The following is a 50,368-nucleotide window of genomic DNA, read 5'->3' as shown; positions in this document are numbered from 1 at the left end:
GTTCCCGCTCTCGCGTTTCCCTTTCCGGCGGTTCTGACTCTATCAGATCCTTTCGGGCCTGATTCCCGGTCAGCGGGGCTTGTCTTCCCGGCTGTTGGGCCGTTCCGACGTCCCAAACCTTAGCGGATCTCTTCCGCGATTCCCAATCGAGTGGATCTGGGGTCGCCGAAAACCGAATCGAATTGAATTCGAGCATGCCGAATTCAGCCCGGTTGGGTGATCATGCTGAGTGGCTTGGTTGCCGCTACTGCGGCAGATCTGCTGCCGCAGAACCAGTACGGCTCCGTGACAACCCGGAGAACTTTACGGATCGGCGGGTGGACTGTCAAGCCTTCCCAGGGTGACGTGCCGGCAAACCGCCGAGGGCGTCAGTCGAGGTCGCTGAGCCGGCCACCCGCGTCCGGCTGGGCATGCTCCACTCGGCGCAGCAAGCGCGTCAGTGCCTCACCCAGGACGACGCGCTCCTGCGGGGCAAGGTCCTGGAGGAGGTCCTCCTCGAACACCGTGGCCAGACGCATGGCCTCCAGCCACTTCTCGCGGCCCTCGGCGGTCAGCTCGACGATCACACGGACACGGTTGGCCTCGTCGCGCTCCCGGGTGACCAGTCCTTCACTCACCATGCGGTCGATGCGATGGGTCATCGCGGCCGGCGTCAGACCGAGCCGCTTGGCCAGCTCGCCCGGCCCCATGCGGTAGGGGGCGCCCGACAGGACCAGCGCCTTGAGCACCTCCCACTCGGCGTTGCTGATGCCGAGCGCGGCGGTCTGGCGGCCGTAGGCGACGTTCATACGGCGGTTGAGACGGGACAGAGCCGAAACGATCTTCTCGACCTGGGGGTCCAGGTCCCGGAACTCGCGCTGGTAGGCGGCGATCTGTTCTTCGAGGGTCGGCTCGCTGACGCCGTATGTGTCGCCCATGGCCGCAGTATGGCATGCGCTCGCTTGGCGTTGAAGTCCTTCAAGGTGTACTGTTTAGGATCTAACTTTAGCTTCGAAGTCTTCAGGGTTAACCGCTTCAGGGGTAGGACGTCACGCCCGGCCCCGGCGGCCCCTCTTCCTAAGGCAGGTGAACGTGACCAGGGCAATGGGCGCAGCGATGCGCCGGATTCATGTGGGCAACGCACTCAGCGCGTTCGGCCTCGGCTTCACCGTCCCGTATCTGTACGTCTATGTGGCGCAGGTGCGGGATCTCGGTGCCGTGACAGCGGGTCTCGTACTCGCCGTCTTCGCCGTGGCCGCGCTGGTCGTGCTGCCGTTCGCCGGGCGGACCATCGTCCGGCGCGGCCCGCTTCCGGTGCTGCTCGCCTCGCTGGTCACCGCAGCCGTCGGCGCGCTGAGCCTGGGGCTCGCGAGCAGCGCGCAGACCGCGCTGCTGTCTGCGGCGCTGCTCGGCGCCGGGCAGGCCGTGATGCAGCCGGCGCTGGCCACGATGATCGTGGACTGCTCGACGGCCGAGACGCGGTCGCGGGCGTTCGCCATGCAGTTCTTCCTGCAGAACCTGGGCCTCGGTGTCGGCGGGCTGATCGGCGGCCATCTCGTCGACACCTCACGCCCCGCATCCTTCACGCTGCTGTTCGCGATCGAGGCGGCGATGTTCCTGCTGCTCGTCGTGGTCATGTCGACCGTGCAGACGCCGCGCGCTCCGAAGATCGGGGACGCCGCGCCCCAGGGCGGCGGGACCGGCTGGAAGCAGTTGCTGGGCAACCGGGCGATGGTGCAGTTGTGTGTGCTGGGCTTCGTGCTGTTCTTCGCCTGCTACGGGCAGTTCGAGTCGGGGCTGAGCGCCTACGGCGTCGAAGCGGCCGGGATCTCGACGTCCACGCTGGGTACGGCGCTGGCGGCCAACACGGCAGTGATCGTCGTCGCGCAGTTCGCGGTGCTTCGGTTCGTGGAGCGGAAGAAGCGGTCCCGGGTGATCGCTGCCGTGGGGCTCATCTGGGCCGTCGCCTGGGCGGCCGCGGCGTACGCGGGGCTGGGGCACGGCAGCCGGACCATGGCGACCGCGGCATTCATCTCGACGTACGGGCTCTTCGGTCTCGGCGAGGCGATGCTGTCGCCGACGGTCGCTCCGCTGGTCGCGGATCTGGCGCCGGCGGGGATGGCGGGCCAGTACAACTCGGCCTTCGCCCTGGTGAAGCAGCTCGCCCTCGCGGTGGGCCCGGCCATCGGCGGTCCCCTGGCCGCGTCCCTGCCCGGCCCGTATGTCGTGACGTTCCTGCTGTGCTCGCTGGGCATCACGGTCCTGGCACTCAGGCTCGGGCGGCACCTCACGCCGGCGCAGGACCATCCGTCGTCGGCCAAGAGCCGGGTGGTGACGCAGGGGACGGCCGGTCTGCCGGACCCGGCGGAGATCAGCCCGTCCGGCGTGTGACGACGAGGCTCTTCGGGGCGATCGGACTTCCGGGGGCACAGCCCCCGGAAACCTCATGCCCCGTCAGCCGGCTGACCGCGGCAGCGTGAACTCGCACCACACCGCCTTGCCGCCTCCCGGTGTCCGCCGCGACCCCCAGTTGGAGGCGATGGTCGCCACGATCGCGATCCCCCGCCCCGCCTCGTCCGCCGGCTCCGCATGGCGGCGGCGGGGCAGGTGGTCGTCCCCGTCCGTCACCTCGATGATCAGGCGCCGGTCCGTGCGCCGCAGGCGCAGCCTCATCGGTGGTGTCCCGTGCTGCAACGAGTTCGCGACCAGCTCGCTCGTCGCCAGCACCCCCAGATCGTGCAGATCCGTCGGGAACCGCCAGCTCGTCAGGACGCCGGAGGCGAACGCACGCGCGCGGGGAGCCGCCTCCACCCCGCCGAGCAGTTCCAGGGCCGCGTTGCGGAAGAGGTCGCCGTCCGGGCCTGGGCGTGCCGGATGCTGGAGGACCAGGACCGCCACGTCGTCGTCGTGCCCCGCGGTGACGCCCGCGGAGCGGAGCAGGCGGTCGCACATCACCTGCGGCGTGCCCGTGGCACCGGCAAGCGCGCTCTCCAGGGCGGCGATGCCCTCGTCCAGGTCGGCGTCCCGGCGCTCGACCAGGCCGTCCGTGTAGAGGACCGCGGTGGAGCCGGGCCCCAGCGGCACCGAGCCCGACGTGTGCACCCAGCCGCCGGTGCCGAGCGGCGGTCCGGTGGGTTCATCGGCGCGCAGGACGTTGCCGTTCTCGTCGCACACCAGGATCGGGAGGTGGCCCGCGGACGCGTACACCAGCCGGCCCTCGTTCGGGTCGTGGACGGCGTACACGCAGGTCGCGATCTGGTTGGCATCGATCTCCGTGGCGAGGCCGTCGAGGAGCTGGAGGACCTCGTGCGGGGGAAGGTCGAGGCGGGCGTAGGCACGGACGGCCGTGCGGAGCTGGCCCATCACCGCGGCCGCCCGTACGCCCCTGCCCATCACGTCGCCGATGACCAGGGCCGTGCGGCCCCCACCGAGGGTGATCACGTCGTACCAGTCGCCGCCGACCGCGGCCTCCGTGCCTCCGGGCTGGTAGGTGGCGGCGATACGCAGGTCGTCGGGCTGCTCCAGCTCCTGGGGCAGCAGGGATCGCTGGAGGGTCACCGCGGTCTCGCGCTGTTCGCGCTCGCTGGCGCGCAGCCGTTCAGCGGCCTCGGCGTGGTCGGTGACGTCGGCGGCGAAGACGAGCACACCCCCGGCCGTGTCGTCGGGCATGTCCACCGGTGTGCACGTGAACGTGTACGAACGGCCGCCGGGCGCCTTGCGGGACTTGACCGTGCGCGGCCTGGAACTGCGCAGCACCTGGTCGAGGAGGGGGAGGAGGCCGAGTTCGTCCAGCTCGGGCAGTGCCTCGCGCGCGGGTTCGCCGACCGGGCGGGCACCGAAGGCCACCACATAGGCGTCGTTCACGTACGCGATGCGGTGCTCGGGGCCGTGCACCAGGGCGACGAGGGCGGGGACGCGGTCGAGGACCTCGCGTACCGGGAGTTCGTCGACGGCGGGCACGCTCGGCGTGTCGTCGGTGAGCCGTTCGCCACGGGCCGCGGGTACGGAGCCTTCCCCCCGCCGGTCCGCGGTGACCGCCTGTTCGGTCCGCGCTGCGGCGCGGCGCTGCGTTCCGGGGAGCCGGGCGCTCCAGCGCGTGAAGTTCACCGATTCCTTGCCTCGTCGTTGTCGTCTCCGGCCGGCTCCGGGGCCGGTCGGGGGTCCGGGGCCTGCCCCCGGGGTGTGCCGCAGTGGGAAAGCCTTGTGGATGCACCGGGGCGGGGGTCGGCCCGCCCAGGGTCGTGGACCAGTCTGGCCGACCGGACCGACATCCGTCAGACGCCTGTGCATCCGGCGGAGTTCCTGCATTCGGTCAGGACGACCCCTTCGGGTCTCCTGAAGGCTTTCCACCGGCCGCGAGTTCGAACTCCGCACGGGGATGTTCGAGCGATCCGAGAGAGACGACCTCCCTCTTGAACAGTCCCGCCAGGGTCCATTCGGCCAACACACGGGCCTTGCGGTTGAAGGTCGGTACCCGGCTGAGGTGGTACACGCGGTGCATGAACCAGGCAGGGTAGCCCTTCACCTTGCGTCCGTAGACGTGCGCGACGCCCTTGTGCAACCCCAGGGACGCGACCGAACCGACGTACTTGTGCGCGTACGTCTCCAGGGGTTCGTCGCGCAGCGCGTGCACGATGTTGTCGCCGAGGACCCTGGCCTGGCGGACGGCGTGCTGGGCGTTGGGGGCGGTCTCCTTGCCGGACTCCTCGGCGGTGACGTCGGGGACGGCGGCCGCGTCTCCCGCGGCCCACGCGTGCGTGACGCCGTCCACGCTCAACTGGGGGGTGCACCGCAGGCGTCCACGCCCGTTCAGCGGCAGGTCGGTGGCCGCGAGGACCGGGTGCGGTTTCACCCCGGCGGTCCACACGACCGTACGCGTCCGGAAGCGTGCGCCGTCGGACAGGACGGCGATCCGGTCGGCGCACGACTCGAGGCGGGTGTGAAGGCGCACGTCGATGTTGCGACGGCGCAGCTCGGTGACGGTGTACCTGCCCATCTCCTCGCCGACCTCGGGCAGGATGCGGTCGGAGGCCTCCACGAGGATCCACTTCATGTCCTCGGGTGTGACGTTGTGGTAGTAGCGCGCGGCGTAGCGGGCCATGTCCTCCAGTTCGCCGAGCGCCTCCACGCCGGCGAAGCCACCGCCCACGAAGACGAAGGTGAGGGCCGCTTCGCGGATCGCGGGGTCACGGGTGGAGGAGGCGATGTCCATCTGCTCGATGACGTGGTTGCGCAGGCCGATGGCCTCCTCGACGGTCTTGAAACCGATGCCGTGCTCGGCGAGACCGGGGATCGGGAGGGTGCGCGAGATGGAGCCGGGCGCCAGGACGAGTTCGTCGTAGGAGAGTCGTTCCCTGCTTCCGGTCTCCTCGGTGGCGAGCGTGGAGACGGTGGCGGTGCGCTTGGCGTGGTCGATGGAGGCGACCTCGCCGACGAGGACCTGGCAGCCTTCCAGGACCCGGCGCAGGGGGACGATCACATGGCGCGGCGAGATGGCGCCGGCCGCCGCCTCGGGCAGGAACGGTTGGTACGTCATGTACGGATCGGGCGAGACCACCACGATCTCGGCCTCGCCCTTCCTGAGTTCCGCCTTCAACTTCCGCTGCAGGCGCAGGGCCGTGTACAGCCCCACGTAGCCGCCGCCGACGATCAAGACGCGTACGCACTTGCGGGGTTCGGGGGCCATCGCCCGATGGATCGCAGCCGTCACCATCCCATGACGCACCCGTCGCTCAAGTTTGTCCACAGGCTCGGCAAATTGTGTGACTGGGCGAAGGTGGCGGCTGGGGTGGGCCGCTGTACCGGGGGACAGGGAAGGAGTGCAGGTCAGCGGGTGTGCACGGGGTGGCGGCAGGGGGCGTGATCAGGAGGTGGACAGCTCGTACTCCGATCGGGGGGCGCTCCGTGCGGAACCTGCCCCTTCTGAATTGACTCCGGCTCAACTATGTTCGTGTGTCGACGGGGTGCAGGGGGATGCGTTCGGCTGGTCCGCGACGGGCGGGCCCGGTCGCGCAACGACGCTTTCCACACGCTCCGGCTTCCGATGACGGGAAGTGTCTCCGGGGGGAGACGTCATTACCGGGGGATCGCTTATGCACATTCAGGACTCTCAGTGGTCATCCGCGTCCGCCGTGGCATCGGCCGGCGCGATGGGCGCGGCAGCGGAGGACGGACGCGGGGACGGCCCGCGGACGACGCCGCTGCGCGTGGACGCACAGCGCAATCTGGAACACGTACTGCGCGCGGCACGAGAGGTCTTCGGCGAGCTGGGGTACGGAGCGCCGATGGAGGACGTGGCGCGGCGCGCGAGGGTCGGCGTCGGCACCGTGTACCGGCGCTTCCCGAGCAAGGACGTCCTGGTGCGGCGGATAGCCGAGGAGGAGACCTCCCGGCTGACCGAACAGGCCCGGGCCGCGCTCGGCCAGGAGGACGAGCCGTGGTCGGCGCTCTCCCGCTTCCTGCGGATGTCGGTGGCATCGGGCGCGGGACGGCTGCTGCCGCCGCAGGTGCTGCGGGTGGGGGTCGTCGAGGAGGGATCCGAGGAGCCCCACGCGACGCCGGCACACGAGGCACGAGTGCCGCAGCAGCGGTCCCAGCCCGGTGCCGAACTGCGGCTGGTCGAGCAGCGACCGGAGCCTGACGACGCGGGCGCTGCGACGCTGCTGGAGGTCGTCGGGCAGCTGGTGGAGCGGGCACGCGCGGCGGGTGAACTGCGGGCGGACGTGACCGTGGCGGACGTACTGCTGGTGATCGCGACGACCGCGCCCTTGCTGCCGGACGCCGCGCAGCAGGCAGCCGCCTCGGCCCGGCTGCTCGACATCCTCCTGGAGGGCCTGCGGTCACGCCCGGCGTAAGGCGGGCGGGTATCCGAGACCCGGGGACCCTCCGCGGCGGCGGGTCCATCGGACGCGGAGGGTGCCCGGGCCGGTTCCGTCAGCTGGGGTGCGGCGTCCATGGCGCGGCGGAGGCGCAGGGCGGCCTCCGTGCGGGTGCGGATCGCCGCCGGCGGAGGGTCTCGGGGCGGGCCGTGGCGCCGCGGTCACTGAGGGCGGCAAGGGCGGGGCTGTCGGAAGTGGCGCCGGACCGTCTCCGGCCGCCCCCCGGCGAAGCGTTATGCCCCGGCGCCCAGCGCCCGGCCCCGCGCGGAGATCCCCGCCGGTACCGCGCGCGCTCGTGCGGGTGTTCCGGCCCAGCAGGTGCCCCGGCGGGCCAGCAGACGGCGCAGCCACAGTTCGACGGAGACCAGGTCCGCGAGGCCGTCCAGCGGGAGCGGTGCGCCCTCCGCGACGGCCCGGACCGCCTTGCGGACCACCCGGGCCTCGACCAGGCCCGCCTCCGCCAGCAGCGGTGTGCCGAACAGGGCGATCAGTGAGTCCGCGGCCGTCCGCAGGCCCGCACGGGCCACGGCGGCCGAGGAGCCGTGCGAGGGGGTGCCCCAGCCCGGGGGCAGACCGCCGACGCCCGCCCCCTCCAGGACCGTGCGCAGGATCGCGGCCCGCGCCCCCGGCTGCACCCGCAGCGCCTCGGGAAGCGCCCGGCAGGCGCGGACGACCTGGTTGTCCAGGAAGGGCGCGTGCAGCCGCTGGGAGCGGATCTCGGACGCCTGTTCAAGGATCCGGAGGTCCGCGGCGTGCCGGGCGAGGGCCGCCCGCGCACGGAAGTCGCCCGGGCGCTGCCCGGGACCGACCCCCGCCCGGCCTACGGCCCCTTGGAGACGAACTGATACTTCAGCGAGGGCCTCACCGGTCAGCCAGCGCGCCGCCGGCCCCGGTCTGGCCCAGGTGAGCGCGGCGAGCGACGCCCCGACGGCACCCCCGGGCTCCTCGAACCTCTGCCGCATCAGCCGGTCGGCGAGTCCGTCGACCCCGGCCCGGTACGGCGTGCGGGCCAGTTTCCGTGCCGCGCCGTACACGCGCGCGGGGACCAGCACCGAGCCGTCGGCCTTCGTCAACGCGGCCACAGGGCGCACGAGATGGCGTCGCTTGCGGTCCATCAGGAGGTCGGCGAGGCGGGCGGGGTGCGCGTCCAGGACCTGGCGCGCGCCATGGCCCGTGAAGTGGTCCGCGCTGCCCGACGCCAGGCGCGCGCGGTGTCTGGCCGCCGTCACCAGGGACGAGCCCGGCTCGTCCGTCAGCGGGACCTCCAGGTCGGCATACGGGAGCACCTCCTCGCCGCCGGCCACCACCACGTGGTGCAGACGGGGGTTGGCTGCCAGTGCGCCGGCCCGTTCCACCTCGGCCTCGCGCCCTCCCACGGCGAGGTCGTTGAAGGTGACGGCCAGCAGGCGTTCGCCGGCTCCGGTGCCGTGGCCCAGGATCGTTCCGGGCGTTCCGGGAAGCCCGGCCGCGAGCAGCGCGAGCGTGCCCGAGGCCGGCCCTCCGGAGAGGTCGGCTCCGATCCCCGGGACCGGCATCCCGCGCGCGGCACGCCGTTCCGCCGGCCCCATCCCGGGGACCGGCCCCGGGTCGATGTCCACGCCCGGTACGTGCCGCGGCGCCGACAGACGCGCGCGGACGGCGCCGACGAGAGCGTCGCGCACCGCGTCCACCGCGGCGGCGGGATCCGCCGGCGGTGCCGCGACCGCGAGGGAGGCCACCGGTTCGTACCCGGCGATCTCACGTGCTCCCGTGCGCAGGATGAGCGCGTGCCCCGGCGGAATGCGGTGGACGCCGTCGTACGGGGTCGAGTCGTGCACCGCGGCCGGTACATCGGGGGCAGCGAGGAGGGCTGCCAGATACCCGAAGTCCAGGTTGGCCTCGATCAGGTCGGCGAGCGGAAGCGCGGCCGTCGCATAGGCCGTGCCGCCCGCCCAGGGGGTGTAGAACACTGGCCGCGCACCCGCCAGATCGCCGCACACCGTGATCCTGCGCCCCACCCGGACGACGGCGGTGTAGCTGCCGGGCCAGGCCGTCAGATGGCGAAGTGCCCCTCCCCGGGCCGCGAACAGACCGACGCGCAGTTCCTCGTCGGACGCCCCGCACATGCCGAGGACCGCGATCTGGGTCTGTGCGTCGGCTTTGACGACGCGTACCTCGTCGGGACGCCAGTCGCCGACCGCCCACAGCGGATCGGGGTCGCCCCACAGCAGTTGGGAGCCCACCGGGTGCACGGTCTCGCCGTCGTATCCGGTGGCCCCGCCGGCGCCGGGCTCGGCGGCCCCCGCGGCGGTGCTGCTCCATCCCACCAACCACCGCATCGACGCCTCCACAGGCTGTGGACAACCAGTGCACCGTATGAACGGCCCCCATGCTGCCACGAAGAATGCGCCCCGGAGGCCGTGCGCCACTGCTTGCGCGCCCTGCAACGCGCCCCTGCGAGGATGCCCGTGAGCCGGTGAACTCCCTGCCGGGCGCAGCGGTCGGGGGATGCGGCGATGCGAATGCGCCCTCGATGCGCTCCCCCAGAACCCTCTTCACGCCCTCAAGAGGCGTGGTCGGAGCCTTGATCGGTTCCGAAATCCACCGTCAGCTTTCGGCCAAATCGGCTGGGGAGGAGCGGACTTGGACACGCTCCGTACAGGCCCTGCGCAACGCACGGTCCGGGAGGCGGAGTTCGCCTCCCGGACCGGTCCGCCGCCCGCGGGGATGGAGGCGGCGGTGTCCCCCAGCCCACTGGATCCAGTACAGCGGGCCGACCCACGCACCCCCCAGGGAACCGCGCCCCGTATGGCCGGAGAAGAGCGCACGGACAGGCGCACGGCCACACAGCGGGAGCACGTGACGACACTCCGTACAGAGATACGGGCCGCAATCCCGCCATCCGGATTTACGCCCCTTAACGCAAGGGATCCGGCGAACTACGCTGGGTTTACGAATGCCGCGCGGTCATGCCATCGCCGCGGCAGCCGTCTGTGTCGAGGGGTGACGCATGTCCAGGGAGCAACGCGGGCCGAACGAAAAGCTCGGCGCCGTTCTCGCCCTCGCGGGAATCAGCAACGCAGGACTCGCCCGTCGCGTCAACGACCTTGGCGCTCAGCGGGGGTTGACTCTTCGCTACGACAAGACCTCGGTGGCGCGCTGGGTGTCGAAGGGCATGGTGCCGCAGGGCGCCGCCCCGCACCTCATCGCCGCGGCCATCGGGCAGAAGCTCGGCCGTCCCGTACCGCTCCACGAGATCGGTCTGGCGGACGCGGATCCCGCACCGGAAGTGGGCCTCGCCTTCCCCCGGGACGTGGCACAGGCGGTGAAGTCGGCGACCGAGCTGTACCGTCTCGACCTCGCCGGGCGCCGGGCCGGCAGCGGCGGTATCTGGCAGTCGCTGGCCGGATCGTTCGCGGTGAGCGCCTATGCGACCCCTGCCTCCCGCTGGCTGATCACCCCGGCCGACAGTTCGGTGGCGCGCGAACCCGGCCCCGCAGACGGGTCCGGAGCACCGCTGAAAGTCGGCCACAGCGATGTCCAGAAGCTCCGCGAGGCCGCGCAGGACGCCAGGCGATGGGACTCCAAGTACGGGGGCGGCGACTGGCGTTCGTCGATGGTCCCCGAGTGCTTACGGGTGGAGGCGGCGCCGCTGCTGCTCGGCTCCTACTCGGACGAGGTGGGCCGGGCGCTGTTCGGCGCGAGTGCCGAACTGACGCGCCTGGCCGGCTGGATGGCCTTCGACACGGGACAGCAGGAGGCCGCCCAGCGCTACTACATCCAGGCGCTGCGCCTCGCGCGCGCCGCCGCCGACGTGCCCCTGGGGGGCTATGTCCTGGCCACCATGTCGCTCCAGGCGACCTACCGCGGCTTCGGCGACGAGGGCGTCGACCTCGCGCAGGCCGCCCTGGAGCGCAACCGTGGCCTGGCCACCGCGCGCACCATGAGCTTCTTCCGGCTCGTCGAGGCCCGCGCGCACGCCCGCGCGGGTGACGCCCAGGCGGCCGGCGCGGCCCTGAAGGACGCCGAAGGCTGGCTGGAGCGGTCCCGTGACGGCGACAACGACCCGTCCTGGCTCGGTTTCTACTCCTACGACCGCTTCGCGGCCGACGCCGCCGAGTGCTACCGCGACCTCAAGGCCCCGCGCCAGGTCCGCCGCTTCACCGAGCAGGCCCTGTCCCGCCCCACGGAGGAGTTCGTACGCTCCCACGGGCTGCGCCTGGTGGTGTCCGCGGTCGCCGAACTGGAGTCGGGCAATCTGGACGCGGCGTGCGAGCAGGGCGTGCGGGCCGTGGAGGTCGCCGGACGCATATCGTCGGCGCGGACCACCGAGTACGTACGGGATCTTCTGCACCGGCTGGAGCCGTACGGCGACGAACCGCGCGTGGCGGAGTTGCGGGAACGCGCACGGCCGCTGCTGATGGCTCCGGCCTGAGCGTCGGCGCCTCCCGGGTTTGACGGCATTGTCAGTGGCACAGTGCACTATCGAAACCGGGAGGTGGAGCAGGTGCCCAGGATCGCGTACGACTGCGACGTGCTGGTGGTCGGCGGCGGAATCGTCGGCCTGTCGACGGCGTATGCGATCTCGCGTGCCGCGCCGGGCAGGCGGGTGACGGTCCTGGAGAAGGAGCCCGGCCCGGCCCGCCACCAGACGGGGCGCAACAGCGGGGTCATCCACAGCGGGATCTACTACCGCCCCGGTTCGCTCAAGGCGCGTTACGCGGTGCGCGGCGCCGCCGAGATGGTCAAGTTCTGCGCGGAGTACGACATCCCCCACGCCGTCACCGGCAAGCTGATCGTCGCGACGGACCGGGAGGAGCTCCCCCGGCTGCACGCACTCGTGCAGCGCGGCCGGGAGAACGGCATTCCGGTGCGGGAACTGGGCCCGGCCCAGATCACGGAGTACGAGCCGGAGGTCCGTGGACTCGCGGCCATACAGGTCGGGACCACGGGGATCTGCGATTTCGTGGCGGTCGCCCGGCAGCTCGCCGAGGCCTCGGGGGCGGAGATCCGGTACGGGACCGAGGTGGTGCGGATCGACCGGCGCCCCACGCTCGGGGTCGCCGTGCTGACCGGCGACGAAGCGGTCCTGCGCGCCCGTGTGCTGGTGAACTGCGCCGGGTTGCACTGCGACGAGGTGGCCCGGCTGACCGGGGACGACCCGGGCATGCGGATCGTGCCGTTCCGCGGCGAGTACTACTCCCTGGCGCGGCCCGGTCTGGTGCGGGGGCTGGTGTATCCGGTGCCGGATCCGGCGTTCCCGTTCCTCGGGGTGCATCTGACGCGGGGGATCGACGGGGAGGTGCACATCGGCCCGAACGCGGTGCCGGCGCTGGCGCGCGAGGGGTACGCCTGGGGAGTCCTCCGGCCTCGGGAGCTGGGCGCGACGGTGGCATGGCCGGGTTCGTGGCGCATAGCGCGGCGGCACTGGCGGTACGGAGCCGGGGAGCTGCGGCGGTCGGTGTCCAAGGGGGCGTTCACGGAGGCGGTGCGCAGGCTGTTGCCGGCGGTCGGGCCGCAGGACCTCGTGCGGGCCCCCGCGGGGGTGCGGGCGCAGGCCGTGCTGCGGGACGGGACGCTGGTGGACGACTTCCTGATCCGCGAGGGACCGCGTGCGGTGCACGTGCTGAACGCGCCGTCGCCCGCCGCCACGGCTTCGCTGCCGATCGGCCGGGAGGTGGCGCGGAGGGCGCTGGCGGTGCTGGACCGGAACTGAGGCCCTCCGGCCCCGCGGCGGACCGGCCGCGGGCGGCGGCCCCGTAAAATTGATGCCACTGTGTCTGACTCCCTTGACTTCGCCACCGAAGACCCCGAGGCCGCCCTCGCCGGTCGGCCCCCGCGTACCCCCGCCGCGTCCGTCCGCGGCGCCCGGGCCAAGGGGGAGCCGCGGTTCCCCGACGGGCCGAAGGCCGATCCCGCCGGGTCGCACTTCGAACGGCGGATCCGGAGTTTTCAGCCGCGGCGCAGCCGGGTGACGGCCGGGCAGGCGGACGCCCTGCAGCGGCTGTGGCCCACCTGGGGGCTGGACATCGACGGGCAGCGGATCGTGGATCTTTCCGAGCTGTTCGGGAACACCAACCCCGTCGTCCTGGAGATCGGGTTCGGCATGGGCGAGGCCACCGCGCGGATGGCCGCCGACGCCCCGGACACCAACATCCTCGCGGTCGACGTGCACACCCCGGGCCAGGGCAATCTGCTGACCCTCGCGGACCGGAACCGACTGGCCAACATCCGCGTCGGAAACGGAGACGCGATCATCCTGCTGCGGGAGATGCTCGCACCGGACAGTCTCGACGGACTGCGCGTCTACTTCCCCGACCCCTGGCCCAAGAAGCGCCACCACAAGCGGCGGCTCATCCAGCCCGAGTTCCTCGCGCTGGCCGCGAGCCGCCTCAGGCCGGGCGCGCTGGTGCACTGCGCGACGGACTGGGAGCCGTACGCCGAGCAGATGCTCGAGGTGCTCACCGCGCACCCGGACTTCGAGAACACCCAGCCGGACGGCGGTTACGCGCCACGGCCCGAGTTCCGGCCGCTGACCCGTTTCGAAGGCCAGGGACTGGACAAGGGTCATGTCGTGAACGACCTGCTGTTCCGCCGCGTACCGCACCGGGGCGGGCCTTCCGCCGGCGACTGAGCGCCCCACGTACCCACCGGGCACCATCGCGGGCGGCGCCCCTGTCTCGTTAGGGTCGATGCCGTGGCCATCTGTCCCCCGTATCCGACGCACCCCGAAGGCGACGCCGGCGGGAACACGCCCGGCCACGCGCACTGGTGGCAGCGGCGGTGGGTGCGGTACGGGGCGCTGATCACGCTCCTCGCGCTCTCCGGGCTCGTCATCCTCGCCCTCGTTCGGCAGCAGACCGGCACCGAGGGGTTCCTGGTCGGGCTGGGCCTCGCGGTCCTGCCCGTGCCGCTGCTCGTCGCCGCGTTCCGGTGGCTGGACCGGGTCGAGCCGGGCCCCTGGCGCAATCTGCTCTTCGCCTTCGCGTGGGGCGCGTGCGCGGCCGCGCTCATAGCCATCGTCGCGAACAGTTTCGCGACCCGATGGATAGCGACCGCGACCGCCGATCCGAGCGGTGCCGACACGCTCGGCGCGACCGTCATAGCGCCCGTCGTCGAGGAGTCGGCGAAGGCCGCGGCCGTGCTGCTGGTCTTCCTCTTCCGCAGAAGGGACTTCACCGGGATCGTCGACGGGGTGGTGATAGCCGGGGTCACCGCGACCGGCTTCGCCTTCACCGAGAACATCCTCTACCTGGGCACGGCCTTCGGTACGGACCAGCTGAGCGGGGGGCACGGGCTGGCGTCCGTGACGGCCGCAACGTTCTTCGTCCGCGTGGTGATGTCGCCCTTCGCGCATCCGCTGTTCACCGTGCTCACCGGCATCGGTTTCGGCGTCGCCGCGCTCTCGGGGGAGCGCCGGCACGCGCGCCGGGTTCTGGTTCCGCTGGTCGGACTGCTGCTGGCGATGGGCATGCACGCCCTGTGGAACGGGTCGTCGACGTTCGGCAAGTACGGGTTCTTCGGGGTGTACGCGTCGTTCATGGTGCCCGCGTTCGGGCTGCTGACCTGGCTGGTCATCTGGACACGGCAGCGGGAGCTGCGGACCGTGCGGGAGGAGCTGCCGCCGTATGTGGCCGCGGGATGGCTGGGGCAGGCGGAGCCGTTCGTCCTCGGCTCCCTGCGGGCGCGTCGGCTGGCCCGGGAGTACGCGGGTCACCACTTCGGGAAGGCGGCGGCGCGCTCGGTCGCGGAGTACGAGGCGTACGCGACGTCGCTGGCGTTCCTGCGCCGCCAGGGGCGCCGGGGTCGCGCGGGGGCCGATTTCGTCGTACGGGAACGGGAGCTGCTCTCCGGGCTGTGGGCACGGCGAGAGGTGGCACGGCCCGCGCTGGCGTACGCGGCACGGACGGCTCTCCCGAGGATGGCACCGCCGGTGTGGCCGGGATACGGGCACATACCGGTGTACGGGGCGCCGCCGTATGGACCGACGGCATACGGGCAGGCGGGGCACGGGCAGGCGGGGCACGGGCAGGCGGGGTACGGGCCGTCGACGCACGGGCCGACGGCGCCGTATCCCGGGTACAACCCGTATCGCGCACAGGGCTGAGGCCGGTTCGGCGCCGCCGGATTCGGCCGCCACGGCCGATCACCGTCGTGGCGAAGGGCGATCCCGCTACGCGGACGCCTCCGTGAGGAGCTTCAACTCCTCGTCCGTCAGCGCCAGGTCCCGCACCGCCAGCAGTGCCGGCAGCTGCTCCACCGTGCGGGCGGAGGCGATCGGTGCCACGACCGTCGGCCGGGCCGCCAGCCATGCCAGGGCCACCGTCGCGAGCTGCGCGCCCCGCGCCTGCGCGACCTCGTCGAGGGCCGCCAGGACACGCCGTCCGCGCTCCGTCTCCAGGTGCTTGCCCGCGCCCTCCGCCCGCGCCGAGTCCACCGTGGCGCCCGGCCGGTACTTTCCGGTCAGGAACCCGGACGCGAGGGCGTAGTACGGGACGGCCGCCAGGCCGGCGCGGGAGGCGACGTCTCGCAGCTCCCCCTCGTACGTGTCACGGGAGACCAGGTTGTAGTGCGGCTGCAGCGCCGCGTACCGCGCCAGGCCCTCTCGGTCGGAGAACTCCAGGGACTCCTGAAGGCGCTCTGCGGAGATGTTGGAGGCGCCGATGGCGCGCACCTTGCCCGCCTTCACCAGGTCGTCGAGCGCGCCGATGATCTCCTCGACCGGAATTTCCGGCCGGTCGAAGTGCGTGTAGTAAAGGTCGATGTAGTCGCTGCCCAGGCGGCGCAGGGACGCGTCGGCCGCGGCCTTGATGGTGTCGGCGGTGAGCCCCTGGTGGTCGGGGTGCTGGCCGACCTTGGTGGCGATGACGACGTCGGAGCGGTTGCCGCGCGCCTTCACCCAGTTGCCGATGATGGTCTCGGACTCGCCGCCCTTGTTGCCGGGAGCCCATGCCGAGTACACGTCGGCCGTGTCGACGAAGTTGCCGCCCGCCGCCGCGTACGCGTCGAGCACGGCGAAGGACTGCGCCTCGTCGGCGGTCCAGCCGAAGACATTGCCGCCGAGGGAGAGCGGGAAGACCTCGAGGTCCGAAGAACCGAGCTTGCGAAGAGAAGTCATACCCAAGGTCAACACCCGAACCGGAGCTGTGCCTTCCGGGGTGGCCGCAAAGTTCCCGTAAACAAGCGGACTCACGCGTTTCCGGTCCGGGAACACCTGACCGGCAGCCCTGACGTCGGGGGGTCGCCGTCAGGACCGCCGGGGATCGGAGGTGCGTTACGTGTCAGGGTCTCGGGGCCCCTGCTCTCAGGGGTTGATGCCCTTGTTCTGCAGCCACGCCAGCGGGTCGACCGTGTCGCCGCCGCTCGTGTGGACCTCCAGGTGCAGATGCGGCCCGGTCACGTTGCCGGTCGCACCCACACGCCCGATGACGTCACCCGTGTTGACCTTCTGGCCGGCGCTGACGCCGATCGAGGACTGGTGGCAGTACCACAGCTCGGTGCCGTCGTCGAGAGTGAGGACCGTGCGGTAGCCGTACGCGCCGGCCCAGCCCGCCTCGGTGATGGTGCCGGTGTGGATCGCCTTGAGGAGCGTGCCCGTGGGCGCGGCGAAGTCGAGGCCGGTGTGGTGGCCCGAGGCCCACATGGTGCCGGGGACGCCGAAGTGCGAGGTCAGGGTGTACGAGGAAGTCGGCAGGGAGTACTGCTTGGCCAGTGCGGCAAGCCGCGCCTCCTCGGCCTTCTTCCTGGCCTCCTCCTTGGCCTTCTCCTCGGCTCTCTTCTTGGCCTCCTCCGCCTTCTTCTTCTCGGCGGCGACCTTGGCCTTCGCTTCTTCCTGCGCCTGGGCCGCAACCTCGGCGGCCTTCTGCGCTGCGGCCGCCTCCGCGGTCCGGGCGGCCTCCTGGTCGACCTGGTCCTGCTGGGACTCGGCCTGCTGCATGATCCGGGCGCGCAGCGCCTCGCCCGCGTCCGTGGCACCCGAGGTGGCGTCGGTGGTGGTCAGGCCGGCGTCGCTGAGGACGGTGGCGGAGCCCTTGGGGGTTTCGCTGTCCTCGCCGATAAAGGCCTTGGCGGAGTGCGTGACCGAGGACAGGTCCGGCAGGGAGATGGAAACCGGCGGCTTGCCGCTCTGCGCGCTGGCCATGCCGCCCGCGCCGACGGCGGCTATCACGCCGACACCCAGAACGGTGGAGCTGCGCGCGAGGCCGCCCCCGCGCTGCTTGCCGACGCGGTGCCTGCCGCGGACGGGACGGACGGATTCCTCCGTGGGGCTCCACTCCTCCCACGGACCTTCGTCGGTACGGGGAGCGAACGAGGAACTCTGGGCAGGCCGGTTGGACGCCACGTGGGCGCACTCCTTTCCTTCCGTCTCGCCTACCGGGTTAGCTGACGGGTTCGGAGCAGGAAGGTCTCCTACGCGCGTATACCGGCCGTGCCTCCACGGCGGCATCCGCTCGATTCACCCCAAGATGGTGGTTCCCCGGTTCCCTCACGGGATTCGGCATACGCACGCGGAGCCGCCTCTTGTGACGGCTGGGACGACCGCGCTGCGTTATCGAACGTTAATAGACGCGAGGGCTGTATTCCAAGTCGCTCGGACAGATCGTCGACGCCCTTGGCCAGGACTTTCACCTCATGAACGGTGGAAAGTGGGCGAGTTGACCACACCTCAGCCACCTCACCGTGTTTGACGGTACGTCAATTGTTATGCGGAGTGGCGTCGTTCGCTCACGCCACGTGACAACGATGAAAGATGCCGGGCGCGGTGGGCGCCGGGCAGGGTCACGCCGTCCGTGGCGGCGGCCGACAGGGCGCCCGGCCCGGGAAGGGTGCGGACGGCCGGCGAGGTGGCGGGATCAAGGAAGGCGGGCTGCGGCCGCTGCGGTCCGGCGCACGTACGACGGGAGAACCGGTGGTCGTGCACCGGGGCCAGGGGAATGCACCGAGGGCCGGAATCCTTTCGGACTCCGGCCCTCGGCCATCAGTAGCGGGGACAGGATTTGAACCTGCGACCTCTGGGTTATGAGCCCAGCGAGCTACCGAGCTGCTCCACCCCGCGTCGGTGATTCCAGTGTACGCCATGCGCGGGACACTCTGTGCACGGGTTTCACCCCACCACCCTCCACCAGCGCTTCCCGGCCGCCCACGGGGTCCCGGCAGCGCCGTGCCGGGGCCGTCAGGAGTGGCCGGGCGGGGGCAGCAGATGGGTATTCGGGGCCTTCGCCCGCTGCTCGTACTCCGGCAGGACCACCACGTCCGCCCCCTCCGCGGCCAGCACCCCGCTCCCGTCGGCCGCCGTCACGAACGTGTCCGGCTCGCGCCACGCCGTGACCACCCGCCGCACCCCGGCGTCGAGGATCAGCCGGGCGCAGGGCGCGGGCCGGGAGGCGCGGCGGGCGCACGGCTCCAGGCTGCTGTACACCGTGGCGGTGGCCAACCGGGGGTCCGCCGGGTCGAGCTTCGCCAGCGCCGCCTCCTCCGCGTGGACCACGGGATCGCCGCCCTCCCGCGAGTGCGCCCGTGCCAGCTCCGTCCCGTCGGCCGCGACGATCACCGCCCCGACGCTGAACGCCGTGCGGGAGGGCGGACACTGCACCGCCAGCTCGCAGGCCGTCTCCATCCACCGCCGGTCCGCGGCACAGGCCTGCCTCCCGGTGCCGGGCGCCGTGGGGACGTACCGCATCAGCACGACATCCCCGACCGGCCGCGTCTCCACCAGCCGCATCCGTCCCGGCGGGTACGCGCCGGGCCCGAACATCCGCGGCGCGTCCGTGTCCCCCACGAACAGCGGCGCCACCACGAGTTGCAGCTCGTCCGCGAGGCCCTGCTGGAGCAGCTGCGTGTGCACGCGCCCGCCGCCCTCGACCATCAGCCGCCGTACGCCCTTGGCGTCCCCGAGGTGCGCGAGCACGGCCCGCCACTCCACCTCGGGGCCCAGCGCGGCTACCTCCACGTCCGCCGGCAGCAGCCCGTGCAGCCGCTGCGCGCCCCTGTCCGTCGTATAGACGATCTTCGCGCCGCCCGTGTGCCAGAAGCGGGCACCGGGGTCCAGGTCTCCGGACGCGCTGACCGTGGCCTTCAGCGGATACTCCGGCAGCCCGGCGGCGGTCCGGGCCGCGCGCCGCTCGGCGGAGCCGACCAGCAGGCGCGGGTTGTCGGTGCGCAGCGTGCCCGCGCCGACGAGGATCGCGTCGCTGCCCGCCCGTACCTCGTCGACCCGGTCGAAGTCCTCCGGCCCGGACAGCAGGAGCCGCTCGGGGCCGGCGTCGTCCAGGAAACCGTCGAGGGAGACGGCGGCGGACAACAGGACGTAGGGATGGGCCATGGGGGCGCGCTCCAGTGGTCGGGCTCCGGGGGGACTGCGGTGATCAGGGTCTGCAGGCCGGGATCCGGGCGGGCTCAGGCGGTTGATTACAGTCTCCGACCGAGGCGCGCTACAAATCTTCCGAAGCTCCGGAGCATGGGGCGCATCCTCCGCAACCGCTACCCGCCGGCCCGGTGAAGGACGACCGACATGTGCGACCCCCACGACGCCGCGGCATCCGGTGCCGCCGCCGACGGCAGTGACACGACCGGCCTCCCCACCGCCACGGTCCGCACCCGGGTGACGGTCCCGCTCCGCTTCGGCGACGGCTACACGGTCACGTCCGACCTGGTCACCTTCCACGGCCTCACCGACGGCCTGGAGCACGTGGCGGTGGTCCTCGGCGAGCCCGCCGCCGACCGCGCGCCGCTGGTGCGGCTGCACTCCGAGTGCCTGACCGGCGACGTCCTCGGCTCGGCCCGCTGCGACTGCGGTCCCCAGCTGCGCGAGGCGGTGGAACGCATCGCCGACCGGGGCGGCGTCCTGCTCTACCTCCGCCAGGAGGGCCGCGGCATCGGCCTCTACAACAAGCTCGACGCCTACGCCCTCCAGGACCAGGGCCTGGACACGTACGAGGCGAACGCCGCGCTCGGTCTGCCGGAGGACGCCCGCGACTACACGGCCGCCGCCCAGATGCTCCGCGTCCTCGGCATCGACACCCTGGACCTGCTCTCCAACAACCCCGACAAGGCCTCCCAGCTCCGCGCCCTGGGCCTCACGGTCACCGAGCGCGTCCCCACAGGCGTCTTCACCACGGCCCACAACGTTCGCTATCTCCGCGCGAAGGCGGTCCATACCCGGCACACCCTGCCGCTCACCGAGCTGCCGGCGCGCTGACCCGCGGCTCGGCCTGCGCGCATCCGCGGCGGGGGCCGGTTGCCGCAGCGGCCGGCGTGCCGGTCGGTGTGGCCCTGCACACGTGGGTGGTGCCGGTGATGGGCCACACGGCGGGCACCGCGATCCCGGCGACGGACATGGCGGTGTACTCGCTGCCGGTACTGACCGGTCTGGTGCTGGGCGGCCTGGTGATCACCACGGCGGGAGCGCTGCTGCCCGCGGGGTGGGCGGCGAAGGCGAGGACCGCGGCGGCGCTGAGGAGCGAGTAGCGCCCTGCGCGCCGCCCACCCGGGCGAGGGACCGTGCGCCACTGGCGCACACCCACTCGCGCAGGGGCCGAACGACGCGGCGTCCGGGCCGACCGAAGCCGACCCGGACGCCGCGTCGCAGGTCAGAGGGCGTATAGCCCGCCTGCGAACCGTAGGCCCTGTGGGACTCGAACCCACAACCAATGGATTAAAAGTCCTGGCCAAGGCTTGCCGGGTGGTTCCGGACGGTCCTTCGAGGTTCGGAACCACCCGGTCAGGCCGCGCGGCCTGTGATGTGCGGTCCGCTCCATGACACCTCTTGCTGAACCGTCCGCTCACGCATCGCTCACGCAGGACATGCCGTTAACCTGCTCCGATGGATGCTCGGCTGCGGCCAGGCTTTACGGCAGGTAGACCTTCTGCCACTCCACCGACGTCATCGTCAGCGCCGCCTCGGCCAGCTCCTGCGCGGAGGCCGTCTTGAGCTTCGAGAGGCTTCGGGCGCTGGGGCAGCAGCGCCGAGACGCGCGCACGCGACGAACACGGGCTGGCTCGAACCCATCGGCGCCGGCCTCGCCCTCCGGGTACCCCCGCCCGGCACCGACGCCCTTCACGACCTGTTCGGCATCACCCTCAACTGAGCGCGGCTCGGCCCCAGCCTGCCTCCCGCAGGCTCCCGACGAACTTGGGCTGCTCGATCTGCCGATACGAACTCCACCAACTTGCCTTGACGGCTAACGTGTTGGCAGTCATGGAGCAAGAGCCACAGGACTCTTTTGTCCACGAGCAGCGACGCGTGCCTGCGGTGGGATGCGGCGCCCGTGGCATGGGCTGCTTCCTGCGGTTAGCTGGGATGCTGGCCTCGTTGGGTGGAGCCGGCCACTTACGGGCGCCTTCCGTCTACGGCACGTCGACGCCGCACACCTGGCTGATCGGGATCTTGATGATCGCAGCAGGGCTCATGGCCGTGTTCATGGGCGCGCGTCTGTCACGGTACGGGAGACGGCATACGGCACGCGTAATCAAGGATCCAGTGGAACTTCCGGATAGGGCGTTCACGCTGTTCCTCCGCCCCTTCGAGGATGACAAGTTCCTCTACGGAGTGAAGTCGGCGTCGACACGCAGCCTTCGCCGCAGGCTTGAGACCCCCGTCAGTCGCACGCGCGAAGAGGTTCTGGTCTGGACCTTCCGGCGCAGGTTCGGTCGTATTGTTGCCGTTGGGCAACCAGGTGAGCGTCTGCCGCTGCCTGGTGCCCACCGGTTCTATCTGCCCTTGAACAACTGGAAGCCCGTCGTCAGCGACCTCGTCAAGCGAGCCCGCCTCGTCATCCTCGTCGCCGGGACCGGGCCCGGAACGCTGTGGGAACTCACAGAGGTCGTCCGGCTACTGCCGCCCGAGCGGTTGCTGGTCCTCGTGTTGTCGGACGAGGCAGGGTACGAACGCTTCCGGGAGGCCGTTCCCAAGAGCTTCGAGAATCGCGCAAAGGAACTCCGGGACAGCGGGGACTTGCCCGTGACGGCTCCGCCCTTTCCTGAATACCCGGCTCTGCGCGACCCTGACACCCCGACCAAATGGATCGGCCTCCAAGGGCTCATCCACTTCTCCTCATCCTGGCAGCCAACCTTCACACGAGCCGACCCCACCGCTGTTTGGGCCCTGACGCTGCAAGGCAGGGTCCGCAAGGTTCACAGGCGCCAGATACTGCCCGTCCTCAAGCGCACCGCAGAGAACACCGCCAGTACAACGCCTGACGGCTCCTAACGCATCCGCCGCTCACGCGTGCAGGGCCGCTGAACTGCACGTTCACGCCGCCCGGCCGGTTAGAGGATGACACCACGGCCATCCAGCGACGGCAGGTCGCCGAGCCCGCCCCGGGCCTCCCGCCGCGGTCAGCTCATGCCCCTCAATCCGTATCGCAGCGCGGCCGACGAGCTGCTGCGCGGATGGCCTCTGTGTACGGGGTATCGAAGGCACACGTCTCCGGATCAAGATCGCGGAAGGGAAGCAGTGCCTCATGAGTGCTGTCTACCGACTGCATCCAGGCGGACCAGGCATTGTGGACGTCTTCGTCGGTGACCTGCTCCCCCTTGGCCAGCAGTAGCACGGCATAGATGCGGAAGAGGTCGTCAGAGTCCGCAGGAGGCTCAGCAGCAGGGGGGAGGCAGGCTCGGATCAGGTTGGCGAGGGGATCAAGGTAGGTCACACGGTCAGTGTGCCCACAAACAGAATCAGGTGCGCAACGGCGAACACCAGGGGGACGATGCGCTCGGACGTGCCTAGCTCTGCGTAACGCTTGCGCCAGTCGGGAATCGGATCTGTCTTCAGGGCCTCCCATTCGTCAGCGAAGATCTTGACGGGGAGACGTTCCTCAAGTTCGTTGATGACCTTGAACTTCGCGGTGTTGAGGTCCCGGTAGCTTCGAAGTTGCATCCACCAGGCGGCAGACAGAGTAATGCCAGCCAGGGCCACGGCCGACGACACCCACCAAGGAGATTCGGAAAGCTTCGGGATGCCGAAGCCGACCAAGGTCACGAGTGCGGTCTGCACTGACAGGAAGAAGGAGTTGGCGGTTCCTCGGCGTGCGGAGACACGGTCGGCCATCTCCACGGCGAGCTTGTAGATGTCGAGTAACTCCGGCCGCTGGTTCGGCTCGGAAGGCGTGGTCACCGGGCCCCTCCGACGAGGAGCTTGAGGTTCTTCCAGGTCCATTCGTAGACCTTGTCTGTGGCCTTCGCCGTGGTCGGCTTCCTGCCGGTCTTGCCGCTGTACCCGTTGAGCAGGAAGTAGTCGGTCTCCTCTTCCTGGGCGATCTTGAGCTCTATTCCCACCCCGACAGCGTTGTCCGTGTGTTCACCGCAGATGACGATGACAATGTCCGACGCCCGGATCCTGACACGGGCCTTGGCTCTCCAATCGGGGGACGCCTCCTTGATCGACCAGTCGTGGATCTCGAAGGGCGAGTCGGGGTTCTTGGCCTGCCCAACCAAGAAGTCCTTCAGAGTCTTGTCGTAGTCGTAGTCGAAACTGACGAACACGCGCTTCGGCATGCCGCTCCGCCCTCCCAATGGATGCTCGCTGACGCATCGTAGAGGGAGGCACTGACAGTCATCCCCGCTGCCTCAGGGCCAAGACGGCCACCAGCCGCGCCGAGAGGGAAGAAGCCGAGCGCCAGCGTGCCAAGGCGGCGGACAAGGACGACCCCGACAGCCTCCAGCGCCTCGTCGACATGCTGGAGGAGGTCTCGACCGAGAAGGCCCCGCTACTGGCCATCGAGGAGACACGACGTCGCCTGAGGGCCGGCCTGGCTCTCCGTGGCAGCCTCACCGTCGGTGAGTGGCTCGACGGGTGGTTCGCTGCGAAGAAGCGTCGCAAGACCACCCTCAACGGCTACGACTCCCACATCCGCGTCCACCTGAAGCCACGCATCGGCCACGTACGCCTCGACCGCCTCAACGTGGGCCACCTCGTAGAGATGTTCGACGCGATCGCCGACGAGAACGAGGTGATCTCGGCCGAGAACAAAGCCCGCCGTGAGCAGATCGCCCGCTGCAAGCCGAGCAAGCCCGGCCGCCCCGTCGGAGCTGAGCGGAAGCTGCTCGCCGTCGAACGGGCCAAGCTCACCGAGATGAAGCCGTTTCGCAAGATCACCGGCCCGGCCACCCGTCAGGCGAGCACTCTGCGCGCGGCGCTGAACTCCGCCATCGCCCAGCAGCTCATCACCTTCAACCCGGCGTCCCATGTCGAGTTGGAATCCGGCAAACGCCCGAAGCCCCTCCTGTGGACCGAGGAACGTGTCCGACGCTGGCGCGAGACGGGCGAGATCCCCGGCCCGGTGATGGTGTGGACACCCCAGCAGTTCGGCGCCTTCCTCGACGCAGCCGAGGGCGACCGCCTCTACGCGATCTTCCACCTCATGGGTACCCGCGGCCTCCGTCGAGGTGAAGCCGTCGGCCAGGACTGGCACGAGATCGACCTCGGCGCCGGCCTCATCACGCCCGCCAAGGAGATCGTGGTGGACGGCTGGGACCCCTACGAGTCCGAACCGAAGACGGACGGCAGCGCGAACACGATCGCGCTCGACAGCCAAGGAAGACGGCTCCTGGCTCCACCCCGAGACGGTCTCGGAGACTTTCCGCCGCGTCCTCGCCACGAACGACCTGCCGCCCATCACCTTGCGGGACCTGCGCCATGTGGCCGCGACGCTCACGCACGGAGGCGGCGGTGACATCCACACGGTGAAGGAAACGCTCCGGCACTCCACCATCACGCTGACCTCGGACACGTACACGAGCCTTCTCCCTGAGCTGGACCGTGAAATCGCCGAGAAGGCAGCGAAACTGATCCCACAGTCGCGTCCGGCAGCCACCGGATCGTCCGCCCTGGCCGCCGCCGATCCGCAGGTCACGGGTACATCCGCTCACGCATCGCTCACGCACGGGCCCGAAAACGAAGCAGCGCCCGAGCCGACCGAAGCCGACCCGAGCGCTGCGTAGCAGGTCAGAGGGCGTATAGCCCGCCTGCTGTCCGTAGGCCCTGTGGGACTCGAACCCACAACCAATGGATTAAAAGTCCACTGCTCTGCCAATTGAGCTAAGGGCCCAGGCGATGTTGCCTCCCCGAGCATAGCCGGAGGAGGCCGGGACTCCGATCGGGTATCGGAGAGCCGGGCCGGAAGTGCGCCGTGCGGGTGGGCCGTACGAGGGCGGACAGGAGCCGTGCGCACGGCTGGAATGTTACGGATCGGACGGGTCGGGGGCCCCTGCGCGGGCGGTCTCTCGGCTGAGGGTACGTCCGTGGTCGGGGTCGAGGAACCAGTGGCGGGCCGAGGCCAGCCACCAGGTCGCGGCGAAGCCGAGGACGACCAGGACGGCGACCGGGGCGTAGTCGAAGGACTGCCAGGTGACGGGGGAGACCTGCGGAAGCATGAAGAGGACCGTGATCACCCCTACCCACGTCACCGACACGATCCCGGCCGGCTGCGACCAGCGGCCCAGGTGCCAGGGCCCGCGCTCGAAGGCCCGCCCCGGCGTACCCGCAGCAGAGTCAAAATGACGTAGGCAATGTAGAGGCCGATCACCGCGATCGACGTCACGGCCGCGTACGCCGTGCTGTTGATCAGGTACGGCAGGCCCAGGGCCAGGGCGCCCAGTGCCGCCAGCCAGACCGCCGCCCCGGGCGTGCGCGTGCGCGGGCTGACCGGGTGCCACACATGGGAGAAGGGCAACGCGCCATCGCGGGAAAAGGCGTAGATCATGCGGCTGTTGGCCGTCACCGACGCCATCCCGCAGAACAGCTGCGCCCCGATCACCACGAGCAGCAGCAGCTTGCCGGCGGTCGCGCCGAGGGCATCCAGCAGGATCTGCGCGGGCGGCGCGCCGGTCGGGGACGCGAGCTCCTTGTCGTAGGACTGGAACGCGAAGGTGAAGCCGAGAAGGAGGACGAACCCCGCGGTCCAGGACGTCCAGATGGAGCGGACGATGCCCTTCGGGCCCGCCGTGGACGCGTCGTGCGTCTCCAACTGGAGGTTGAGGCAGGCGCCCGGGAAGGACGCGGCGCCGAAGTCGACGCCCGCCGTCACCGCCACCTGGCCCAGCACGTTGAACCAGCCCGTCACCTTCTCGGCCGTGAACGGCCGGGTGTGTGTACTCGGTCGTTCACACCTCGTCGCGCTCCCGACTGCCCCCCTACGACAGGACGGTCACGGGTCGCATCCACCCAGTCCCTTTGGTTCAGGTGCGGCGACGCTCCGTTTCGCGACCGCAGACCAGGCCCAGTCCGCGGCCGACCTCGGCGGCGAACGCGGAAGGGCCCGCACGACCGGAGTCGTGCGGGCCCTTCGAAGTGCGGTGACCGGGTGTCAGCCGTTGCGCTTCCAGCGCGGCTTGTCCTCGCGGCGGCCGAACGAGCCGGTACCGCGGTGGTCGTCACGACGGCCGTAGGGGCGGTCGTGGGCGCCGGAGCGGAAGCCCGGGCGGTCGCCCTGGCGGTCCCGGTTGAACGGGCGGTCGCCGCCGCGGTGGCCGCCACGGTCGTCACGCCGGTCGAACGAACGCCGGTCACCGTCACGACGGAACCCGCCGCGGTCGTCACGCCGCTCGAACGAACGCCCACCACGCTCGCCGTCCCGGCGGTCGCGGTCGAAGGGGCGGCGGTCGCTGTCACCGTCACGACGGAACCCACCGCGGTCGTCACGCCGCTCGAACGAACGCCCACCACGCTCGCCGTCCCGACGCTCGAACCCACGGTCACGATCCCGGCCACCGAAACCACGGTCACGGTCGAAGCCACGGTCACGGTCACGGTCGAAGGGGCGGCGGTCGCGGTCACCGTCACGACGGAACCCGCCACGGTCGTCACGCCGCTCGAACGAACGCCCACCACGCTCGCCGTCCCGACGCTCGAACCCACGGTCACGATCCCGGTCCCGGCCACCGAAGCCACGGTCGCGGTCCCGGCCGAAGCCGCCCCGCTCGTCCCGGCGCTCACGACGCTCGTACGACGACGGACCGTCCGTACGCTCCTCGCGCTCGGCCCGCTGGACCCGCTCGGCGTCCTGAGCGGTCGGCTGCGCCGGCACGGAGACCTCGGTGTCCGGTGCCTGAACGGCCTCCGTCGCCCCGGCGGAAGCCTCCGCCGCGGCCGCGACCGCCGCCTCCGGGTCCTCGCCCCGCTCCCGGGCGGACCGGGCGACCAGCCGGTCGGCCTCCTCGCGCAGCTCGGCCGCGCGCCGCGTGGCACGCTCCAACTGCTTGGTGAGGTGGGCGACTTCGCGCTCGGCCTGCTGTGCGGCGTTACCGGCGGACTCGGCCTGGACCTCGGTCATGGACCGGGCACCGGTGATCTCGGCGACCTCGGGGTCGAACGCGGCCCCGCCCTGGATGATGTGGCGCGAGGCGTCGACGCCCGCGTCCTCCATCAGGCGGAAGATCTGCCGCCGCTGGTGCGGCAGCGCGAGCGACACGACCGTGCCCGTACGGCCCGCGCGAGCCGTACGGCCGGCGCGGTGCAGATAGTCCTTGTGGTCCCCGGCGGGGTCCACGTTGAGCACGAGGTCGATCCCGTCGACGTGGATACCGCGGGCCGCGACGTCCGTCGCGACGAGCACGTTCACGTACCCGTCCTTGAAGTCGGCCAGCGTCCGGGTGCGCGCGCCCTGGGTCATGCCGCCGTGCAGCGCGTCCGCCTTCGCCCCGGCGTCGCGCAGCTGCTCGGCGACGCGGTCGGCACCGAGCTGCGTACGGACGAAGATGATGGTCCGCCCCTTGCGGGAGGCGATGGCGGCGGTGACGGGCGCCTTGTCCTTGGGCTTCACCACGAGGATGTGGTGCGACATGGTCGTCACGGCGCCCTGGGCGGCGTCGACCTCGTGGCTCACCGGCTCGTTCAGGTAGCGGTCGACGAGCGTCTGGATCTCGTTCTCCATGGTCGCGGAGAAGAGCATGCGCTGGCCGCCGGCCGGCACCTGGTCGAGCAGCTCGGTGACCTCGGGCAGGAAGCCCAGGTCGGACATCTGGTCGGCCTCGTCGAGCACGGCGATCTGTACGTCCTCGAGGGAGCAGGCACCGCGGTTGATGATGTCGCGCAGCCGGCCGGGGGTGGCGACCAGGATGTCCACGCCGCGCTCCAGGGCGTAGATCTGGTTGCCCATGGAGGTGCCGCCGCACACGACCTTCATCTTCAGCCCGACCACATCGCCATACGGCTGCAGCGCGTCCGCGACCTGCATGGCCAGCTCACGGGTGGGCGTGAGGATCACGGCCCGCGGCCTCTTCTTCTCGGTGCGCCCGCCGGCCAGGGTGGCCAGGGTCGGCAGTCCGAAGGAGAGCGTCTTGCCCGATCCCGTCCGGCCGCGGCCGAGGATGTCCTTGCCGGCCAGGGCGTCCGGGATGGTCGCCGCCTGGATCGGGAAGGGTACGGTGACACCGTTCTGGGCGAGCTTGCGGACGACACCCTCGGGCAGGCCGAGGTCGGCGAAAGTGAGCTCGGGGGCGGCGGACTGGTCCTCGCCCTCCCCGCCCTCGGGCAGGCCGATGTGGTCAGTGCTGGAAACAGACATGCGAAATGCGAACCTTCCGGAGTTCACGGCACGCGCCCAAACTCCGTGAAAGTCGCAATCGACCGCCTCTATGCGGTCCGGCCACGGCAAGGGAGAGTACGCGCCACACGCGGCGCGTCTTGATGGCGCCGGGCAAATGGGATCAAACGATCTACCACCATACGCACCCGCACGGGGCGAGTGCAAACCAATAACCGTACGCCCCGGGTGAGTCTCACCACAGGGCCGCCCGCTCGACGGCTATGCCGCCGGATACCCCGCCCGGGGCGCCGGCTCCCGCTCCACCAACTGCGCGGTCCGCTCATGTGCCGAGGACGACGGCTCCGCGGTCGTCGGGGACGGCGACGGATCCGGCTCCTGCGTCGGCGACGGCTCCGCCGAGGTCCGGGTGGGACTCGGCTCGACCTTCGTCGGCACGGGCGGCACCGCCCTGTCGCTGCCATTGCCGTTGCCGCTCTTCGAGGCCTCCCCCCTGGTGGTCGGCCCGGGGCCCCGGCTCCCGGTAGCGCTCCTGGGCGCCGACGCGGAGGGTGCCGCGGAAGTCCCGGACGCGGACGCGCCCGGCTTGGAGGAGCCCCCTTTGACCGCCACCCCGCCCGCACCCTTGCCGTCGCCGCCGCTCGCCGTCGGCCCTCCGTCCGGTGCGGCCCCGCCGCGCCGCCCCGCCGAGTGCGCAGGCGTGGGACTGCCCGCGTCGTCCCCCACGCTCATGCAGCCGGCGGTCGCGGCTACAGCCATCACCGTGGCGGCCAGCCGGACGGATAGGTAACAGGCAGGCACGGGCAGCCACCTCCGATAGAGGGTCTCCCCTGTTCATGGGGCTCCCCCGCTCGAGCGAAGTCGAGAGCGGGGCAGCGGCCGAGAGCTCGGGGAAGGGTCGAGAAGTCCTCCTGTCCAACTCCCGCCGCCCGCAAGAGGACACGCGCCCCGCGAAGAGAGCGTCACCCGTCCGGGTATCCGACGTCACCCGTACCCGAGCTCATGCAACCGGGCGTCGTCGATCCCGAAGTGATGAGCGATCTCATGCACCACGGTCACCTCGGTCTCCGCCACCACGTCCTCGTGCGTCTCGCACATGCGCAGCGTCGGACCCATGTAGATCGTGATCCGGTCCGGCAGCACCCCCGCGTACCACTCCCCGCGCTCCGTCAGCGGAGTCCCCTCGTAGAGCCCGAGCAGGTCGGGATCATCGGCGGGCGGCTCGTCCTCGACGAACACCGCCACGTTGTCCATCAGCCGCGTCAGCTCCGGCGGGATCCGGTCGAGCGCCTCGGCGACCAGTTCCTCGAACTCCTCGCGCGTCATCTCCAGCACAGGTCCATTGTCCGGTACGGCACGCCCGCGGAAGAGTCGCGAACCGTCCCGCATATCCATGCCCGGAACTGGGCATACGGGGCCAATGGCCCGCGTCGCCTCAGCCCCGCACCGCCCGCGAAGGGCGTCGGGTAACCTCGCCCGGCGCTACCGCTCGCTCCGCCTGCCCCCTGCCACCGAGCTCGCCCCCCAGCCCCACCCATGGCTCAGTGCACTCGGCATGGTCGGCGTCGTACTCCTGGGTGCCTGGCTCGGCCTGCTGGCCGTGGGCAACGTACGCGCCCCGGTGGGCCCCATGAACACCACCATGACCCTGCGCCCCTCTCTCACCGGCGGCACAAAGATCAACGTCTCCCCGCTGGGCGCCCTGGAGCTGGACAGCCACCGGGCCCCCGTCCGCCTCGACGTCAACGTCGACCAGCTCGACCCGATCCGCGCCCAGGCGCTCGTCGACCACCCCGAGCGGATCTCCGGCCTCCAGCGGGAGGTCGCCCACGACGTCGAGCACGGCACGCTCGAACTCGCCGTACGTTCCTGCGTGGCGGCGGTCTCCGGCGCCACCGCGCTCGGCCTCGCGGTCTACCGGCGCCCGCGCCGGGCGCTGACCGCGGGCGGCCTGGCCCTCGCACTCCTCAGCGCCTCGGGCGCGACGGCGTACGCCACCTGGAATCCCAAGTCGGTCCTTGAACCGCGGTTCTCCGGCCTGCTCTCCTCCGCCCCCTCCCTGGTCGGCAACGCGCGCAGCATCGTCACCGAATTCGATGTCTACCAGAAGGAGTTGGCGCGCCTGGTGACGAACGTGACCAAGCTGTACGACGCCACGTCCACCCTCCCCGCGTACGAGCCCGACCCGACGACGATCCGGGTCCTGCACGTCTCCGACATCCACCTCAACCCGGCAAGCTGGAAGATCATCGCGTCACTGGTGCAGCAGTACCGCGTCGCTGTGATCGTCGACTCGGGCGACACCATGGACCACGGGACGGCGGCGGAGAACGGCTTCCTCGACCCGATCAAGGACCTGGGCGCCCCGTACGTCTGGGTCCGCGGCAACCACGACTCCCTCACCACCCAGCGCTACCTGGAGCGCATGAAGAACGTCCACGTCCTGGACGACAGCAGGGCGATCACCGTCGCAGGCCTGCGCTTCGCCGGGACCGGTGACCCACAGTTCACCCCCGACCGCTCGGTCGCACCCGGCGGCGAGCGCGCCGAAGAGCTGGCGGGCGCGCGTCTGGCCTCCGCCCTGCGCGACCAGAAGGCCGCCGGAACACCCGTCGACATCGCGATCACCCACGAACCGACGGCCGCCCGCCAGACGGACGGCGAGGCGCCCCTGGCCCTGGCCGGCCATCTGCACCAGGAAAAGATGGAGATCATGCGGTACGGCACCCGGCTGCGCGTCGAGGGCTCGACGGGCGGCAGCGGGCTGCGCGCGGTCGAGGGCCGGTACCCGGACCCCATCGAGGCCTCGATCCTCTACCTGGACCGGGACACCCGCCGCCTCCAGGCCTGGGACGAGATCAGGCTCGGCGGGCTGGGCCTGACGACGGCGGAGGTGACCCGCCACCTGCCCAAGGAGAACCAGCCGGGCGCGCACCCGACCCCGGCGCCGCACCTCCGAGCACCGCGCCCCCGGCCACCACCCCCGGAACCGATCCGGCGCCCGTCCGACCCACCCGCCGGGCTCCCTCTTAACCGTTTTGGCGAACCCTCCTCCCATCCCATATGCTTCTCACGTCCCCGACGCGCTGAGAAGCGCCCAGGCGGGCCGATAGCCCTCATCGTCTAGCGGCCTAGGACGCCGCCCTTTCAAGGCGGTAGCACGGGTTCGAATCCCGTTGGGGGCACGCATGATCGTGTGCGACACTGTCGTACACAACGCTTGGTCCTGTGGAGCAGTTTGGAGTGCTCGCCACCCTGTCAAGGTGGAGGCCGCGGGTTCAAATCCCGTCAGGACCGCTGAGGTTTCGTATGAAACCTCGTGGCTGGGTAGCTCAGTTGGTACGAGCGTCCGCCTGAAAAGCGGAAGGTCGCCGGTTCGACCCCGGCCCCAGCCACCGCCGCCCTATCAGGGCAAACACCCCCTCTGAGATCTCTCGGAGGGGGTGTTTTCGTGTCGGCTACGCCAACCGGTGCGCCAACGGCTCTCAGGAGAGGGTGTCGCCCAGCTTCCGGAGTGCCTTCCGCTGCTCGTCCAGCGAAGCGAGCGCTCGCGAGCGCCTCGCGGCCTGCGTCAGTTCCTGATCCGGGGCTCCTGGTCCGGCCGTTGCGGCCGTGAAGCGACGAGCGCCGACCCGCGCGCCGCCAGCGAGCGTGAACAGGAACCCCGCCGCCGAGCCAGCTGTTGCAGCAGCGCTGTGATGCTTCGGAGAAAGCGCTGTGCAGCCCCTGCGACACCATCGGCCCCGCCTTCCACGGCGGGGCCCTGTCCGGCCGCCGGGCCCCGGCTCCGGCGAGGTTCACCGGCGTGCCTGTGCGGGCCGAGCGCGATGCGCCGGCTCAGCAGGCAAGAGGAATCACTTCCGGCCGCTGCCGTCCACGATGACCGGGGTGCCGTTGCCCGAGCCGCAGGGCACGGCGTAGACCGGGTTCTCCTTGGCCGCTTCCCGGTACGAGTCGATGCACTGGTTCATCAGAACCTTGTCGGTCAGGGAGTCGTTGAGGATCTTGTTGGCGCGGGCGATGCCCTCGGCCTCGATCTTGCGGCGCTTGGACTCCTCTTCCGCCGTGCGGGTCGCCTCGGCGGCCCGCTCGGTGGCCTCCTTCTGCTGGATCTTGCGGTCGATCTGCTTCTGGAGGGCGTCCGAAGGCTTGACGTTGCGCAGGTTCACGGCGGTGATGTCGATACCGCGGGGCGCGAGTCGCTCCTTGATCAACTTGTCGATCTCCGCGTTGATCTTCTCCCGGGCCGAGGCGTAGCCCTGCTCGCTGGAGTAGCGGGCGAAGACGTTCCGGACGATCTCCCGGCTGTCCGGGAAGACCAGTCGCTGCTGAATGGCCTCCTCGCTCCCTGCCAGCCGGTACAGCTCCCCCGCCTTGTTCGGTATGACCGCCCACTTCACGGTCACCTCCACGTACATCACGCCCCCCTGGGAGGACCGCACCTCGACGACGTCCTTGTCGGAGAGGTTGAGGTCGACCGGACGGGTCGAGAAGCGCGTGACATCGGTGAATGGCGCTTTCAGATGCATCCCGGACGTCATGGGCGCACCCACTTTGCCGAACGTCACCGGCACGCCGACCTCGTAGGCGCTGACGACGTACACGCTGCTGGCGATGCCACAGAGCATGCTGCCGAGCAGTGCGGCGACGGCACCCAGCCGAAGCCGGGACGAGTTCTGGGCACGGGCGACGAAGTACATCACCACGGCGGTGAGAACGAGCAGGAATGACAGTACAAGCACGGTGGCTCCCCCCTGAGAGACCCTGGGCGATGCCCCCCGGCACCGCTCGCCGGTGGAGGATATGGCATCCGAAGTACGGAGAGAGCGGCGGGCGTTCGCAAACGGCGTCACTGCCAGGGCGCCGGCCTGCGTGCTGCTGTTCAGCACCTACGTCGGCATCTTTCCCGACCACATCGCGACCCAAGTCTGGGCGGCATCGACCGGGTGGGCGATGCCAGGTGGTTTCGACGGGCAACACCGACCCCACAACAGCAGCGCACAACCGCAGCCGACAGAGATCACGCTGCTGTTGGCGTCCACCGACCCGTACGCCAACAGCAGCGGACAAGCACGGCTGGCCGAATCACGTGCGGCCCGTACGAACAGGCCCCGCCCCGCCGGGGCGCGGCCTGAAAAGCGGAAGGTCGCCGGTTCGACCCCGGCCCCAGCCACCGCTGCCGAAAGCCTCATCCTGTCGGGATGGGGCTTTCGTCATGTCTGGGTCCAGCCCCCGTTTGGCATGCCCCCTCCCGGGCACTACGTTCTGGCGAGTCGACGCAACCGTACGGATGGGGGAATCATGCGCCGGGACCAGACAAAAATCGCCGGGGCCGTCCAGGTGGAGAGGGACCGGGCTCGCTACGGCTTACTCGCGGTGGTCATGAGCAACCTCGCGATCGCCGGGGTGGTGATCTTCGGCGTCTGGCGCCTGGACGGCGACAAGTCGGTGATCGTCGGCGTACTCACCGCTGCCTTCACCGCCATCAGCAGCATGACCACCGCGTACCTGGGCATCAAGGCCGTCTCCAACACCGCCACGTCGATGACCCAGGAGAGAGCACCCCGCGAGCAGCCCGCACCTCCGGTCCCTCAGCAGCCGAGCAGCAGCTGAGCCACTGGGCGCTTCCCGGGGAACAAGAGCCGGCCCCCGGCCGAACCGACCGCCGCGCGCAAGCCGCCGAACCGCCGGAGGCAAATCGTTAGCCAGGAATTTCGCCAAGGTGAGATCCTGGACCGCGTATGTCTACGCATCCCGCCCTCGGCACCCTCGCCCCCCGCCTGACCGAGCTGTCCCTGCGCGACGCGCACCGCCTCGGGCGCAGGCTCGAAGGCGCGCGCAAGATCCGCAAGCCCGAGGCCCGGACCGCCGTACTCGCCGAGATCGAGGCGGAGGTCGCCAAGGCCGAGAGCAGGATCGCCGGTCGCAGCGCCCGCGTCCCGGCCATCACGTACCCCGAACAGCTCCCCGTCAGCCAGAAGAAGGACGCGATCGCCGACGCCATACGCGACCACCAGGTCGTGATCGTGGCCGGCGAGACCGGCTCCGGCAAGACCACCCAGATCCCCAAGATCTGTCTCGAACTCGGCCGCGGTGTTCGCGGCATGATCGGCCACACCCAGCCCCGCCGCATCGCCGCCCGCACGGTCGCCGAGCGCGTCGCCGAGGAGCTCGACACACCCCTCGGCGAGGCCGTCGGCTGGAAGGTCCGCTTCACCGACCAGGTGAACCCCGACGCCACCTTCATCAAGCTGATGACGGACGGCATCCTGCTCGCCGAGATCCAGACGGACCGCGAGCTGCGCGCCTACGACACGATCATCATCGACGAGGCCCACGAGCGGTCCCTCAACATCGACTTCCTGCTCGGCTACCTCGCCCAGCTCCTGCCCAAGCGCCCGGACCTCAAGGTCGTCATCACCTCGGCCACGATCGACCCCGAGCGCTTCTCCCGGCACTTCGGCGACGCGCCGATCGTCGAGGTCAGCGGGCGCACCTACCCCGTCGAGGTGCGCTACCGCCCGCTCCTCGAAGAGAACGGCGACGACGCCGACCGCGACCAGATCACCGCGATCACGGACGCCGTCGAGGAACTCATGGGCGAGGGCAAGGGCGACATCCTCGTCTTCCTCTCCGGTGAACGGGAGATCCGGGACACGGCCGACGCCCTGAACAAGAAGCAGTACAGGTTCACCGAGATCCTGCCGCTGTACGCCCGGCTCTCCCACGCCGAGCAGCACCGCGTCTTCCAGCAGCACACGGGCCGCAGGATCGTCCTGGCCACGAACGTGGCCGAGACCTCCCTGACCGTCCCTGGCATCAAGTACGTCATCGACCCCGGCTTCGCCCGCATCTCGCGCTACAGCCACCGCACCAAGGTCCAGCGCCTGCCCATCGAACCGGTCTCCCAGGCGAGTGCCAACCAGCGCAAGGGACGCTGCGGCCGTACGTCGGACGGTATCTGCGTCCGCCTGTACAGCGAGGAGGACTTCGAGGCCCGGCCCGAGTTCACGGATGCCGAGATCCTCCGTACGAACCTCGCCTCCGTCATCCTCCAGATGACCGCGGCCGGCCTCGGCGACATCGAGAAGTTCCCCTTCATCGACCCGCCGGACCACCGCAACATCCGCGACGGCGTCCAGCTCCTCCAGGAACTGGGCGCGCTGGACCCGGCGGAGAAGGACCCGCGCAAGCGGCTCACGGACACCGGCCGCAAGCTCGCCCAGCTGCCCGTCGACCCGCGCCTCGCGCGGATGGTCCTGGAGGCGGAGCGCAACGGCTGCGTCCGCGAGGTCATGGTCGTCGCCGCCGCGCTGTCCATCCAGGACCCGCGCGAGCGCCCCACCGACAAACAGGCCCAGGCCGACCAGCAGCACGCCCGCTTCAAGGACGAGACGAGCGACTTCCTCGCCTACCTCAATCTGTGGCGCTACATCCGCGAGCAGCAGAAGGAGCGCGGCTCGTCGTCGTTCCGCCGGATGTGCAAGCAGGAGTACCTGAACTTCCTGCGCATCCGCGAATGGCAGGACATCTACACGCAGCTGCGCACGGTCGCCAAGCAGATGGGCATGCACCTGAACGACCAGGACGCCCCGGCCGACCACCTGCACATCTCGCTCCTCGCCGGTCTGCTCTCGCACATCGGGCTGAAGGACGTGAAGGAGTCCAAGGACTCCGGTCCCGGCGCCCGCAAGGACGGCGGACGCAACGAGTACCTGGGCGCCCGCAGCGCCAAGTTCGCGATCTTCCCGGGCTCGTCCCTGTTCAGGAAGCCCCCGCGCTTCGTGATGTCCGCCGAGCTCGTGGAGACCTCCCGCCTGTGGGCGCGCGTCAACGCGAAGATCGAGCCCGAGTGGGTGGAGCCGCTCGCCGGCCACCTCCTGAAGCGGACGTACAGCGAGCCGCACTGGGAGAAGGACCAGGCGGCCGTGATGGCGTACGAGAAGGTCACGCTGTACGGCGTTCCGATCGTCGCCCAGCGGAAGGTGAACTACGGCCGCGTCGACCCGGATACGAGCCGTGAACTGTTCATCCGCAACGCACTCGTCGAGGGTGACTGGCGCACGCACCACAAGTTCTTCGCCGCGAACCGCAGGCTCCTCACCGAGGTCGAGGAGCTGGAACACCGCGCCCGGCGCCGGGACATCCTGGTCGACGACGAGACGCTGTTCGACTTCTACGACCAGCGGGTGCCCGAACACGTCGTCTCCGGCGCCCACTTCGACTCCTGGTGGAAGCACAAGCACCACGAGCAGCCCGACTTCCTCGACTTCGAGCGCGAGATGCTCATCAACGAGAAGGCGGGCGCGGTCACCAAGGACGACTACCCGGACTCGTGGCGGCAGGGCCGTCTGAAGTTCAAGGTCACCTACCAGTTCGAGCCCGGCGCGGACGCGGACGGCGTGACGGTCCACATCCCGCTGCAGGTCCTCAACCAGGTCACGGACGAGGGCTTCGACTGGCAGATCCCGGGGCTGCGGGAAGAACTGGTCACCGAGCTGATCCGGTCCCTGCCCAAGCCCATCCGCCGCAACTACGTCCCGGCGCCGAACTACGCGACGGCGTTCCTGGAGAAGGCGGTGGCCCCGGAGGGGCGCGATCGAGCACAGCCCCTCCAGGAACCGCTGACGGTGGCGATGGCGCGGGAGCTGCGGCGGATGGTCGGCGTGCCGTTCGAGGCGGCGGACTTCGACTGGGCGAAGGTGCCGGACCACCTCAAAATAACGTTCCGGATCGTCGATGAGCGGCGCCGCAAGCTCGCCGAGGACAAGGACCTCGAAGCCCTGAAGCTCCTGCTGAAGCCGAAGGCGCGCAAGGCCCTCTCGCAGGCCGCGGCGGCCACGGCCGAGCGGCGGGGCGGGGAGTCCCTGGAGCGTACGGGCCTCACAGACTGGTCGATCGGCGCGCTGACCCGTGTCTTCGAGACCCGTCGCGCCGGCGAGCCGGTGAAGGCGTATCCGGCGCTGGTCGACGACGGCGACACGGTCTCCGTACGCCTCTTCGACACGGAGGAGGAGCAGGCGCAGGCGATGTGGAAGGGCACGCGGCGCCTGATCCTGCGGAACATCCCGGTGAACCCGGCGAAGTTCGCGTCCGAGAAGCTGACGAACACCCAGAAGCTCGGTCTGTCCGCGAACCCGCACGGCTCGATCCAGGCCCTGTTCGACGACTGTGCGATGGCGGCCGCCGACCGGCTGATCGCGGACTTCGGGGGGCCGGCCTGGGACGAGGAGTCGTACCGGAAGCTGTATGACAAGGTGCGCGCGGAGATCGTCGACGCGACGGTCCGCACGGTAGGGCAGGTGCAGCAGGTGCTAGCCGCCTGGCAGTCCTGTGAACGCCGGCTGAAGGCCGTACGCAGCCCCGCCCTGCTGCCGAACCTGGCGGACGTGCGGGCGCAACTGGACGCCCTCGTGAAGCCCGGCTTCATCACCGCGGCGGGGGTACGGCGCCTCCCCGACCTGATGCGCTACCTGATCGCCGCGGACCGCCGCCTGCAGCAGATGCCGACGAACGTCCAGCGGGACACCACGCGCATGGAGAAGGTCCACGAGATGCAGGACGAGTACGCGTGGCTGCTGGAGCAGCTTCCGCAGGGCCGACCCGTCCCCTCCTCGGTCCTGGACATCCGCTGGATGATCGAGGAACTGCGCGTCAGCTACTTCGCGCATGCGCTGGGCACGGCGTACCCGGTCTCCGACAAGCGCATCGTGAAGGCGATCGACGCGGCCGCACCGTGACGGCCCACTGAGTAACGGCCGGTGCACGTTGGGTGAGTTCGACCCAGGGGCTCACCCTCCTGTACAGTCTCTTCTCGCAGCGCAACGCACAACAAGCGCCGCGAAGCCTGGTCCTGTGGAGCAGTTTGGAGTGCTCGCCACCCTGTCAAGGTGGAGGCCGCGGGTTCAAATCCCGTCAGGACCGCAACAGAGCCCCGCACCTCGAAGGTGCGGGGCTTCTTCATGCCCCCATGCACGCCCTGTCGAGACGAAGGCGGCGCCTGGCACGACCGCAATCAGACACGACCACCCTCGCCCCGGCCCTCCCCGTGCCCCATATCCGCCACTCCCCTCACCGGCGGCCTTCACGGGGGGCGCCGCGTGACTTGACGGCGTCACTTTCCACCGGTACCCCGGAAGGCCAGGGTCTTCGACCCCCGGGCCCAGGAGGTGGCGTATGGCGACGTCCGTTCGGCATGAGACACGTGCTCTGCTCCGCGCCCATCTAGCCGCCGCTTCCGGGTATCGCCATCTGACCCCGCGCTGCCCGGTCTGCCACCGACTGCTGCGCCTGGCGTTGGAACCCGCTCAGCACGACGAGGAGAGCCCCCAGACGGCCTCCGAGGACGAGAACCCCTCCAACCCCTCCACAACGTGAGCGAGGCCCTCAGCGCCTCCACCACGCACGAACCATCACTCCGGGGGCCACACGGCCTCCGCCGCAAGCGCCTCTGGTGCGCACCCGTCGGCCCAACACCCGCCCCATACAGGCGTGTTCCTCTAGCAAAGACACCGCGAGCACAACAAGAACCTCGCCATGTGACGGGTGTCACCGCACAAGTTTTGGGAACCGTGGAACTTACGCCCCTCCTACAACTAGTCAATTTAATATGTGCAATTGCACCCCCTTCCAAGGCCCTGTACAGCAGATCCGACACCCCTCCCCAGACTCCGACAGGGCCGCTCACGGAACGGCCCGCATGGCGCGATCAGGGCACAAAAAAGATCGCGCTGGACTCGGCGGAGTCCAGCGCGATCGACGACGCACCCTTGTCGTGCCTCTGTTGACCTCGGGCGTGGGTCCTGTTGGGGCAGAACCCGCGTCGGTTGGAGCTGTGGTGTGGACGTCGCGACAGGCTGGGGGACCTTCGCTATGTCCGGTTATGTAGTTGTTCAGGCCTCGCTGCGCTGCTGCGGAATGCCCGCGAGCAGTGCGCGGACCTCGGCCTCGCGGTAGCGGCGGTGCCCACCGAGCGTGCGGATCGACGTGAGCTTGCCGGCCTTCGCCCACCGCGTGACCGTCTTAGGGTCGACGCGGAACATCGTGGCGACCTCAGCCGGGGTCAGCAGCGGCTCGGCATCAGGGGTGCGAGCGGTCATGAGCGGCCTCCTCGGGAGAACCGAACCTTCTCGGTTCTTTCCTCTAAATTCTGCACCTTGACCCGCGTTGCCCGAAATGGCGGACGCGAGTCGAGTCGGTTATAGGACGAACGGCTTGTCCTCGGCACTACAACTACACCATCTGTCCAGCCGCGTCGGCCAAACCGATGGAATTGCCCTCCCAGGTGTTCATCAGCGACGGAAGCCGATGGACCATGCCATAGCGGACAGTCACGCCACTGTGACGATCAGTCACAGGGCGATCAGGAGGCACCAGACCCCCCAAAGCACGCAACGCAGAGTTTCCGACCATGAGTGGACAGAGGGAACCTCCCCCGGACTCCTTGTCCTATTTTGGCACGAGGAGAACCGTAAGGCGCAAGGTCCCTGTAAGTGCGGTCCGTCACGCTTGAGGCATAAGCCCGGATCGGGGCCTACGTCCCCGTGCGGGTCTGCGGTGCGTCAACCATGGGCCAAGACTTATCACTTCATCATGTCTCACGGGTCACAATTCGCGCACCGGTGCGCCGAGGTCCCGGACTCAGTTCGCCGACCGACGGTCCCGTACGGCCCGCCAGCGCTCCACCAACCGTCCGTACGCCTCCCCGGCCGCGGCCCCGTCCCCGTGCCGCAGGGCGTCGATGCCCTCGGCGACATCCGCGGCCGAGTGGTCCCCGTCCAGCTCCGCGGCCGGCAGGACGTGCACGAGTCCGCCGTAGTCCAGTTCGACCAGCGACCGCGGATGGAACTCCTCCAGCCAGCGGCCCACCTCCACCAGACCGTCGATGAGCGGCCCGTCGTCGATCGTGTCCCGGAGCGTCCGCAGTGCCCGTGCGGTGCGCCGCCGCGCCTGCACCATGGGCGTGCGGTAGCGCAGCATCGGAGGGGTCTCGCCGGACCTCTTGTCGTACCGCCGCTCTTCGTCGGAGACGAGCACGAACCAGTTCAGCGGCACCTGCCAGGTCGCGGTGCGGATCCACGGGCGGGCGTCCGGGTTGCCGGCCAGCCAGCGCTCGTAGTCCTGGGCTGCCTGGCGGCGCACCACGGGCGGCAGGACCGCGTCCAGAACCGGCTCGGGCAGTTCCTGCGCCAGCTCGCCCAGCGCCTGCCAGCCGCGCAGCCGGGTGCGCCACGGGCAGACGCACAGCACCCCCTCCACCTCGCTCACGAAGGCTTCACTGCTCTCGTGCACCGGCACCGCAACCGGCGGGGTGGGCAGCAAGTCGGCCAGGGAGCGACGCAGTTCGTCCTGGTACGAGGGACGGTCGGGGCGCCGGGCGTACCGCTCCCAGTGGCTGCGCTCCGGTTCCGGGAAGGCGGCCAGCGGCTCGTACACGCGCAAGTAGGACGCGTACGGGACGATCACCGAGGACACCTTGGGCACGCCTGCTCCCTCCCCATCGGAGCTCACCCGAAACCCGTCCGGGTGCGGCCCGGGCGGGGCGGAAAACCATGGCAAATCGTCCCACGAACCCGCCGCGGCGTACTCGGCATACTCCAAGGGGGGGTGATCCTGAGCACTGCACGGCTGGCGGGCACCTTCACGTTCTACGCTCATGCCCACGGGGCCCGCCACCCGTACGGGGCCCGCCCCAACCGCCGCTACTCAACCGGGAGTCACCACCGTGACCGACGTAACCGACGGCGTCCTGCACACCCTGTTCCACTCGGAACAGGGGGGCCATGAGCAGGTCGTGCTCTGCCAGGACCGGGCCAGTGGCCTCAAGGCCGTCATTGCGATCCACTCCACCGCCCTGGGCCCCGCCCTCGGCGGCACACGCTTCTACCCGTACGCGACCGAGGAAGAAGCCGTCGCCGACGCCCTGAACCTCGCGCGCGGGATGTCGTACAAGAACGCCATGGCCGGCCTCGACCATGGCGGGGGCAAGGCCGTGATCATCGGCGACCCCGAGCGGATCAAGACAGAGGAGCTGCTGCTGGCGTACGGCCGTTTCGTGGCCTCGCTCGGCGGGCGGTACGTGACTGCGTGCGACGTCGGCACCTACGTGGCGGACATGGACGTCGTGGCCCGGGCGTGCTCCTGGACCACCGGGCGCTCCCCGGAGAACGGCGGCGCGGGCGACTCCTCCGTGCTCACCGCCTACGGCGTCTTCCAGGGCATGCGGGCCTCGGCCCAGCACCTGTGGGGCGACCCGACGCTGCGGGGTCGCAAGGTCGGCGTCGCCGGCGTCGGCAAGGTCGGGTACTACCTGGTCGGGCACCTGCTGAAGGACGGCGCCGAGGTCGTGATCACCGATGTGCGGCCGGACGCCGTACGCCGGGTCACCGACGAGCACCCCGAGGTCACCGTGGCCGCCGATACCGACTCCCTGATCCGCACCGAGGGGCTGGACATCTACGCCCCCTGCGCGCTGGGCGGGGCCCTGAACGACGACTCGGTGCCGGTGCTGACGGCGAAGGTGGTGTGCGGCGCCGCCAACAACCAGCTCGCGCACCCGGGCGTGGAGAAGGACCTCGCCGACCGCCGGATCCTGTACGCGCCGGACTACGTCGTCAACGCCGGCGGTGTCATCCAGGTCGCCGACGAGCTGCACGGCTTCGACTTCGACCGGTGCCGGGCGAAGGCGGCGAAGATCTTCGACACCACGCTGGCCATATTCGCACGTGCGAAGGAAGACGGTATTCCGCCGGCCGCCGCGGCCGACCGGATCGCCGAGCAGCGGATGGCGGAGGCGAGGGCGGGAGCACGCCCCACGGAGGTTTGACCGGTACCCGCCGGTAGGAGCTTGGAGAGAACTCTCACTCTTATCGGCGGGTCGCCCGCCAATTAGTGGTTAAAATCGGCCGTGACCAGCGAGGACGGGGCGCCTCGCCGGTCCTGGGCACACGCCCACCCACGGGCGACGTACCGTATGGGCGTGGGCTCAGGTACCGTGGAAGCCCTACGGACCGGTCTCTCCGAGGAGAGCCCGTTCCGGATCATGAACGCGTGTCAAGACTCTGGGGCCGTCGAGCCCCGTCGTTGAGGGGGTCGAGCCATGGGGCGCGGCCGGGCCAAGGCCAAGCAGACGAAGGTCGCCCGCCAGCTGAAGTACAACAGCGGTGGGACGGATCTCTCACGCCTGGCTGAGGAGCTGGGCGCATCGCCGTCGAACACGTCGCCGAACGGCGACCAATTCGAGAGCGATGAGCAAGACGACGACCTGTACGCACGGTACGCCGACCTGTACGGCGACGACGAGGAGGACGAGGACGACCAGTCCTCGCAGCAACGTCGCGGCGCTTGACCTTGCACTGAATTCCCGCCCGGTCCGTGGCTCGGCCACGGACCGGGTTCTGTGCTGTCCACCGGGGACTCAGCTCGCGTAGTCGCCGATCAGGGCCGCGCCCGTCTCGTGGTCACCCCGGTCGGTGATCTCGCCGGCGACCCATGCGTCCACGCCGCGGTCGGCCAGAGTGGCGAGCGCGACGTCCGCCGACTGCTCGGGGACGATGGCGATCATGCCGACGCCCATGTTCAGGGTCTTCTCCAGCTCGAGGCGCTCGACGTCCCCTGTTTTCCCGACGAGGTCGAAGACCGGCGCCGGGGTCCAGGTCGAGCGGTCGACGACCGCGTGCAGGTCGTCCGGGATCACCCGCGCCAGGTTGGCCGCGAGCCCGCCGCCGGTGATGTGGCTGAATGCGTGCACCTCGGCGGTGCGGGTGAGAGCCAGGCAGTCCAGCGAGTAGATCTTCGTGGGCTCCAGCAGTTCCTCGCCGAGGCTGCGGCCCAGTTCCTCCACATGCTGGTCGAGGCCGAGCTTCGCCCGGTCGAGAAGGACGTGGCGGACGAGCGAGTACCCGTTCGAGTGAAGACCGGAGGCGGCCATGGCGATCGCCACGTCACCCTTGCGGATGCGCTCCGCGCCGAGGAGCCGGTCGGCCTCCACGACGCCCGTACCGGCGCCCGCGACGTCGAAGTCGTCCGGACCGAGGAGACCGGGGTGTTCGGCCGTCTCGCCGCCGACCAGGGCACATCCGGCCAGCACGCAGCCCTCGGCGATGCCCTTCACGATCGCCGCGACGCGCTCCGGGTGGACCTTGCCGACGCAGATGTAGTCGGTCATGAACAGCGGCTCGGCGCCGCACACCACGATGTCGTCCATGACCATGGCGACCAGGTCATGGCCGATGGTGTCGTAGACGCCCATCCGGCGCGCGATGTCGACCTTGGTGCCGACCCCGTCGGTGGCGGACGCGAGCAGCGGGCGCTCGTAGCGCTTGAGGGCGGAGGCGTCGAAGAGGCCGGCGAAGCCGCCGAGGCCACCGAGGACCTCGGGCCGCTGCGTCTTCTTCACCCACTCCTTCATCAGCTCCACCGCGCGGTCGCCCGCTTCGATGTCGACGCCTGCCGCAGCATAGGAAGCACCGGAGGTCCCCGTCGACGGAGTCGACTGATCGAACGCAGTAGACATGGTCTGGGATCTTTCAGGTTGGTGGGACGGGCTCACGGGCGACGGATGGCGTCGGCGGCGGCCGTGGCGGCCGGACCGGCCGCCAGCTCGGTCTCCAGGAGCTGCTTGCCCAGCAGCTCAGGGTCCGGCAGCTCCATCGGGTACTCGCCGTCGAAGCAGGCGCGGCACAGATTCGGCTTGGCGATGGCGGTCGCCTCGATCATCCCGTCGAGGGAGATGTACGCCAGGGAGTCGGCGCCCAACGAGGTGCCGATCTCCTCGACCGTCATGCCGTTGGCGATCAGCTCGGCGCGGGTGGCGAAGTCGATGCCGAAGAAGCACGGCCACTTCACCGGCGGGGAGGAGATCCGGATGTGGACCTCGGCGGCGCCCGCCTCGCGCAGCATCCGCACCAGCGCCCGCTGGGTGTTACCACGCACGATCGAGTCATCGACGACGACCAGGCGCTTGCCCTTGATGACGTCCTTCAGCGGGTTCAGCTTCAGGCGGATGCCGAGCTGGCGGATCGTCTGCGAGGGCTGGATGAAGGTGCGCCCGACGTACGCGTTCTTCACCAGGCCGGCACCGAACGGGATGCCGCTCTCCTCCGCGTAGCCGACGGCGGCCGGGGTACCGGACTCCGGGGTCGGTATCACCAGGTCGGCCTCGACAGGGGCCTCCTTGGCGAGGCGGCGGCCCATCTCGACGCGGGAGAGGTAGACGTTGCGTCCGGCGATGTCGGTATCGGGGCGAGCCAGGTACACATACTCGAAGACACAGCCACGGGGCTTCGCATCCGCGAAGCGCGACGACCGCAGCCCGTTCTCGTCGATGGCGATGAACTCGCCCGGCTCGATCTCGCGGACGAAGCTGGCGCCCGTGATGTCGAGCGCGGCGGTCTCGGAGGCGACGACCCAGCCGCGCTCCAGGCGACCGAGGACCAGCGGGCGGATGCCCTGGGGGTCCCGGGCCGCGTACAAGGTCTGCTCGTCCATGAAGACAAGCGAGAAGGCGCCCTTGACCTGCGGCAACACCGCGGGGGCCGCTTCCTCGACGGTCAACGGCTTGCCGTCGTCGTCGACCTGGCCGGCCAGGAGGGCGGTGACGAGGTCCGTGTCGTTCGTCGCGGCCACCTGTGTGGCACGGCCGGTCTCCTTGGGGAGATCGGCGACCATCCCGGCGAGCTGCGCCGTGTTGACGAGGTTGCCGTTGTGGCCGAGAGCGATGGAGCCGTGCGCCGTGGCGCGGAATGTCGGCTGGGCGTTCTCCCACACGGAGGCGCCGGTGGTCGAGTAGCGGGCGTGACCGACCGCGATATGACCTTGGAGCGAACCGAGCGAGGTCTCGTCGAAGACCTGGGAGACCAGTCCCATGTCCTTGAAGACGAGGATCTGGGAGCCATTACTGACCGCGATACCCGCGGATTCCTGACCCCGATGTTGGAGGGCGTAGAGCCCGAAGTACGTGAGCTTTGCGACCTCTTCACCCGGAGCCCAGACACCGAAGACGCCACACGCGTCCTGGGGGCCTTTCTCACCGGGGAGCAGGTCGTGATTGAGTCGACCGTCACCACGTGGCACGCCCCCGAGTGTATTCGAGGCCGACCACTGGTCCGAATTGGGGATGGGTTTAAGTCCCGGGTCTCTCGCCTGCAACCGTTGCCATGTGTACAGCGTTTTCGCAGGTCAGTTTGGGTGCGCGAGGATCGATCGGGTGCGTGGACGCGGCGTCGGCAGGCGCGGTGGATTCCTGCGAAGTGGATGCGAGTGAGACGTCGCACACCCTGCGCGCGGACGGGCGTCCCGCGGATCCGCCTCACGCCATGAGCGGCAGCAGTGCCCCGAGGTCGGCCCGTTCCCCGCTCGCACTGACCTTGGCGTCCGCCACGGCCTCCTGCCACGCCGTCCGTCCGGTGGCCAGCCGGATCCAGGTCAGCGGGTCGGTCTCGACGACGTTGGGCGGGGTGCCACGGGTGTGCCGGGGGCCCTCGACGCACTGCACGACGGCGTACGGCGGGATGCGCACCTCGGTCGATGCGCCGGGTGCCTCCATCGCGAGCGCGTCGGCCAGGAGCCGCGTGGCGGCGGCGAGTGCCTGACGGTCCTGGGGGATGTCCAGGCCCGGAACAGCGGCGTTGAGATCGTCGGTGTGGACGACGAGTTCGACGGTGCGGGTGACGAGGTAGTCGGCCAGCGGCAGGGCCCCGGCGTTGGTGGCGAGCAGCCGGGTGCCGGGATGCGTGTCGAGCTGCCGGATCAGGATCTGCTCGACCTGTGCGAGATAGGCGTCGAGGTCGGGGTGGTCCTGGGCGAGCCGTCGGGTGAAGTCGTCGATGGCCGAGGAGCTGGCGGAGGTGGCGAACGGCCAGTCGAGGAGCGAGGCGTCCTGCCGCACCGGCTCCGGCAGGTCGAGGGACCGGCCGACGGCCGTGACGGCCATCCCGATGTGCGCGACCAGCTCCCGCACCGCCCAGCCCTCCAGCCGCGTGGGGAGGGCGAGTTGCCCGGGCGTCAGGGTGCGTACGGCGTCCCGTACGTTGCCGAGCTGAGCGAGGACCGCCGTGCGGGTCTTCACCGGGTCGTAGGTTCGGGTGCGCTTCTTGGCCGCGGGCATGGCGGTGAGCCTAGGCCTTGACCGCGTATCCGTGCAGACCCTTTGCGACCAGGTCGAAGGCGCGGTGGGCGCGTTCGGCGGCGTCCGCGGCGACCTGGTCGGCGGTCTCGCCGCCGACGATGCGGCGGAAGTGCTCCTCGACAAGGGCGTTACGGGCGGCGGTCAGCGTGGCGGCGGCGATCAGAGCGAGTGTGGCGTCGCCGGTCTCCTCGGCGAGCAGGTCGGCCAGTGCGCGCGCGCCCTTCTCGGACTCGACATAGGCGCGTTCCTTCAGCGCCGGTGTCGCCATGATGACCTCGCGGATCCGGCGGGTCGGCTCACCATGCAGGCCGATCGACGGGTCGCGCCCCTTGATCATCTCCATGAACTGCCGTCGTACGGCGTCCACCGCCGACTCGCCAGGCGCGCGCTCGCGTACGGCGCGGGCGGCGTCCGAGAAGTGCTCGACCATGGGCCGGAAGACCAAGTCTTCTTTCGAGCCGAAGTAGTTGAAGACGGTCATCTTGGAGACCTCGGCGGCATCGGCGATCTCCTGGACCGAGACGGCCTCGAAGCCCTTCTCCGCGAACAGGGCGATCGCGGTCCGGTAGATCCGCAACGCCGTCTGCCGCTTCTTGCGCTCGCGCAGCCCCATCGCCTCAGCAGCCATGGCACCACTGTACCAAGGCGAATTTTCGACTCGGATGAACCTTACTCCGTGATTAAATATTGACTCGGTACATGAATTCGGGGATGGTGCTGCCCATGACCGACACCCAACGCAAACTCGGCATACTCGCCTGCCTCGTGACGATCGTCCTGGCCGTCCTGGACACGCAGATCGTGTCGGCGGCCACCGTGCCGATCGTCCGCGACCTCGACCCCGCGCACGGCATCGACAAGATCCCGTGGCTGGTCAGCGCCTTCTCCCTGGCGTCCGCCGCGATGCTCCCGCTCTACGGCAGGCTCTGCGACACCCTCGGCGCCAAGCCTGTCTTCCTCGGCGCCCTGGGCGCCTTCCTGGGCGGCTCGGCCCTGTGCGGTGCGGCCCCTTCGATCGGCTGGCTGATCGCCTCGCGGGCCGTACAGGGCATCGGCGCGGGCGGGTTGATGAGCGTGACGATGGTCGTCATCGCCCAGCTCGCGGGGCCCGGCGCTAAGAAGAACAAGGGCGCCGGCACCGGCGGGATCGTCGCGGGCGGCGGTATGGCCGCGGGCCCCTGGCTCGGCGGCTTCCTCGCCGACCACGCCGGCTGGCGCTGGGCGTTCTACGTCAATGTGCCGCTCGGCATCGCCGCCCTGGCCACCGCGGTGGTCGTGCTGAAGCTCCCCCGCCCTGCCACTGGCCGCTCGGTCGACTTCACCGGCGCCGTGCTCGCCGCCGCGTTCTCCACCGCGCTGCTGCTGGTCACCGAGTGGGGCGGCAAGCAGTACGCATGGACGTCCCCGCAGGTCATCAGCCTGGCACTGGCCTTCGCCTGCGCTCTCGGGCTCTTCCTGCGCCGCCAGTTCACCGCCGCCGAGCCCATCCTGCCGCCCTCGCTCTTCCGTATCCGCGAACTGCGCCTGGGCTTCGCGATCCAGGGGCTGACGGGCGCGGCCATGATGGGCGCCATCTACTACGTACTGGTCTACCTCCAGCTCGTCCGCGGCATCTCCAGCTCCTCCGCCGGCCTGTATCTGATCCCCATGGCGGCAGGCATCACGGCTGTCGGCATCGCCACCGGGCGGCTCACCGAACGCGGCTGGTCCGAGCGGACGTTCGTGATCAGCGGTTCCGCGGTCGGCACGGCCGCCTATCTGTTGCTGGCCGCCACCGGCCCCCACACCTCCCTGTGGCAGCTGAGGTCGGCCCTGCTGCTCGTCGGCCTCGGTTTCGGCCAACTCCTCGGCCAGCTGATCCAGTTGGTGCAGCAGACAGCCCCGCGTCACCAGCTCGGAGTCGCCACCACCGCGATCCGCTTCTTCCAAACCCTCGGCGGAGCCCTCGGCGCCACCCTGTTCGGCACCCTGCTCAACCGCCTCTACGACGGCCCCGGCGACGTCGGCTCCCTGGTCGCCCTGCGCGGAGCGGACCGCGTCGCGGGCGTGACGGCGTACGTCTCCGCGCTCGACACGGTGTTCCTGTGCGGGGCCGTGGTCATGGCGCTGTGCCTGCTGCTCGCCCTGCGGCTGCCGAGGACGCGACCGGTGGAGGCGAAGCCCGTCGAGGAACCCGCGGCCGTATGAGGCCGCATGAGCCGTATCAGGCCGTACGAGAAGGGCCCCGCCCCATGTCCCGGACGGGGCCCCTCACGGGTGTGGTCACGCCAGCAGCGCCGGCATGGTCTCCTCGTGGACCTTGCGCAGCTCCTCCAGGGTCAGCGCGAACTTGCCCTGCACCTCGACCGTTTCCCCGTCGACGACACCGACGCGGGTGGCCGGCAGGCCGCGTGCACCGCACATGTCGTTGAAGCGGACCTCCTCGGAGCGCGGCACGGCGACGATCGCGCGGCCGGCCGACTCGGAGAAGAGGAAGGTGAAGGCGTCGAGGCCGTCCGGCACGATCAGCCGCGCGCCCTTCCCGCCGAGCAGCGCCGACTCGACCACGGCCTGGATCAGGCCACCGTCGGACAGGTCGTGCGCGGAGTCGATCATGCCGTCGCGGGAGGCCGAGATCAGGATCTCGCCGAGCAGGCGCTCACGTTCCAGGTCGACCCGCGGGGGCAGACCGCCGAGGTGGTCGTGGACGACCTGCGACCAGGCCGAACCACCGAACTCCTCACGGGTGTCGCCGAGAAGGTAGAGCAACTGGCCGTGCTCCTGGAAGGCGACCGGGGTGCGCCGGGCCACGTCGTCGATCACGCCGAGGACCGCGACCACCGGCGTCGGGTGGATGGCGGCGTCGCCCGTCTGGTTGTAGAGGGAGACATTGCCGCCGGTCACCGGGGTGCCGAGCTGCAGGCAGGCGTCGGCGAGTCCGCGGACCGCCTCCGCGAACTGCCACATGACGGCCGGGTCCTCGGGCGAGCCGAAGTTCAGGCAGTCGGAGACGGCCAGCGGCTTGGCGCCGGTGGTGGCCACATTGCGGTACGCCTCGGCGAGCGCGAGCTGCGCGCCCGCGTACGGGTCGAGCTTCGCATAGCGGCCGTTGCCGTCGGTGGCGATGGCGACACCGAGCCCGGACGTCTCGTCGATACGGATCATCCCGGAGTCCTCGGGCTGGGCAAGGACCGTGTTGCCCTGTACGAAGTGGTCGTACTGCGAGGTGATCCAGGACTTCGATGCCTGGTTGGGGGAACCGACGAGCTTGAGAACCTGCTCCTTGAGCTCCTCGGCGGTGGCCGGACGCGGCAGCTTGTTCGCGTCATCCGCCTGGAGTTCGTCCTGCCACTGCGGACGGGCGTACGGGCGCTCGTACACCGGCCCCTCGTGGGCGACCGTCCGCGGGTCGACGTCGACGATCTTCCCGCCGTGCCAGTAGATCTCCAGTCGGTCGCCGTCAGTCACCTCGCCGATGACCGTGGCGATGACGTCCCACTTGGCGCAGATCTCCAGGAACCGGTCGACCTTCTCCGGCTCGACGACCGCGCACATCCGTTCCTGCGACTCGCTCATGAGGATCTCCTCGGGCGAGAGCGTCGAGTCGCGCAGCGGTACGTCGTCCAGCGTCACGCGCATGCCGCCGGAGCCGTTGGAGGCCAGTTCGGAGGTGGCACACGACAGGCCGGCCGCGCCCAGGTCCTGGATGCCGACGACCAGCTTCTCCCGGAAGGCCTCCAGGGTGCACTCGATGAGGAGCTTCTCCTGGAAGGGGTCGCCGACCTGAACGGCGGGGCGCTTGGAGGGCTTCGCGTCGTCGAAGGTCTCGGAGGCCAGGATCGACGCGCCGCCGATGCCGTCACCGCCGGTCCGGGCCCCGTACAGGATGACCTTGTTGCCCGCGCCGGACGCCTTCGCGAGGTGGATGTCCTCGTGCCGCATCA

The 50,368-nt window shown here is 70.3% G+C and carries 38 protein-coding genes, 6 tRNA genes, 2 pseudogenes and 1 riboswitch (1 of these 47 only partly in view); of the genes and pseudogenes, 22 read left to right on the top strand and 24 right to left on the bottom strand.

What is annotated here, in order from left to right:
- Nucleotides 1-368 precede the first annotated feature (368 nt).
- A complete protein-coding gene (locus BIV24_RS15245; protein ID WP_071366820.1) occupies nucleotides 369-917 on the bottom strand; it encodes a MarR family winged helix-turn-helix transcriptional regulator in 549 nt (182 codons plus the stop codon).
- Between the two features lie 166 nt (nucleotides 918-1,083).
- On the opposite strand from BIV24_RS15245, the gene BIV24_RS15240 reads away from it, so the two are divergent.
- Entirely contained in the window at nucleotides 1,084-2,370 is a 1,287-nt protein-coding gene (locus BIV24_RS15240) for an MFS transporter (protein ID WP_071366819.1), read from the top strand.
- 63 nt (nucleotides 2,371-2,433) lie between these two features.
- On the opposite strand, the gene BIV24_RS15235 is transcribed toward BIV24_RS15240, so the two are convergent.
- Complete coding sequence (locus BIV24_RS15235; protein WP_071366818.1) at nucleotides 2,434-4,086, bottom strand: ATP-binding SpoIIE family protein phosphatase; 1,653 nt, start codon at nucleotides 4,084-4,086, stop codon at nucleotides 2,434-2,436.
- A gap of 205 nt (nucleotides 4,087-4,291) precedes the next feature.
- On the bottom strand, nucleotides 4,292-5,665 hold the full coding sequence (locus BIV24_RS15230) for an NAD(P)/FAD-dependent oxidoreductase (protein ID WP_071366837.1): 1,374 nt from the start codon (nucleotides 5,663-5,665) through the stop codon (nucleotides 4,292-4,294).
- 406 nt (nucleotides 5,666-6,071) lie between these two features.
- Here BIV24_RS15230 and BIV24_RS15225 point away from each other — a divergent pair, with 406 nt between their 5' ends.
- Nucleotides 6,072-6,833, top strand: coding sequence for a TetR/AcrR family transcriptional regulator (locus tag BIV24_RS15225; RefSeq protein ID WP_071366817.1), 762 nt, complete (start codon nucleotides 6,072-6,074; stop codon nucleotides 6,831-6,833).
- 257 nt (nucleotides 6,834-7,090) lie between these two features.
- Here BIV24_RS15225 and BIV24_RS15220 read toward each other — a convergent pair whose 3' ends face one another.
- Nucleotides 7,091-9,175: an asparagine synthase-related protein gene (locus BIV24_RS15220; protein ID WP_071366816.1), complete on the bottom strand. Its 2,085-nt coding sequence runs from the start codon at nucleotides 9,173-9,175 to the stop codon at nucleotides 7,091-7,093.
- 671 nt (nucleotides 9,176-9,846) lie between these two features.
- On the opposite strand from BIV24_RS15220, the gene BIV24_RS15215 reads away from it, so the two are divergent.
- The 4 genes from BIV24_RS15215 to BIV24_RS15200 all read left to right on the top strand — a co-directional run bounded on the left by BIV24_RS15215 (nucleotide 9,847) and on the right by BIV24_RS15200 (nucleotide 14,943).
- Nucleotides 9,847-11,271: an NsdA family TPR-like regulatory protein gene (locus tag BIV24_RS15215; protein ID WP_071366815.1), complete on the top strand. Its 1,425-nt coding sequence runs from the start codon at nucleotides 9,847-9,849 to the stop codon at nucleotides 11,269-11,271.
- A gap of 63 nt (nucleotides 11,272-11,334) precedes the next feature.
- A complete protein-coding gene (gene lhgO, locus BIV24_RS15210; RefSeq protein ID WP_071366814.1) occupies nucleotides 11,335-12,552 on the top strand; it encodes an L-2-hydroxyglutarate oxidase in 1,218 nt (405 codons plus the stop codon).
- A 60-nt stretch (nucleotides 12,553-12,612) separates the two neighbouring features.
- Nucleotides 12,613-13,470, top strand: a complete 858-nt coding sequence (trmB, locus tag BIV24_RS15205; RefSeq protein ID WP_071366813.1) for a tRNA (guanosine(46)-N7)-methyltransferase TrmB — start codon at nucleotides 12,613-12,615, stop codon at nucleotides 13,468-13,470.
- Between the two features lie 63 nt (nucleotides 13,471-13,533).
- Nucleotides 13,534-14,943, top strand: coding sequence for a PrsW family intramembrane metalloprotease (locus BIV24_RS15200; protein ID WP_071366812.1), 1,410 nt, complete (start codon nucleotides 13,534-13,536; stop codon nucleotides 14,941-14,943).
- A 66-nt stretch (nucleotides 14,944-15,009) separates the two neighbouring features.
- Here the strand turns inward: BIV24_RS15200 and BIV24_RS15195 are convergent, their stop codons facing one another.
- From BIV24_RS15195 to BIV24_RS15180, 4 genes are all read right to left on the bottom strand, one after another.
- The gene (locus tag BIV24_RS15195) at nucleotides 15,010-15,954 is read right to left on the bottom strand and encodes an aldo/keto reductase (protein ID WP_071366811.1); all 945 of its coding nucleotides are present in this window, start codon (nucleotides 15,952-15,954) and stop codon (nucleotides 15,010-15,012) included.
- Nucleotides 15,955-16,140: 186 nt separating this feature from the next.
- The gene (locus BIV24_RS15190; protein WP_071366810.1) at nucleotides 16,141-17,178 is read right to left on the bottom strand and encodes a M23 family metallopeptidase; all 1,038 of its coding nucleotides are present in this window, start codon (nucleotides 17,176-17,178) and stop codon (nucleotides 16,141-16,143) included.
- Between the two features lie 11 nt (nucleotides 17,179-17,189).
- A riboswitch (cyclic di-AMP (ydaO/yuaA leader) is annotated at nucleotides 17,190-17,347 on the bottom strand.
- A 471-nt stretch (nucleotides 17,348-17,818) separates the two neighbouring features.
- Nucleotides 17,819-17,892, bottom strand: a tRNA-Met gene (locus BIV24_RS15185).
- 117 nt (nucleotides 17,893-18,009) lie between these two features.
- Nucleotides 18,010-19,158 (bottom strand): dihydrofolate reductase family protein, encoded by a 1,149-nt coding sequence (locus BIV24_RS15180; protein ID WP_071366809.1) that lies wholly within the window; start codon nucleotides 19,156-19,158, stop codon nucleotides 18,010-18,012.
- Between the two features lie 189 nt (nucleotides 19,159-19,347).
- Between BIV24_RS15180 and BIV24_RS15175 the strand changes: the two genes are divergently transcribed.
- Complete coding sequence (locus tag BIV24_RS15175) at nucleotides 19,348-20,034, top strand: GTP cyclohydrolase II (RefSeq protein ID WP_245766811.1); 687 nt, start codon at nucleotides 19,348-19,350, stop codon at nucleotides 20,032-20,034.
- A 68-nt stretch (nucleotides 20,035-20,102) separates the two neighbouring features.
- A complete protein-coding gene (locus BIV24_RS15170; protein ID WP_143064611.1) occupies nucleotides 20,103-20,303 on the top strand; it encodes a hypothetical protein in 201 nt (66 codons plus the stop codon).
- A 380-nt stretch (nucleotides 20,304-20,683) separates the two neighbouring features.
- On the opposite strand, the gene BIV24_RS36040 is transcribed toward BIV24_RS15170, so the two are convergent.
- Entirely contained in the window at nucleotides 20,684-20,815 is a 132-nt protein-coding gene (locus tag BIV24_RS36040) for a hypothetical protein (RefSeq protein ID WP_281247749.1), read from the bottom strand.
- Between the two features lie 218 nt (nucleotides 20,816-21,033).
- On the opposite strand from BIV24_RS36040, the gene BIV24_RS15160 reads away from it, so the two are divergent.
- On the top strand, nucleotides 21,034-22,044 hold the full coding sequence (locus tag BIV24_RS15160) for a hypothetical protein (RefSeq protein ID WP_143064610.1): 1,011 nt from the start codon (nucleotides 21,034-21,036) through the stop codon (nucleotides 22,042-22,044).
- Nucleotides 22,045-22,186: 142 nt separating this feature from the next.
- Here the strand turns inward: BIV24_RS15160 and BIV24_RS15155 are convergent, their stop codons facing one another.
- Genes BIV24_RS15155 through BIV24_RS15145 form a run of 3 tightly spaced genes read right to left on the bottom strand, consistent with a single transcriptional unit; the run spans nucleotide 22,187 to nucleotide 23,330 of the window.
- Nucleotides 22,187-22,486 carry a DUF7701 domain-containing protein gene (locus BIV24_RS15155; protein WP_071366805.1) on the bottom strand — a complete coding sequence of 100 codons (300 nt, stop codon included), beginning with the start codon at nucleotides 22,484-22,486 and terminating at the stop codon, nucleotides 22,187-22,189.
- The gene (locus BIV24_RS15150; RefSeq protein WP_071366804.1) at nucleotides 22,483-22,950 is read right to left on the bottom strand and encodes a RipA family octameric membrane protein; all 468 of its coding nucleotides are present in this window, start codon (nucleotides 22,948-22,950) and stop codon (nucleotides 22,483-22,485) included. Before BIV24_RS15150 ends, BIV24_RS15155 begins: the two co-directional genes overlap by 4 nt.
- Nucleotides 22,947-23,330 (bottom strand): TIR domain-containing protein, encoded by a 384-nt coding sequence (locus BIV24_RS15145; protein WP_071366803.1) that lies wholly within the window; start codon nucleotides 23,328-23,330, stop codon nucleotides 22,947-22,949. The genes BIV24_RS15150 and BIV24_RS15145 overlap by 4 nt, the downstream gene beginning before the upstream one ends.
- 35 nt (nucleotides 23,331-23,365) lie before the next feature.
- Here BIV24_RS15145 and BIV24_RS15140 point away from each other — a divergent pair.
- Nucleotides 23,366-24,776 (top strand): annotated as a pseudogene (locus BIV24_RS15140) (site-specific integrase).
- 34 nt (nucleotides 24,777-24,810) lie between these two features.
- Here the strand turns inward: BIV24_RS15140 and BIV24_RS15135 are convergent.
- The 3 genes and pseudogenes from BIV24_RS15135 to BIV24_RS15120 form a co-directional block, all read right to left on the bottom strand.
- Nucleotides 24,811-24,883 (bottom strand) — tRNA-Lys (locus tag BIV24_RS15135).
- A 133-nt stretch (nucleotides 24,884-25,016) separates the two neighbouring features.
- Nucleotides 25,017-25,894 (bottom strand): annotated as a pseudogene (locus tag BIV24_RS15125) (amino acid permease); the annotation flags it as partial.
- 246 nt (nucleotides 25,895-26,140) lie between these two features.
- A complete protein-coding gene (locus tag BIV24_RS15120; protein ID WP_071366800.1) occupies nucleotides 26,141-28,339 on the bottom strand; it encodes a DEAD/DEAH box helicase in 2,199 nt (732 codons plus the stop codon).
- 388 nt (nucleotides 28,340-28,727) lie between these two features.
- Here BIV24_RS15120 and BIV24_RS36235 point away from each other — a divergent pair, with 388 nt between their 5' ends.
- Nucleotides 28,728-29,108, top strand: a complete 381-nt coding sequence (locus tag BIV24_RS36235) for a hypothetical protein (protein ID WP_071366799.1) — start codon at nucleotides 28,728-28,730, stop codon at nucleotides 29,106-29,108.
- A gap of 194 nt (nucleotides 29,109-29,302) precedes the next feature.
- Here the strand turns inward: BIV24_RS36235 and BIV24_RS15110 are convergent, their stop codons facing one another.
- A complete protein-coding gene (locus BIV24_RS15110) occupies nucleotides 29,303-29,653 on the bottom strand; it encodes a metallopeptidase family protein (RefSeq protein ID WP_071366798.1) in 351 nt (116 codons plus the stop codon).
- Between the two features lie 85 nt (nucleotides 29,654-29,738).
- Here BIV24_RS15110 and BIV24_RS15105 point away from each other — a divergent pair, with 85 nt between their 5' ends.
- The 4 genes from BIV24_RS15105 to BIV24_RS15090 all read left to right on the top strand — a co-directional run bounded on the left by BIV24_RS15105 (nucleotide 29,739) and on the right by BIV24_RS15090 (nucleotide 31,713).
- Nucleotides 29,739-31,445 (top strand): metallophosphoesterase family protein, encoded by a 1,707-nt coding sequence (locus BIV24_RS15105; protein WP_079168268.1) that lies wholly within the window; start codon nucleotides 29,739-29,741, stop codon nucleotides 31,443-31,445.
- Nucleotides 31,431-31,503: transfer RNA gene (locus tag BIV24_RS15100), tRNA-Glu, on the top strand. Before BIV24_RS15105 ends, BIV24_RS15100 begins: the two co-directional genes overlap by 15 nt.
- Nucleotides 31,504-31,540: 37 nt before the next feature.
- Nucleotides 31,541-31,615: transfer RNA gene (locus BIV24_RS15095), tRNA-Asp, on the top strand.
- A 24-nt stretch (nucleotides 31,616-31,639) separates the two neighbouring features.
- A tRNA-Phe gene (locus tag BIV24_RS15090) sits at nucleotides 31,640-31,713 on the top strand.
- A gap of 459 nt (nucleotides 31,714-32,172) precedes the next feature.
- Here the strand turns inward: BIV24_RS15090 and BIV24_RS15085 are convergent.
- On the bottom strand, nucleotides 32,173-33,060 hold the full coding sequence (locus BIV24_RS15085; RefSeq protein ID WP_071366797.1) for a prohibitin family protein: 888 nt from the start codon (nucleotides 33,058-33,060) through the stop codon (nucleotides 32,173-32,175).
- Nucleotides 33,061-33,619: 559 nt separating this feature from the next.
- Here BIV24_RS15085 and BIV24_RS15080 point away from each other — a divergent pair.
- The 4 genes from BIV24_RS15080 (at nucleotide 33,620) to BIV24_RS31930 (ending at nucleotide 38,695) form a co-directional block, all read left to right on the top strand.
- Nucleotides 33,620-33,931 carry a hypothetical protein gene (locus BIV24_RS15080; protein WP_071366796.1) on the top strand — a complete coding sequence of 104 codons (312 nt, stop codon included), beginning with the start codon at nucleotides 33,620-33,622 and terminating at the stop codon, nucleotides 33,929-33,931.
- Nucleotides 33,932-34,059: 128 nt separating this feature from the next.
- Nucleotides 34,060-38,058, top strand: coding sequence for an ATP-dependent RNA helicase HrpA (hrpA, locus tag BIV24_RS15075; protein WP_071366795.1), 3,999 nt, complete (start codon nucleotides 34,060-34,062; stop codon nucleotides 38,056-38,058).
- Nucleotides 38,059-38,167: 109 nt separating this feature from the next.
- A tRNA-Asp gene (locus BIV24_RS15070) sits at nucleotides 38,168-38,242 on the top strand.
- A gap of 252 nt (nucleotides 38,243-38,494) precedes the next feature.
- A complete protein-coding gene (locus BIV24_RS31930; RefSeq protein WP_079168267.1) occupies nucleotides 38,495-38,695 on the top strand; it encodes a DUF6274 family protein in 201 nt (66 codons plus the stop codon).
- A gap of 515 nt (nucleotides 38,696-39,210) precedes the next feature.
- Here the strand turns inward: BIV24_RS31930 and bldC are convergent.
- Both bldC and BIV24_RS15060 read right to left on the bottom strand, forming a co-directional pair.
- Nucleotides 39,211-39,417 (bottom strand): developmental transcriptional regulator BldC, encoded by a 207-nt coding sequence (bldC, locus tag BIV24_RS15065; protein WP_003949541.1) that lies wholly within the window; start codon nucleotides 39,415-39,417, stop codon nucleotides 39,211-39,213.
- Between the two features lie 541 nt (nucleotides 39,418-39,958).
- Nucleotides 39,959-40,801, bottom strand: a complete 843-nt coding sequence (locus BIV24_RS15060; RefSeq protein WP_071366794.1) for a DUF8083 family protein — start codon at nucleotides 40,799-40,801, stop codon at nucleotides 39,959-39,961.
- A 241-nt stretch (nucleotides 40,802-41,042) separates the two neighbouring features.
- Between BIV24_RS15060 and BIV24_RS15055 the strand changes: the two genes are divergently transcribed.
- Both BIV24_RS15055 and BIV24_RS15050 read left to right on the top strand, forming a co-directional pair.
- Nucleotides 41,043-42,143: a Leu/Phe/Val dehydrogenase gene (locus BIV24_RS15055; RefSeq protein WP_071366793.1), complete on the top strand. Its 1,101-nt coding sequence runs from the start codon at nucleotides 41,043-41,045 to the stop codon at nucleotides 42,141-42,143.
- 273 nt (nucleotides 42,144-42,416) lie between these two features.
- Complete coding sequence (locus BIV24_RS15050; RefSeq protein ID WP_071366792.1) at nucleotides 42,417-42,665, top strand: DUF3073 domain-containing protein; 249 nt, start codon at nucleotides 42,417-42,419, stop codon at nucleotides 42,663-42,665.
- A 69-nt stretch (nucleotides 42,666-42,734) separates the two neighbouring features.
- Here the strand turns inward: BIV24_RS15050 and purM are convergent, their stop codons facing one another.
- From purM to BIV24_RS15030, 4 genes are all read right to left on the bottom strand, one after another.
- On the bottom strand, nucleotides 42,735-43,832 hold the full coding sequence (purM, locus tag BIV24_RS15045; protein WP_071366791.1) for a phosphoribosylformylglycinamidine cyclo-ligase: 1,098 nt from the start codon (nucleotides 43,830-43,832) through the stop codon (nucleotides 42,735-42,737).
- Nucleotides 43,833-43,864: 32 nt separating this feature from the next.
- Complete coding sequence (gene purF, locus BIV24_RS15040; RefSeq protein WP_071366790.1) at nucleotides 43,865-45,391, bottom strand: amidophosphoribosyltransferase; 1,527 nt, start codon at nucleotides 45,389-45,391, stop codon at nucleotides 43,865-43,867.
- 235 nt (nucleotides 45,392-45,626) lie between these two features.
- Nucleotides 45,627-46,424 (bottom strand): maleylpyruvate isomerase family mycothiol-dependent enzyme, encoded by a 798-nt coding sequence (locus BIV24_RS15035; protein WP_071366789.1) that lies wholly within the window; start codon nucleotides 46,422-46,424, stop codon nucleotides 45,627-45,629.
- Nucleotides 46,425-46,434: 10 nt separating this feature from the next.
- Nucleotides 46,435-47,073, bottom strand: a complete 639-nt coding sequence (locus BIV24_RS15030) for a TetR/AcrR family transcriptional regulator (RefSeq protein WP_071366788.1) — start codon at nucleotides 47,071-47,073, stop codon at nucleotides 46,435-46,437.
- 95 nt (nucleotides 47,074-47,168) lie between these two features.
- On the opposite strand from BIV24_RS15030, the gene BIV24_RS15025 reads away from it, so the two are divergent.
- Nucleotides 47,169-48,632, top strand: coding sequence for an MFS transporter (locus tag BIV24_RS15025; protein WP_071366835.1), 1,464 nt, complete (start codon nucleotides 47,169-47,171; stop codon nucleotides 48,630-48,632).
- Nucleotides 48,633-48,707: 75 nt separating this feature from the next.
- On the opposite strand, the gene purL is transcribed toward BIV24_RS15025, so the two are convergent.
- Nucleotides 48,708-50,368, bottom strand: the 3' portion of a protein-coding gene (gene purL, locus BIV24_RS15020; protein WP_071366787.1) for a phosphoribosylformylglycinamidine synthase subunit PurL. The gene runs 598 nt beyond the window's last position; 1,661 of the gene's 2,259 nt are visible here — the last part of the coding sequence; its start codon lies beyond the right edge, outside the window; the stop codon is at nucleotides 48,708-48,710.

It is taken from the genome of Streptomyces colonosanans (assembly GCF_001866645.1).
In the GTDB taxonomy this organism is placed as follows: domain Bacteria; phylum Actinomycetota; class Actinomycetes; order Streptomycetales; family Streptomycetaceae; genus Streptomyces; species Streptomyces colonosanans.
This window is presented reverse-complemented; position numbering and strand designations above follow the sequence as displayed.

Coding starts and splice junctions, on each gene's coding strand:
- BIV24_RS15245 (WP_071366820.1), bottom strand. CDS start 917: ATGGGCGACACATACGGCGTCAGCGAGCCGACCCTCGAAGAACAGATC.
- BIV24_RS15240 (WP_071366819.1), top strand. CDS start 1,084: ATGGGCGCAGCGATGCGCCGGATTCATGTGGGCAACGCACTCAGCGCG.
- BIV24_RS15230 (WP_071366837.1), bottom strand. CDS start 5,665: ATGGCCCCCGAACCCCGCAAGTGCGTACGCGTCTTGATCGTCGGCGGC.
- BIV24_RS15225 (WP_071366817.1), top strand. CDS start 6,072: ATGCACATTCAGGACTCTCAGTGGTCATCCGCGTCCGCCGTGGCATCG.
- BIV24_RS15220 (WP_071366816.1), bottom strand. CDS start 9,175: ATGCGGTGGTTGGTGGGATGGAGCAGCACCGCCGCGGGGGCCGCCGAG.
- BIV24_RS15215 (WP_071366815.1), top strand. CDS start 9,847: ATGTCCAGGGAGCAACGCGGGCCGAACGAAAAGCTCGGCGCCGTTCTC.
- BIV24_RS15195 (WP_071366811.1), bottom strand. CDS start 15,954: ATGACTTCTCTTCGCAAGCTCGGTTCTTCGGACCTCGAGGTCTTCCCG.
- BIV24_RS15180 (WP_071366809.1), bottom strand. CDS start 19,158: ATGGCCCATCCCTACGTCCTGTTGTCCGCCGCCGTCTCCCTCGACGGT.
- BIV24_RS15175 (WP_245766811.1), top strand. CDS start 19,348: ATGTGCGACCCCCACGACGCCGCGGCATCCGGTGCCGCCGCCGACGGC.
- BIV24_RS15160 (WP_143064610.1), top strand. CDS start 21,034: ATGGAGCAAGAGCCACAGGACTCTTTTGTCCACGAGCAGCGACGCGTG.
- BIV24_RS15145 (WP_071366803.1), bottom strand. CDS start 23,330: ATGCCGAAGCGCGTGTTCGTCAGTTTCGACTACGACTACGACAAGACT.
- BIV24_RS15120 (WP_071366800.1), bottom strand. CDS start 28,339: ATGTCTGTTTCCAGCACTGACCACATCGGCCTGCCCGAGGGCGGGGAG.
- BIV24_RS15105 (WP_079168268.1), top strand. CDS start 29,739: ATGGCCCGCGTCGCCTCAGCCCCGCACCGCCCGCGAAGGGCGTCGGGT.
- BIV24_RS15080 (WP_071366796.1), top strand. CDS start 33,620: ATGCGCCGGGACCAGACAAAAATCGCCGGGGCCGTCCAGGTGGAGAGG.
- hrpA (WP_071366795.1), top strand. CDS start 34,060: ATGTCTACGCATCCCGCCCTCGGCACCCTCGCCCCCCGCCTGACCGAG.
- BIV24_RS31930 (WP_079168267.1), top strand. CDS start 38,495: ATGGCGACGTCCGTTCGGCATGAGACACGTGCTCTGCTCCGCGCCCAT.
- bldC (WP_003949541.1), bottom strand. CDS start 39,417: ATGACCGCTCGCACCCCTGATGCCGAGCCGCTGCTGACCCCGGCTGAG.
- BIV24_RS15050 (WP_071366792.1), top strand. CDS start 42,417: ATGGGGCGCGGCCGGGCCAAGGCCAAGCAGACGAAGGTCGCCCGCCAG.
- purM (WP_071366791.1), bottom strand. CDS start 43,832: ATGTCTACTGCGTTCGATCAGTCGACTCCGTCGACGGGGACCTCCGGT.
- BIV24_RS15035 (WP_071366789.1), bottom strand. CDS start 46,424: ATGCCCGCGGCCAAGAAGCGCACCCGAACCTACGACCCGGTGAAGACC.
- BIV24_RS15030 (WP_071366788.1), bottom strand. CDS start 47,073: ATGGCTGCTGAGGCGATGGGGCTGCGCGAGCGCAAGAAGCGGCAGACG.
- BIV24_RS15025 (WP_071366835.1), top strand. CDS start 47,169: ATGACCGACACCCAACGCAAACTCGGCATACTCGCCTGCCTCGTGACG.